A 57,671-nucleotide genomic window follows, 5' to 3' on the forward strand; every position below is an offset into this window, starting at 1 on the left:
TTCCCAATCATACCCCGCTTCAAAACGGAGATATTGTGACCATCGATACAGTCGCGGAGCTGAACGGCTGGCTCGGAGACTCGGCATGGACATACGCGGTCGGCGACGTGTCGCCGACCGCCGAGAAGCTCATGCGCGTGACGAAGGAATGTCTCGATATCGGCATCCGGCACGCCGTCATCGGCAACCGGATCGGCGACGCGATGTACCCGCTGCACAAGCATGCGCAAGCGAACGGCTTTTCCTGTGTCCGGGAATTGGCCGCGCATGGCATCGGAAGAGAACTGCACGAAGAGCCGAACTTCATTCACGTCGGCATCCCCGGCAGAGGCTTCCGCTTCAAAGAAGGCATGGTCATCACGATCGAACCGATGATCAACGAGGGAACCTGGCGCATGACGATCGACGAAGACGGCTGGACCGCGCGCACGATGGACGGCAAGCTGTCCGCGCAGTTCGAGCACACGATCGCGATCACCAAGGACGGCCCCGTGATCTTGACCTCGCAAGACGACTAATATCGGCATCCTGATAAAAAAGCCTTCGGCTACCGGGTTCGGTAGAGCCGAAGGCTTTTTATTATTGGAGCCGCGTTAGGCGCGCACCGTCAGCAGCACGCGATTCGACGAAGGATCGGCGACGAGGTAGCCGTCCTCGAACTGCTCCGACGGAAGGCCCTGCTCGCCAAGCGCAGTCAGGATGCGCGCAAGCTCTGCGGCGTCCGGCAGCCGGACCGTGAAGAAAATCAGCCCTGGCGCGTTCGCGGGAGGCGGCGGTGCGCCCACGCCCGCCCATGTATTCAGGCCGACATGGTGATGATAGCCGCCTGCGGACACGAACAACGCCTGGCCGCCGTAGTTGGCCACAATATCGAAGCCGAGCGTATCGACGTAAAATCGCTTGGCCTCCTGCAGGTCCCTGACATGCAGATGCACATGCCCCATCACGGTACCGGCGGGCAGTCCCGTCCATGGCTTGTCGCCGGCCAGGGCAAGCAGACCCTCGATATCGACCGGATCCGTCGCCATCGCGACTTTGCCTTGCTGGGTATAAGTCCAGGTTTCCCGCGGACGGTCGGCGTATACTTCGATGCCGTTGTCGTCCGGATCGTTCAGGTAGATCGCCTCGCTGACGAGGTGATCCCCTTGCCCGATCGGGACCCGGCGTTGGAGGAAGTTGCGCACCGCAAGTCCGAGTGTCTCCCGCGTCGGCACGAGGATCGCGAAGTGGTAGAGGCCCGTGCGCCTGCGAGGCGCCGGAACCGCGCCTTCGGACAACTGTTCAAGCTGGAGCAGCGCGGCTGGCCCGCCAACGCCCATCCGAGCCGTCTCGCCCTCGCGAGAGATCAGCTGGAGGCCGATGATTTCTTCATAGAACCGGATCGATCGATCAAGCTCGGAAACTTTTAAATGTACGGTGCCGAGGTCCGTATCGGGATGGATGGAACGTGTCATAAGGACCGTCCTCTCTATCATTTATATAAAGTAAATTACTTTTGGTAAGTTACACTTTATCCGATTCGGCAACTGCTGTCAAGAAAAGCTGAACTTAGCCGCGCCTCTGCCACGTTTTAACGGTATCCCCTTGCGTGAGGAGCGGTGACATATGAGGTTTCACTACGTTTTAACAGTATCCCCTTGCGTCAGGACATTTGCGCACAGGTCCTCGTCGCGTTTTAACGATATCCCCTTTAGTCAGGAACAGTCGAGCATGGGTCTCGCTGCGTTTTAACAGTATCCCCTCGAGTCAGGGACGGCTTCGGTATCCCCGGGGACCCCGGGGACTCTTATGCTGGAGCGACATAGGCGGTTACGCGAAAAGCCGATAAGATCCATGGGTACGGGCGCCTTGGAGCAGCTGTCCTGTTCGAAGGGGATATCGTTAAAACGGTAAAAAGAGGCCTTTGTTACCGGACCTGTCCCTCACCCCTTTGGCCTCGGCGCGTTCGCCTAGAAGCCCGTCTCTCCCTGCTCGCTGAGGGATTTGACGCCGGCAATAAACGTATCTACCAGCAAGCGAAAAGTAACATCCAAATCGAGAGGCATGCCGAAGCCTCCCTGGCGCTCGATCGAGACGAAGCCGTGCAGGACGCTGCGGATGCCGCGCACGGCGTGGATGGCTTCGTCCCCGCGCAGGCCGTAAGTCTCTATGACGCGGACAACGAGTCCAACGACGGCAGCCCCGGCTTCGCTCAAATCGCGGTCTTCGGGATCGGGCGCGCGCTGAACCGCTTCGTACAGGCCCGGATGCCGACGGGCGAAATCGAGGTAGGCGCGGCTGAATGTGCGCAAGGCTTCGTCTCCCGAGACGTCGGGCAAAACGGCTTCAAAGCGCGCGGCCATTTTGGCGAGGCCCGACAGCGCCAGCTCCCGACGCAAGTCGGGCAAGCCGTTGACGTGATTGTAGAGCGAAGGCGAGCGGATCTTCAGCTTTTGCGCGAGGGACGACAGCGTCACGGACTCCAGGCCGTGCTCGTCGGCCATCTCCGTGGCAGCCTGCAGCAGCGTCGCCCGGTCAAGGCCGATTCGCGGTGACATGGCTGGCCCCTCCTGTTCCTTGCGCTCCAAGGCTGCGCTCCGCGGCGTGCACCGCAGCGGTCATCGCCTCAAGCGGATCCGCGACCATCCGGCCGTGTCCGACCGCGAGCAGCGTCGGCTTCAGTCCGACGAGCCGCTTGGCCGAACGGAGCGCTTCGACGGGGCTCCATGTCGCCATCGCCGGAAAAGGGAACAGCGGCTGTATCTTCCCGGACACGGCCATGCCGCCGCGCACCTGAAGGGCGTCTCCCGCGATCAAGGCGCCCGTGCGCGTATCCAGAAAAGACATCGAACCGGGCGTATGGCCGGGCGTCGCTACCGCGAGCAGCGAGCCTACGCGGTCGCCGTCGGCGAGAAGCGTATCGGGCCGGGTACGAATGGCCCCCGGCTTCGGCACGCCGCCTCGGATGGGAGATTGGATCTCGCTCGCATCCAGCGTCTTGTCTCCGGCGAGCAGTCTGGCATCCCGCACGGAGATCAGCACCTCGGCATCGGGCAGCGCCGATTTCAGCCGATCGAGCGCGCCGATATGGTCGCCGTGCGCATGCGTCAGCAGAATGCGGCGGATGGGCTTGCCGATGCGGGCTGCCGCGTCGATAATGCCTTTGGCGCTGTAAGGGAGCGCCGCGTCGATCAACGTCAGGCCGTCCCGCTCCTGCACGAAGTAAGCATTAACCGGGAAAAAGCGGGGCATAAAAGATAACTGGTGTACATTAGCGATGGTCGTCAGTTGCATTTTCCTAACCTCCGTTTTCGAAAACTAATCTTATTAGTTTTAATATAGCTAATGCCATTAGTTTTTGCAAGCCCATTTTTGCGCCCCCTCGACGAGGAGGACGACGCCAACGACAACAAAAGAAACGAAAACACCATCCGCCCGTTTTTCCCAGGTTGGATGGCGCTTCAAAATACTTAGCGTCTTGCAGGGATAAAGACTCGCGAAGGCGTTTGATGTCGCTTAAGGGAGGCCGACCGAACATCCGGGCATATTCGCGGCTGAACTGGGAGGGACTATCGTAGCCCACTTGGAATCCGGCATTCGCGGCTTCCGGAATATCCGATAGCAATAAACGGCGAGCCTCCTGCAGCCTCACTTGTTTTTGATACTGCAAGGGGCTCATAGCGGTGACTTCCTTGAAATGAGCGTGCAAGGAAGACGCGCTCATGCTTGCAGCTTTGGCCAGCTCGTCAATACGCAAAGGCTTGGCAAAATCGCGGTTGATAAGATGAATGACCTTCGCGATCCGCCCGGCATTGCTGCCGGCCACGGCGAACTGCAGGACGGCAGCGCCCTGCTCGTTCTGTAAAATCCGATAAAGAATTTCACGAATGACCAAAGGGGCAAACGCAGGGATATCCCGCGGCGTGTCTAACAGACGGACTAACCTCAATACGGCCTCGAGCAGGGACGGGCTCGTTTGACTTACCACCAGGCCGCGTCTGGAAACTTCCTTAAGATCCCGCTCCGAGTTGAATTCCTTGATCATATCTACGATCTGATCCGTACTAAAATCCAGTTGAAGACTAAGGTAAGGATGCTGTGGCGTGGCCTGGACGATCTGTCCGGTAATCGGCAAATGGACGGAGGCGACCAGGTAGGATGCCGGATCGTATCGATAACTCTCTTGTCCCAGCATAATCAACTTGGATCCTTGTGCAACGATACACATGGACGGATTATAGATCGAATAGATCGGTTGGGACGCTCCGTCGGAGCGAATGAACTTCAAGGAAGGAATGGCGGTAGCATGCGTTCCCTCAGGATACCGGTCGATAACAAAAGCCAATTCCTTCTGCTTTTTAACGATCTCGTCAGCCCATGTCATCGTTCTCCCCACAAGCTCCTTCCTCGCCCCTTTTGCGAACTATTTTATTCCGATTTGGAGTATTATGCAATAACTCGACTGGATTCGTCTACCGGGCAGCCTCTTATTTATTACATACTGAAGTCACCGAAATGCTTACTGGCGCCACCGTTCATTAAAAGCAGGCGTTCGTAAGCAATCCCCATTCATCAAAGGAGGAAATCAAAATGGAGAACCATAGGGGCGAACAACAATCTTATGTCGGCATGTGGGTTACCCGGGACGGTTACGTTCGTCAAGCGCTTCTGCCAAACGGTCGCTATGACGAGGCTCGCGGCAATCGGAAAAGCGCTTATCAGGGCAGCTATACCATTAAGGGAGATCATATCGACTATGTGGACGATACCGGCTTCACTGCCGACGGAGCGTTTCGAGACGGCGTTCTCTACCACGGCGGCATGATTTTTTATCGGGAAAAATAAACGTTCCTATATCGAGCCGAGAACCGAAAAAACATGTCCAACTGACCGGCCAGCAATCGTTTTAATACAGGAGGATTTTATCGATGAAGCATCCCCATGTTTGGTTCGTAACAGGAAACTGCAAGGAACGTTCGAATCGCTGACCGACCAAGAGATACGCGACCACTTTGACATAAACATATTTAGCATGATGAACGTACTCCGTCATATAATTCCTCATCTTCGAAAGGCGGGCCAGGGTCACATTTTTAATATGTCCTCCATCGGCGGGTTCGCAGGCGGTTATACCGGTTGGGGCAGCTACTCCGCCACCAAATTCGCCGTATCCGGCCTTACGGAGGCTTTGGCTGCCGAGATGAAGCCGTTCGGCGTATCGGCCACCGTTGTTTATCCCGGCGCTTTCCGCACCAGCTTCCTGACCGAACAATCGTTGTCCGTCTCGCCGAATCCAATTCTTGCGTATACGGAAGCACAGGCTTCAATCGATCGTTATCTTGAAATGTCGGGCAAACAGCAGGGAGATCCCGCTAAGGCCGCTGAAGTTATGATGCGAGTCGCCTCAACCTCCGCGCCTCCGCCGCATCTGTTTTTAGGACCCGACGCTTATAAAGCGGCGAATGAAAAAATACAGCGTGTGCTGCGCGACTTGGACAGCAATAAGCATTTGACCCTATCTACTTCATTTCAAGATCGTAGGGGAGATTAATTCCCTCAAACTCCAAATTGCCACCTTTTACGCAATCTTGCCCTCCCCATGGACGTTTGGGATTCCTCCCCTTGCAACCTTATAATAGATAATAGGATTACGATCCGCATTAGGGAGAATAATAGGGAGTAAAGATAGCGTTGAAAGGAAGAGATTGATGAAATTGGAACCCTCGGGCGCATCGCTGGCGAGAAGGCGGGCTGCCTCAACCCGCAGGCGCGGTCGCCTGCTGCTGGCCGCATGCGTCGCCGCCGCGCTGATCGTGGCCGCGAATTTGCCAGCCGTCAAATTGCTGCTGCCCGCCGAGCTGTGGCGCGAAGTACCGCCGGTCGTCTCCTTGCACCCGATCGTCGCCGAAAAAATGAAAACGTTGAAGGCCGAATCCGAAGCGCTGGGCATACGCATTGCGATTACGGACGGATTTCGCAGCGAGGCCGAGCAGAACGCGCTTTATCGCAAGGGACGGAGCGCTCCAGGCGACATCGTGACCAACGCCAGAGGCGGCCAATCGTATCATAACTACGGCCTTGCCATCGACTTCGCCATCCGCACGAAGAAGGGCAAAGTCCTATGGGATACGGCGTACGACGGCAATCGCAACGGAAAAGCCGACTGGATGGAAGTCGTCGGGATCGCCAAGCGGCTTGGCTTCTCCTGGGGCGGCGACTGGGAGAGCTTCCCGGATTACCCGCACCTGCAAATGGACTTCGGGTTATCCATTGAGGAGCTCCAGCGCGGGCACCGGCCGCCCGAGGATCTTCGGCTTGCGGAGGAATGGACGCAGCACGCCGGCAGCGAGGCTTGAAGCGAGGCTTGAAGCGAGGCTTGAAGCGAGGCTTGAAGCGAGGCTTGAAGCAAGGCTTGAAGCAAGGCTTGAAGCAAGGCTTGAAGCGAGGCTTGAAGCAAGGCTTGAAGCAAGGCTTGATAAGAAAAGCCGCCAGGTTTCTTTCGCCGCAATGCCTGCAAATATACATCTTTTTAGGCCGATCTCGCCCCTTTTGGTCAGAAAAGATGCAAATACGCAGGCATTTTCCTCCATCAGCCCGATTTTAGGCTTGTGCTTTGCATTTACCTGCACATTTGCAGGTATTTCATCAGGTGGCGCGAGTCGGTAGAGAATACCTGTACACATGCAGGTATTTGGCTCGTCAAACATCTATAAAGCGCCGGCACGCGGAGAGAATGGGCGCAGCAGGCCGGCAGCGTTGCTTGTTAAAAAAAAGATGTCCGCGCCCCGATGGGCCGGACACCTTTTTTTATTTGTTGCCCGCGGCGCAAGCCGGGCAGATGCAGGCTCGTCCCCGAAGCGGCGGCGGCACGTTTGCCAGGACGTCCTCGCCGATCGTCGTGCGCATGCACCAGCAGGATTCGGCCTGCAGCCCCGCTTCGATCGCGCAGCCGTTCGGTCCGCTGCAGAGCGGGCAGCGGTCGCGATCAGCCCTTTCCGCCGATATCCGTTCCGCAGCCGGGCCCGCGGCATTTGTTTTGTCCGTCGTCATTTTCTTCCGCGCCTCCTCAACCATTAAAGATCCAGGAATTGAACCAACGGAGCGCGTGAACGACATACGATTTGTCCACCGTCATGCCGGACATAATCGGATAGAACAGGACGAACAGCAGCAGCGTCGCGCCGAGGTAGCCGTAGACGTGACCGCGCGAGAGCCGCCCGCTCTCTCTGCCTTCCTTCAATAAGTACACGATCAGTAGAATGATAAATGGCACGCTCGCGAAAAAGTGATAGATAAAGGTCAGGCGGGACACCCCGACCCACGGGAGATACTCGGCAGCCAGTCCGATCAGCAGGAAGACAAGCCGCGGGTCGCGCGCCCGGCCCTTGAAGAGCAGGAAAATCGCGCCTGCGACTGCCGGGATGCCGATCCACCATACGGCCGGATTGCCCATCGCCACGATGCTCGACACCTGGTCCGCCGCAACGGTGCCGCCGTAATACCAGATCGGCTTGATCATCAGCGGCCACTCCCACCAGCTCGACGCGAACGGATGGGTCGCCACCAGATGCGCGTGGTAGTTGTACATGAATTTCTGGTAGGTCAGCATGTCGTGGAAGCCATGTCCCGGACCCGGTACGAGGAAAAACGGAATGTAGCTCGCCGTGTAGATCAACGCGGGCACGACCAGGAAAAACGGCACGCACCAGAGCACGGCGCGCAGCAGGAAAGCATGCTCCGCCCGCCGCCGCCACAGCGTGATCGCGAACAACACCGCAAGTCCGCCCCCCGCGTAAATATCGATCCATTTGCTCGCTGCCCCAAGACCGAAGAACAGGCCCGCCAGCGCAAGCGGCACGGCGACGCGGCGGAAGCTTTCTCCCGCGAGCGCCCGTTCGTAATATTTGTACATGTACAGATACATGAGCAGAATGAAGAAAACGCCGTAGACGTCGACCGTCGCGATGCGCGTCTGCGTGAAGTGCATGAAGTCGAACGTCAGCAGAAATGCCGCCGCGAAGGCCAGCTCGGTACGGCCGAACATCCGCTTGGCTAGCAAATACATGAGCGGGATCATCGCGATGCCGAGCAGCGTGCCCATAATCCGCCAGCCGAACGGGTTCATGCCGAACAGGGAGACGCCGAGCGCCATCAGCCCCTTGCCGAGCGGCGGGTGCGTCGTCTCGTACGGCTCGATCTGGTGCAGGAACTCGTATGCCGTGCGGCCGTGGTAGATCTCGTCGAAATACATGCTGTTGAGATAAGACGGCTTCTTGGGCACGTCGCCCGGCTCGTCGAGCAGCGCGGTACCGCCTTCGCTTGTCTTGACCGGCGTCAAGGCGCCGCCCTCCGCGTCGCGGAAGGACAGCTCGTACAGCGTCCAGCCCGGATTCGAAGCCGATACGCGTACGTACCGCTGATTGATGGCGACAGGCTGTTCCTTCCATTGGAAGACGGATCCGCCGTTCAGCACGAACGACAGGGCGCTCGTCCAGTTATTGCCGTCCGCCGATTGCGACAGCTCGATCGTGCTGTCTTCCGCGCGTCCCTCGTCGCGCGTACCGCCGAACCAGATGGCGGAGGCGATCGCCTGCGGCTCGCCGAAGTCGTACACGATGGCGCTGGCCGGCGCGGCAGGCGTCCAGCCGGACTCGGGCGCACGCATCGAGCCGAGGTTGACGAGCGCGATGATGCCGTAGACGAGCGTCAAGCCGACGACGAGCAAGCGATCGAGTCGGGAGAACTTGGCGTCGGATGCCGATATGGCGATCGCGAACGCAGGTTTGGCGGGCGTCGATTTGGACAGCGCGCTTTTGGCTGACGCCGATTTGGACGAAGCGCCGCCTTTGCCGCCTTTAGCGGAGTCGGCTGTTGCAACCGGCGTGGCTGCCAGCGCCTTGCCCTTGTCCAGCGTCCAGCCGACGTAGACGGCATAAGCCGATATCGCCAGGTTGACGAGCGACAGGAAGCGGAAAAAGCCGTCCGTGCCCGACAGGTAATAGTTTTTATCGAGTCCGAAGTACAGTACGTAAGCCGCGTCCGCGAAATGCGTGAACGTCAGGCCGAGGAACATCCATAGCAATCGACGGTCCTTAAGCAGGATAAATGCGAGCAGCGCAAGCGCGACGGCCGGGTAACCGTAACGCTCGTGCATGCTGGTCTTGAGCGCGAACACGAGCAGAAAGGTCAAGTAAGCCAGGTACGTCCAGCGCGGCGCAGCCGCAAGCTTGCGATGCCGCCAAGCCAGCCAGACGACGTAAGCGACGATGAGCACGACGGACAGGTTGCTCCAGAACGCCATCGCAGCAGATACATTGACGCCGTTCAGGCCAAGCAGGCCATACAGGTTGGCGGCATTCAGCGTGGCGTAGGGGTAGCTGTCGAACATCGCCTTGTAGCGCTCGACGATCCAGTCCGGGGACTGATGGATGGAGAACGGCAGTACGAGCAGGACAAATACGGCTGCGCCATACAGCAGCGATTCGCCCCAGGCCCTGCGGCTGCGCCGGACGGCCAGGGCGAGCAGCAGCACCGGGATGACGACGATCGCCTGCGGCTTGATCAGTACGGCGACGACGACGGCTGCCGTCGCATAAGGAAGCTTGCCCGCCGCGATCGCCCACACGGCAAGAAGGATAAAGAGAGCGAGGAACGAGTCGATCTGGCCCCACACGACCGAATTGTGGAATACCATCGGGTTGAACAGATACAGGGAGGCGATCGCGGCACCTGCGGCAGCGCCGAAGCGCGGACGCGCGATGCGCAGCAGGACGTACGAGGCCGCAAGATCGGCCGCGATCGACGGCAGCTTGAGCAGCAGCGCCGAACCGGCGGACGGGTAGCCGATATGCATCAGCTTCTGCAGCAGGCCGACGACGTACAGCACATAGATGTAGCCGGGGGGATAGTCCACGAAAATGTCGGCCGTGTAAAAGCCGTGAAGGCCCGCTTCGTAGACATGATTCGCCCAGAAGTAGAAGTCCAGGGCATCAATCGGATGTCCCTGCATAATCGGCGCGCAGGCAGCGCGGATAAGCAAGGCGCCTGCAAAAAGCAACAGGAGGACACCTTTGCCTGCGCGCTCTTTGTTCCTGCCCGGCAGACGCGTATCTCCCGCGCGGCGCAAGTAGGAGACGATTCCCCAGGTCAGGGCGGCATAAGCGGCGGCCAGCAAAAACATCATGGCCGTATACGTGCCGTGCCCACCGCCCGTGCCTTCACCGCCGGACGTTGCTCCTGCGTAGGCTTCCGGCCACAACGGAATGACGACGGCGCCTGCCGGAGCTTCCGCCAGCTTTTCGAGCAAGATGTCGTCGAAGTCCGCCTTGCCGCTGTTCAGGCTGCCGTAGCTGCCGAGGCGAGCCGCGACGATGACGCTCTTCTGGTCGGCGCCGGTCTTGCCGTACCATTCGACCTGGCGCCATTCGCCCTGGGAATCGCCGACCGACGGGAATGGAGCCGCGATGCCGAGCACGGAGAGGTTGCCGCCGGTTCGGTCGGCGAGCCCGCCCGCGACCCGAATCCAGCCGGACAGCCTGTAGACCGTATCGGCCTCGACCGGTACCTCCTGGATCCAGCGCGCATCGTTCTCGCTCGCGCTGGAGACGCTCAAATAGGCTTGCCCGCTATGGCCGCCGTCCTGTCCGACCGTCAGCGTGCTGACCGCAGCGCCGCCCGCGTCCGACGTATATACGTCTTGCGCCCAGCCATCGGGCTGACCGCCGCTTGCGACGGGCGTTTCCACGCCGCCGTTGCGAATCAACCCGGCCGTTTCTTCCGCATGAACGGCGGAGACGCCTCCCGCAAGCAGCGCGCCGATCAACAGCGCCAACAACCATACCCCTATCGTTCTCCTCATGCTTCCCCCCGACGATCCCTTCGTTCTCGCGCAGCGACGCGGCGCCCGGGCTGCCGGCGGCATCCGTGAAGGCGCCGCCTGCCGCTAACCGGCAGAAATGCGCATCCCCGCTTCGAAGCGAAGACGCGCATTCCCGTGTTTAAAGCTTATTGACGATGCGATTCCTGTTTTTGTTACGGTTCATCTGGCATTGACGCATAATTGCGCGACGGTTACTCGGCTGCGTCGGCTGCGTTCGACAGGCCCGCTGCCTGCAGCGCACGGCCGAGCATCGCGACGGCCTCCGCCCGGGTTGCCGTGGCGCGCGGCGCGAAGCGTCCGTTCGGCAGACCCTTGACGATGCCGAGCGCCGAAGCGGTCCGGACCGCGTCCGCCGCCCAGGCATGGACGTCCCCCGCATCCGCGAATGCCGCCGGCGTACCCGCGCCCGCGCCGGTTAAGTCAGATGCGCCGGCCAGCTTCAGCGCCTGCGCCGTCATGACCGCAATCTCTTCGCGGGTGACCGTCGCCTGCGGACGGAAGCTGCCGTCCTCGAAGCCGCGGACGAGACCGTAACCGGCCGCCGTGCGCACCTCCGCCGCGTACCAGGCGCTGCCGGCCACGTCTTTGAAGCCGGCGTCGCCGCCCGGATCCCGGAGGCCGAGCCCCCGGACGAGCAGCGCCGCGAACTCGGCCCGCGTAATGCTGCGCGCAGGTCCGAACGCGTCTTCTCCAACGCCTTTGACGATTAGTTTCGACGCCAGCCGTTCGATTTCCTGCTTGGCCCAATGATTCGCCAGATCCGCAAACGCAGCGGTATGCGACACGACGGCGTACACGCTGTTGCCGGGACTGCGGATCGTAACGACCGTGCCGCCGTCCTTGCTTGCTTCGAACAGCGCCGGCACATAGACGAACGTTCCCGTTCCGTTCTCTTCCTGCCGATAAACAACCGCCGTGACCGAGGCTTCATCGAGGCGCTTCGCGGTTTTCAACGTGCGCTCGACGTAAACGCCGCCGAAGTCGGCAATCGACTCGGTCTTGGCGTCGCTGCGGAGCGTTATGGCGAATTCGACCGGCGCGGCGACCAGCTCGAGATGCTGACGCTTCGCCGCCTCCCGGAGCGGTGCCAGGGATGTATCTTCGAGCGGCTTGATCTCGAAAATCCACAATGCCTTCGGGTCCTGATCGTAGCCGCGATCCTTGATGAGCTTGGCGGCCAGCGACAGCGGGAACCGGTAAGTGCTGTCGCCGCTTGCGATCGTCAGGACGGCGTCCGGCTGGTTGGCGGCAGCCGCGAGCAGTGCCTGCGCGGTAAACGGCGCGGTGCCGTCCGCCGACGCGGCTATCGCGATCGCCTCTCCTGTCGCCACCTTCAGCTTGGCGTCGTTAGCCGCAGCCGCGGATTCGAGCGCGCTGCCGGCCGTTCCGCCGTTGCCGCCGCCGGTTGTCGGCGGGTTCCCGGCCTGCGCGGACGCGACTTTGACCGTATACGTCCGCTCGGCCCCGTCATAGGCGATGCGCAGACGCGTCTCGCCCGCCGCGATGCCCTTCAGTACGCCCGCGGCATCTACCGCCGCGGTCGAAGCTTGCTCCGTCGTGAAGGTCGACTGCGCCGTAACGTCCTTGCCCGCCGCGTCGGTCACCTTGATCGCAAGCGTTGCGCCGGCAGTCAGGGCGAAGCCGTTCAGCGAGCCGCCCTCAGCCGTCGCAGCAAACCGTTTGGCCGCGGACGCGAAGCCCTCGTTGACCTCGCGAAGAACGAAGCCCATCGAGGCGTTCGTTACGTCTGCGATTTTCGCGCCGCGAACGATGACATTATCGATCTCGGCCGCCCCCGTGACGGCCTGTGCGACCTGCACGCCCGCCGTGCCGGCGCCGTCGAGCACAAGGTTTTGCAGCAGCAGCCTGCCGCCCGACACCGCTTGCGTCCCATTGACCACGACGCCCGCATAGGTGCTGTCCAATGCCGTATTGTCGCGCAGTACGATTTCGCCGGTCATATTTTTCGTGTCGGCAAAAAGCCAGAACGCGCCCAGATTGGTCTGCAGCCCCGTATCGTAGCTGCCCGTGCGGATGAGCGTATTGCGCTCAACGACCGTCGTCCCCGCGAACGGGAGCGGGTTGAACCGCGTGGACACCGTAATGCCGGAGCCGTTGGTGATCGTGTCCTTGGCTACATTGTCCTGAATCCGGTTGTCCGTGCCGCCGAAGACGGCGATGTTGTTGGCGAGCCACGGCAGGCTCACCGTGTTGAAGCGCGCCGTGTTGCCCACGCTCGAGCGGCCGTCGGTCGACCACATCGCGATGCCGTCGTCGCCCGGATAGCGCACGTCGCTCTGCTCCAGCATGCTGTCCGTCGTGCCGACGCTGAAGTTGATGCCGTCCGCCATCAGGTTGCGCATGCGCAGGCCGACCATATGCAGGCCGTGCGTATACGACTCGCCGTCCTTCACTTTGGTGAGCCACAGGCCCGCCTTCGTATGCTCGATCCAGACGTTCTGCAGCACGGAGCCCGGACCGAAGCCGCCGTGGAACGCATTCGTGATCGCCTCGTCGTCCCGCACGTTGATATCCCCGTCGATCAGCAGGTCGTAGACGCCGATATCGTCTCCCTTGCCCACAAACTTGGCGCCCGTCAACTGCGTGTGCCACATGCCCGCACCCCGGATCTGGATGCGGTCCAGGTCGAGCAGGCCGTCCCGCAGCTCGTATTCGCCCGCAGGGAACCAGACGCCCTTGCCTTCGGTTTTAGCGGCATCCATCGCCCGCTTGAAGGCCGCGGTATCGTCGATGCCGTCGTTCGCAGCCGCGCCGTAATCGTCCACGGACAGGAAGCCTTCGGGCATTCGCAGCGGAGCCGCCGCCTGCTCGAAGTCCGCCAGATCGATCGTGTAAAAAGGCGAGTTGCTGTCGGCATCCTTCTTAAGAGAGATCTTTGCGCCCGCAGGCACGTCGCCGATCAGCGCATGCACCTCATCGAAAAAGCGGTGCCCGCTGCCTTGCGTCGGATCGTTGGACCACGGATAGCTGCCGTATTCCCAGGCGTACTTGGACGTCAGCGTCAGCTTTTGCCTGAATTGACCGTTGACGTACAGTCCCAGCGTCTCCGTACGGCCCGCCCCGTCCGCGCTGTCGGGAATCGAGTAGCGCAGCACAATCGAATTGGCCGGATGCGCCAGCGTAAACGCGACATAGTCGCCGGTCTCGCTCAGCTTCACGGCCTCGCGGCCGGACGCCTCGGAGGCGGGATCGTAGTACGATCGGGAAGCGCGAAGCAGCTGGCCGTTCGTCTCGGCGTCCTCCGCCTCATAGCTCGCGTAAGGCGTGGTGGCGCCCCGGTATGCCGGTGCGACGCTGTTCTTGAGCGTGAGCGAGTCGACGGCAAGAGCGGCGGCCGTCTGACCGGCGGCGCCCGCTCCGGCATTTGCCGGCTGCAGCGCGATCGTGTTTAGCCCTTGGCGCAGCGTCAGGCGCAACGTTGCCGTCGACCAGCCGGCGCCGGTCGGCGGGAGACTGAGCGCGGCGGCGGACAGGCCGTTGACGGCGACGCCAAGCGTCGACGAGACGGATGCGCCCGGCGCAGCGTAACGGACGACCGCGTCGTAGTCTCCTGCGGCCTGCGCGTTGACGGTAAAGGTCAGCTTGGCGTGCGCGCTGCCCGGGTCGCTTGCGCCGGTTGCGCCATTAGCGCTCTCCGTGCCCGCAGTCCACCCGGAAGCATACCCGTCGCCGGTATAGCCGGACAGGTCTCGATTCGACGCAACGCCTCCGCCCATAAATGCATTTTCCGCTTCATAGACGACATCGCCCGGCAAACGTTCGTAGATCCAACGCCCTTGCGCGACGTCGTCCACGGCGTCGCCGTATTTGGCGGCTCCGCCTGCATGCAGAAGTAAGCCTCCGCGATCGGCTGCGCTCCGAATCTCCAGCAGCCCCTGCGTCTCGACGACTTCCCATTGCGAGGTCGTCTGGCCGCGCGCACCTTCAACCGCAGCGATCGGCTGTCCCGCCTGATCCAACGCCAGCAGACGTCCGCTTGCCCGGTTCTTGATCAGCTTGCGGCCGTTGAAATCCTGCAGCAGCCATTGCGCGGCCGCGCCGCTCTCAGTCGCAAGCGCGATCGTCCCGCCGCGGTCCGCGAGCCAGACGCCGCCGCTGCCGATCCGCATATAGGCGGTATCGTCGAATACCGGCGTTGCCGTATCCGTATTCGCAGCGCCGCCGTCTTCCGGCGTCTCGTAATCCGCCGGCGCAGCTGCGAAGCTCCACCTGGCGGTTCCGAAGGAAACCGGCACGAGCCCGCGCTCCGCATAACCGGCTGCGTTGTCCGTATGGACATATTCGTCGTCGTAGCCGTCTGCCATATTGCGGATTAGCCAATGGCCGGCGGACGAAGACGAAGCTTGGATCGACCAGTCTGCAGCCGGATTCGCAACGTCCGAGGCCGGCAAACTCTCGATGTACCGGTAATCCGGGGTCAGCGTCATGAGGTGGCCGGTCGCCCGATTCTCGATACGGGTCGCGCCATCCTGCTGGACGAGCCGCCAATGGCCGTACCCGTTATTCTCGGCAATGCTGCCGTACAGGACGACGCCGCCGCGGTTTTCATAAAGGTATTGGCCGTTCGCTTCGTTTTGTATGCGGATGTAGCCTTCGGGTACCTCGGGCTTCATCTCGACGGGCTCCGCCTTGAACAGCGCGTCGTCCGAGAAATCTCCGCCGCCCGACTTGACGGTCTTGCTCACCTTCGTGCCGCCTGCGCCGTCCGCATAAATATAATGGCCGGCCCAGCCGCTGCGGATCGCGGTATACCCGTTCTCGGACGCGGCCTCCAGATACCACTTGGCGCTTCCCCACGATTCGTACACGACCGCTTCCGTGCCGAGCGGCAGATTCGGCGCATCCTCCGCCTCGTGTCCCGCCATGTTTTCCATCGCGATGTAGTGGCCGGTCTTCACGTTCTTCAGACGCTTGGCCCCGCTGCCCGCATCCTCGACATACCACACGGCCCGCATGTCGGAGGCCGGCAGATTGTCGTAGCGCACCTTGCCTGCGGCATCGCCTTCCGTTTCCTCATAAAGCGATTGCCCTTGCTTGTTCGTAAAACGCAGGTGCGACGGTCCCGCGTCGTCCACCGGAATCAGCGTCCAGTGCGGACTGCCCCAGTTTCGGTTGATCTCGGCGTACTCGGCATACTTGTTCAGGTTTTGCAGGTTGATCAGCTTCTGGACCTCCTGATTTTTCACCCGATCCGCCACGTTATAGATCAGCTTGGAACCGCCTGCGAGCGATTCGACGACCCAAATGGCGCTCGCCCAGTCGTCCGAGACGTCGGTGACGCGGATATGGCCGTCTGTCATGTTCTGCATATTGACATAGTGGCCGGTGGCGCGGTTCTGGATCCGCTTGCGGCCCTGATATTTCTCAATGAGCCATTGATCCCGGCCGTCCGTGCGCGGATTGCCGTACTTCAAATCCCCGCTGTCGTCTTCGTACCAGACATAAGGCTTCCACTCGTTCTGGATACGCACGTAATGCGGCGACCCGTCCGTCCGCGCGGCCGGATCCTCAAGCAGCCACTGTGCGGCGTCTGTGTCCGGATCGGACGCGCCCGTGCGCAGGACGCCGCCCTGGAGCAGCAGCAGACCGGAGCCGTCCGCCGCGGCGATGTTCACGTAGTCGTCGTACATCTCGGAAGGCGAGAGCTGCCATTGATAAACCGCCGATGTCACCGATCCGGCAGCGCTGACCGCGAGCGGGTCGCCGGATGCCAGATAGCTGCCCGTCGCCGCATTGCGGATGCGCTTCTTGCCGTCCTGGTCCTCGACGATCCATTGGTAAGCCGGATCGTTCTCCCCGCCGGCCGCCAACGCGCCGTGCTTCAGCAAGCCGCCGTCCCCTTCATAGAGATAGTCCGTACCTACGTCCGCAGCCGTGTAATTCACGATACGCACCGGCTTGACGTCGTAGGCGGGCGCGATTTTCCAATGCGCGTTGCTTCTTCCCGCGTTCGACCAATCGTTGGACCGCGCGTACGTATCCTCGAATTGCGTATTGAGCACATAGGCGGGATGGTCCGCGCTCGAAATGGAGATGTAGCCCGGCACGGGATCGCCGTTCTCCGCAGCGGCGGGCGCGATCGTCCATCGCTGCGCCCCGGCCGCGGACGCCGGGGCCGTCTCGATCCTGCGCCAATAATTGTCCGCGTCGAACTGCTCGATATAGTCGCCCGTCGCCCGGTTGCGGAGGCGCACGGTCTGCGCCGCGCCGGCTTCGCCCGACTCGACCTCCACGTACCAGTGCGCCTTCGGATCCGTCGGATCGATCTTGCCGAAGGCGACTACATTGCTCGTGCGCCCATCCTCCGGATTGGCCGTCTCGTACAGGAACTGTCCCGCCCTGAACTCGTTCGCGATGAGCACCGGCTGCAGCGTCTCCGCCGGCTCGAACATCCATTGCGGACTCTCGAACGTAATATTGATGTCACTGCTGGCTTCGGCATAGCCAAGCTGGTCCTCTTCGTGAATGACGAGGTTCGCGCTCGCCTCCAAGGTCGCGCTCTTAATGACCTTGTAGCCCGGCCGGCTCGCATCCTCGATGAGCCATTGATCGGCGGCGGTGCTTACGCCGATCTCGCGGGCGACGAGCGCATCCCGGCGCTTCGCCGTCTCGGCGATCGTGATATAGTGGCCGGTGGCGCGATTTTGGATGCGAGTTCCGCCCGCTGCCGACTCCAGCCGCCACTGCGACGAGGCGTCGTCCAGCGCCGTCCGCCCGTAGCGCACCGTGCCGTCCGAGCCTTCGTACAGGTAATTGCTCTGCCATTTATTCTTGATGCGTATGTAGGCCGGCGCCGCGATGCCTGCGCCTCCCGCATCCGCCTCCTGCAAGCGCTGCGGCTCCTGCTGCGCGTTTTCCGCCGCGAATGCCGGCATCGACGTCAGCATCAGCAGCGCTGTCATGCACGCCGCAAGCCATTTTCTCCAACTGGACATGGTCTGGTGGCCTCCCCATAATATGGAATCCTTCTCATCGTAAAATGAAAACGATTCCATGACGATGTGCGTTTATGGGCGTTCTAGGCGCAATATTACGAAGTTGGAGATCAGGCACTATCGCTCGATATAGAGAAAGTTTGTAAAGCTAAACATGCTCATCTTCGGCACATAGATCGACTTTGGCACTCCGTTAACCGGAAAAATCGTTTATTTCCGACACATTGACACGCTCGAGTGCTCCGTTAGCCCGAAAAACCGTTCATCTCCCGCACATTGACCCGCTTGGACGCTCCGTTAGCCCGAATAACCGTTATCTCCGACACATTGACCCGCATGGGCGCTCCGTTAGTCCGAAAAACCGTTTATCTCCGACACATTGACCCGCATGGGCCGCGTACCATTGCCCGCGTATCGTCACCCACGTACCTTCGCCCGCATATCGTCGCCCTTGTCTCGCCACCCGCGTACCACCGCCCGCGTACCACCGCCCGCGTACCGTCGCCCGCGTACCGTCGCCAACGCCGTTCCTTCGCTGAAAAGCCAGCAAATATACATCTTTTTCACCAATATCGGCTCTTTTGTTCAAAATGCATGCCAAAGTGCAGGTATTTTCCTTCATCAGCCGGATTTCCGGCTTGTGCTTTGCATTTGCCTGCATATTTGCAGGCATTTCGTCCAGCGTCACGCGCCGACAGAAAATACATGTATAAATGCAGGTTTTTGGGCCTGCCCCGCCAAAATTCCGAAAAGCTTAAACACGTCGATAGCGCGCTTGCCTGTCCCCGCCTCGCCGCCGCCCGAATCAGGAAGGAATCCCAAAAGAGCCGTCGGAAAAGAGCCGCCGGGAACTCCCCGGCAGCCCTCGCTCCAACCTCCCGCCAAACCGCAACGGCCTACAAATTTTTAGCGCTAAACGTGTCCCCGCCCTCGATCGTGCCGCTGTCAAAGCCCTTCTTAAACCACCGCATTCGCTGCTCGGACGTGCCGTGCGTGAAGCTCTCGGGCACGACGTAGCCTTGCGCCTTCTTCTGCAGCGTATCGTCGCCGACCGCGCTGGCCGCCGTGATGGCCTCCTCCAGGTCTCCCTGGTCCAGCACATTCATATCCTGCGCATGGTGCGCCCACACGCCCGCAAAGTAATCCGCCTGCAGCTCGGTTCGCACGGATTGGGCATTGGTCTGCTTGGCGCCCATGTTCGTCGTGCCGAGCAGCGTCTGCACGTGATGGCCGACCTCGTGCGCGATGACGTAAGCCATGGCGAAGTCGCCCGGTGCCTGGAACTTTGTCTTCAGCTCGTCATAGAAGCTGAGATCGATATACAGCTTATGGTCTCCCGGGCAATAGAAGGGGCCGACGGACGCCCCCGCCGTGCCGCACGCGGACTGTACGCTGTCATTATAGAGCACCAGCTTCGGGTCTTCGTACGTGAGTCCTTTTTCCGCAAACAGCTGCGACCAGACGTCCTCCGTATCCGCGAGCACCACCGACACGAATTGGGCGAGCTCGTCTTCCTCCTGGCTGCCCTGGAACGGCGTATCGCTGACGGAGCTCGTCGTCGTGCCCGTCATATTGTTCAAAATGCTTCCCAAGTCCCCGCCGCCGAACAGCAGCGCGATCACCAGCACGATAATTCCGCCGATGCCGCCGCCAACCAGCTTGCCGCCGCCGCTCATCCCGCGCCGGTCCTCTACGTTTGCGCTGCCCCTTCTTCCCTGCCATTGCATATCGGGTTCCTCCTGCCTTAATCGGTCGTCTGTTTCAGTAAGATCGCGTGTCTGTCTCCAAAACCATTGCTGACCGCTTATTGGTCTATACCCGGCGAACCGGCCTTTCGCAACTGAGAACTCGTACCATGTCTATGGAACGAGGGCCGAATCTCTTATGTTTCAATCTTCCTAATTTTGTATACATTCAGATAGGATTAAAGTTTTATCATTTAAAAACGGGTCGTGCGACCTAATCAGACGGACAGGAGTGTTGTGAAGTTGAAAAAGATCGGAGCTCTCTTTCTATCTCTTCTCCTGGCAGTAAGTGTGTTCTCCGGCGCGGCTTCAGCCGCAGCCAAGCCTGTCAGCGTCTGGATGGACGGCTCGGCCGTGCAGTTCAAACAGGGCGAGCCGACGGTAGAAAACGGCACGACGCTTGTTCCGATGCGCCCGCTGCTGGAAAAACTGGGCGTCGCGTTGAACTGGGACGCCAAGAGCCAGACGGTCATGGGAACGAAAAGCGGATTGTCCTTCGCGCTCCAAGCGGGCAATCGCACCGCGGTCGTCAACGGCGCGGTCGTGACGCTCGACGTACCTCCGCGCATCGTTCGCGGCACGACTTACGTCCCGCTGCGCTTCGTCGCCGAAGCAATCGGCTACAAGGTGACTTGGGACGCGAAAAACAATGCGGTCTCCCTGACGCCGCTTGGCCAGCCAGGCGGAAGCACGGGCTTCCTGTGGAAAGCAGAGAAAAACGGCAACACAGTCTACCTGCTTGGCTCCATCCATGTCGCACAGGCACAGATGTATCCGCTGCGCGCCGAGATCGAGGCCGCATACAAGGCATCTCAGTATCTGGGCGTGGAAGTCGATCTGACCAAGACCGACGACGAATCGATCGATAAGCTGATCGCAGACAAAGGCATGTACAAGGACGGCACGACGCTGAAGGATCACGTATCCGCAGAAACGTATCAGGCGCTCGTGGACATTCTCAAGGCGAACGATATGCCGACAGATACATTCGATCCGTACGAGCCGTGGGTTGTCGCCCAATCGATCCCGACCGCGCAGGAAGGATACCAGGCCAACCTCGGCATCGACGCTTACTTCATGGGAAAAGCCGTCTCGGACAATAAGCTGATCGTGCCGCTTGAATCTGCCGAGAGCCAGCTGGAGCTGTTCGACCGTTTCTCCCCGGCTCTCCAGGAAGAGCAGCTCCAGGAAGCGATCAACGCTTATAGTGCCAGCAGCGGCAACGGGATGGACGCACTCACGCGTATGTGGGTCACGGGCGACGAGGACGCGCTCCGCGCGCTCGTCAAGGCTTCCGCCGAAGACCAGGAGTATTATAAAGCACTGGTTCTGGACCGCAACCTGACGATGTCGAGCAAGATCGAAGCTTACCTGAACGACGACCAGAACGTCACCCGCATGATCATCGTCGGCGCGCTTCACATGCTTGGCGATGACGGCATCATTACGCGGCTGAAGAACGACGGCTATACGGTCACGAAGCTCTAACGGTACAGCCATACGCAAAAAACAGGGACCGGGCGAACGCCCGGTCCCTGTTTTTTTCTATCGCGTTAGCCGCTCACGGCCGGCTCATGCTCAGCTCCGCGAGCTTGGAATCCCAAGCGACCGCTACGCCCATTTGTTTCAGCAAAGCGGCCGGCACCACAACCGCGCCGAGCCTTGTATACGGCTGCTGCGCCAGCGTGAACTTCTGCCCGTCCACCTGTGCCTCCGGCGAGCGAAGACTGATGACGGCCGCGGAACGGCCGACTGTCAGTTCGAAGGTGGCGTCCGCGTTGACCTTCAGGGTGCCGCCCAGCGCCTTCACGGTGTCCTTGAGCGGGACAAGGAGGCGTTCGTTCTCCATCACCGCAGGAAAGGCCGTCGAGAGCGGCTTGCCGTCGACCAGCATGCCGATCGCCGGCAGCACGGGCGCGGGCCTGTACAGCATCCGCGCGTCGTTCACGTTCGCGGATCCCGCTTCATACCACTGATTCCCGCCGACGCCCCACAGTTTGCCCTGGGCATCGATCCCGAGAGCGTGATGGTAGCCCGCCGCGATCTCGCGAATACCGGACCAGCCGCCGATCTTGCCGGCCGTGCCGGTCAGCCATTTGTTCGTCGACCATACGTCGCCTGCCGTCGTGCGGATCAGCACGGCGTCGAAGTTCGCAATCTCCGCCTCCTCGGCCTTGAGCGAGGTCGCGATCCTCGCCGGCTTGCCCTTTACTTTGACCGGCCCGGGGTTAGCCTGCTGGTACAGCGCTTCGAAGTCCAACTGCGCCTGCCAGGCTCTGCCGGAAGTATCGACGCCGACGATCCGATCCTGGTAAGCGGACAGCTGCTTCATCGCCGGGAAGCCTGCAAGTCGCGCGGGGGCCACGAGCGCGAGCCCGCTGCCGTCGAGCTTCCGGATCGATCCGAAGCCCCAGACCGCGCCTGCGCCGTCGATGGCGTAGACGAGATCGCCCTTGGCGATCATGCGCGAGAAGCGATAGGTGCCCGCAATCTGCGCGACGATAATCTTGGGCTTGTCCCCCGCCTGCGGCTCGTAGGTCCATCTCCATAGCGTGCCGTCTTTCTTGAGCGCGAATCCCGGAACGGCAGCCTTGACGTCCTGCAGGCCGGGGATTTGCGTCGGCAGCGTCGTGCCGCCCTGCACCGCGCCTCTCGATCCCCACTCCCAGACCGTTCCGTCTGTCGCGACGCCTGCCTGCGTGCCGACGCCGTTCGTCGAGATCGCGGCAATCGTCGGCAGCCCGGAGAGACGGACCGGCCGGTCGATCTCGCTCGTGACGCGGGATTCCAGGACGCCGAGCTCGCCGAACAGCGTCCGTCCCCAAGCCCATACCGTCCCGTCCGCGCGCAGAGCGGTCGAATAATACTCGCCGGCGACGACTTGGACGAAAGCGGTCGAAGCGACGGCGCGAACCTCGGACGACGATGCTGCGGCTGCTGCGGATACGGTCCTGCCCGGGCTCGCCGCGGACGCGCCGGCCGGCAGCAGCATGGCGGCCGTCAGCAGTGCCATCAGTCCTTTATTTAAAATAGGCAATTGCATTCATCCTTTCGTCGATGACGTTCACTCTTGATTAGACGCCATGCAAGCTTCAAAGGTTTCCTGGAATGTAAAAAAACGCCCGCCTCGATATCGGCGGCGGGCGGTAGCGGTCACTAGCAGGCGACAGCGGGCGGCAGCAGACACGCTCTACAGACTGGATATCTGTTCTTCGACCCGTTGAAGCGCCTCGATCACGAGGCGGCAGTTCAGCGTTTTTTCCCGTAAATCCTGAACCGTATAATAGTAATGATTGCTGGCCTCGAACCCGATCCGGGAATCCCGGACGACAAGGTCGTGCAGCTGCCTCGCATTGCCGGCCTCCGCTTGCGCGATGCCGATCAGCTTGCGGCAAGCCTTCAGCCGGACGGACGGGCTTCTCGCGGCGGCCAGCTTGTCGCGCGTCCTTACGAAATCAATCTGCAGAAAAGTGCTGTAGAAATGAAGATAGGCAGCCGACGCCGCCGTCCTTAATTCGCCGTACGCTCCCTCCGATCCGGGAGACAACTTCTTCTCAGCCGCTTCCAGCAGACGCAGCCCCTTCTTCCATCCGGCCGCCAATTTATTGAACTGGCCGGCGAATTCGGCCGGCGAATAAATGCCGCGCCAGCTCTTCAGATCGTCGTAAGGATAGCCGATCATCGTCGCATCGTAACCAGTCGGGCGCAAGTGGAGCAGGTTGGCCGGTCCGAAATTCTGCGACGCATAATAAAGCACGCTCAGATCGAACGGGAACTGCCGGAACGCGCTGCCGAAGGCAGCCGAGGCGTCGGCGATCGCTTGCCCCGCCGCGCTGCCGAACTTGTCTTCCATTCGATTGCGAATGCTCGGCTTGGCAAGCGAACCGGTGTCCCAGTAATAGTCGGCCGCGAGCGCAAGATTCAGGGAGGGATAGCCGCCCAACGTCCAGCTTAGCATGAGGCCCGTGACGCCGGATTCGTTCAAGCGGACCAGATGCTCCTCGATCAGTTGAAATACGGGCAGGAACGGCACGGCCGAGCATTCCCACGTATTGTTGAATTGGACTTTCGCCGCCGTGCGCAGCCCCCGGGCCTGCGCCGCTTGCCAGCTTCGCAGCGACTTCTCGCCGGGACCGACGACGGACATCGAATAGTCGGCGACCTGTCCCCGAACGCCGGCGACGCTCGTCGGAATCGCTTCCTCGCTCGTGGCCATCACGATCACGTTATCCGGAAGCTTTTTGATGGCGGATTCAATCTCTTCTTCCGTCCATCCCCAGCTAGGCGCCCATCCCCATGTCCAGCAGAGAATGCGCGCCTCGGGCTTGACCTGGAATGCGCCTTCGGCAATGATGCCGTTCACTTCCGCCGCCACCTCGCCAGGTCTCCTCAGCGCGCAGCGCGGGCAATTGGTGATCACGTTCACCGCGCGGGAATAGCAATGCGTCCAATTTTCCGACATCGTGATCGTGAACAAGCCGGCCAATTCGGGAGCTTCGCGGAATAGCCGGGATATTCCGTCGCGCAGTATAGCCTGCACCTCGGGGTGAGACGTGCACATTGTCGCGGCGCCGTCTTCCGTATGTCCCTGCCAATCGGGCTTGTCGGCAAAAAAAGAGAGAGGCATCGAACGCGGTTCGTTGCAGTACAAGAAAACGCCGATGCCGTACTTCGCCGCACGCGCTGCCAGAAGACGCAAGCCGACGATCCGTTTCTCCCAATCCGCGGACATCTCCTCCGGCAAGCCGTCAAGCGGAACGAGGTTGTAAAGTACGTTCTGCAGCCAAATGCCGTTAACGCCCGCCTCGGACAGCCGTTCCAGCAAGTCTTCCGGGTAAGGGTCCGATTCCGGCGTCAGGAGCGGGTCTCCATACACGGCGCTGTACGAGTAGATGATGCGCAAATCGAATTTGGTCGTCCTTGCGTACGTTCCCGCCATGAGATAAGGAACCTTGCCTTGACCGGTTTGCCCGGCAATCCATTGCAGCCCCCGCATAATACCGGTCTCCGCCGCAGCTCGGATCGTGATCCGATCCGCCTCCACGATTACCGCGTGATCCTCTGCGCGTCCGGACGCATCCGCCGCGATCTCGATTCGCATGACCGGTTGCGAAGTTTCTCCGGACGGGGGCGCCGATTTCTTCTGAACGCTCCACTTCGTCTCCCAAATCCGTTCATGCTTCGCCACGAACCTTTCCAATGCCGAATCGAGTACGAGGGTTCCGTCCGGCGCCTCGATCTTCCATGGGATATCCAGCCGAACTTCCCCTGGAGCGGGTTTCCGGAGCTTAGCGCGATGCGGCGTATCCGGTGTTCGACCGTAATCGAGAAAGGCAAACGGCTTTTCAAGTCTCGCTTCCGGTGTCGTTCCGGCCAGCGTCATGTCCGGCAGCCCTGCGGCCGTCTCCCGAATTTGCCGCGTCCGCTCCCGTTCCTCCGCAGTCAATGGCCGGTATCGTACGGGCTCCGTCCAAGGCTTGAAGCTGCCTAGCTTGATCCAGAGGAAATCGTCCTCTTTGAGCGTAAAAGCCAGCTGCGCCTCCGTCCAGTCAAGCAGCTCGAGCAGCTGTCCGAACGGCAGCAGGTGCCAGTTGGCGCGAATGATCGTAATGTAGCCTCTCTTGAGCCATATCTCTTCGTTCCCGGTCGCCGACATCTCAAGTCCCAAGCCGGAAGCGACTTCCTTCATCTGCTCTTCGGAAGCGCCGAGCACCGAGGCCAGCCGCTTAATCGGAACCAAACCCCAGTTCCGCCAGACGACAGCCTGCATACGCGTTGGAAAATGAGGCGTCGGGAGCGCTTGCCGATCCGGATCCGTCCGCAGCTCCAGCAACATGGCAGCTCACTCCCCCATTTTGGCGCGCATCCGATTTTCCAGTCTGCCCAGCTTGTCGATCGCGAGCACCATCTTGTCCCCGTCCTTCAGCCACTCGCGCTTCTCCGGCGGATAGCCGAAAATGACGCCTTGGGGCGTTCCCGTAAGAATGACGTCTCCCGGGTTCAGCGTCATATACTTGCTAATGTAACTGACCAATTCGTCGCAATAAAAGATCATGTCCGACGTATTGGAGCGCTGCCTGACTTCGCCGTTCAAGCTGCAGCTCAGTTCGAGATCATTCGGATTCCCGACCTCGTCGGCCGTCACCAGGTAGGGACCGATCGGACAGAAATGGTCCAGGCTCTTGCCGAGCAGCCATTGATTCGTCCTGAACTGCAAATCCCTGGAAGACAGGTCGTTGGCGATGCAGTACCCGAAAACGTAATCCAGCGCCTCTTCTTTGGAAACCCCGCTTGCTGTCCGACCGATCACGATGGCCAGCTCGACTTCGTAATCGCCTTCTTTTACGTAAGCGGGCAATGGGATCGTCTGTCCGTGGGCGGCGACGGCATTGTTGAATTTGTTGAACAGCACGGGAAATTCGGGAATGCTCATGTTCGATTCCGCAGCATGCTCGCGGTAATTCAACCCGACGCAAATGATTTCCCCCGGAATCGGCACGCAAGGGCCGAACGTCAGGTCTTCCTCGCGCATGAGGGCGCCCGTCTCAACCGCGGTGCGCACATGCGCCTCGATCCGTGCGACGACCGGTTCGCCTCCGGCAATCAGCGCCTCCATCGTCCGCGGCCAGTCGCCCGTCGCGGGAATGGCCGCCACGCCGTCCCCGGTGCGGACGCCCAGCCTCAGTCCTTCATCCGTCGCATACGTCATCAACTTCATTTTTCGCCTGTACCCCCTTCTCTATCATTCATGAACGACGGAATCGCCTAGCGACACTTCTTGTCCCGACTTGCAGGAGGCCACGATCGCGTCGGCGACCTCGACGCCATGAACGGCATCGCTAAAAGAAATGACGGCCGGCTCTTCGCCCCGTCCGATACAACGGCATATATACGTCAGCTGCTCACGCAGGCAGCCGACCGATTGCCCGTGCAGCCTGGCATGAATATCCGTATCGGGCGTCAGTCTTCCCGCGCCGTTCCAGAACTGCAATCCCCCGTCGCTCGTCTCGAAACGGGCGGTCCCGTTCCGTCCGGTCACTTCGATCGCGTCCGCGATCTCGACGCCCGCCTGGTCGGGCGTCGTCCAGTTGCTATTCAGCACGGCCAGCGTCCCGTTCTCGAATTCGAGGTTCGCCCACAGCACTTCCGGAGCCGCGGCGTCGGGATGGCGGACGGATCTTCCGTAAGCCTTCACGCTTCTGACCCGGCATCCGGCGTACCAGATCGCCAGATCGATATCGTGGATCATTAACTCGAAGACGGTGTGCACGCGCTGAAACGTCTGGAACAAAAATTGCTCCCGCGAACGCTTCATGTACATGCTCACCGGCGCGCCGATCTGTTCGGACTGCAAGGCTTCCTTGATCGCGGCATAGCGCGGATCGAACCGGAGCAGGTGCCCCGGGAACAGCAGCTTGCCGCTCGCGGCGGCAGCTTCCTGCATCGCCCTCGCCTCGTCCGGCCGGGTCGTTACCGGCTTTTCCACGATCACATGTTTGCCCGACTTCAGCGCTTTCACAGTCGGTTCCAAATGCTGGCTTTCGAATGTGACGACGCTGATGAGATCGATATCGTCGCGCCGGATCAGGTCATCGGCATCCTGGTATAGGTTCGCAATTCCATAGGCCTTTCCGGCTTGCTCCAAGCGTTCCGGGGAGCTGTCGCATATCGCGACGACTTCCGCCGTTCCCAGCGAGCTGAACGCTTCCAGATGGCACATGCCCCATCGGCCCAAACCAAGAATCCCCACTCTCACTTTTTCCATCCCGTTCTTCCTCTCCTCGCTATAAATTCGGCGGTACGTCGAGCCGCCCGAAGCAGGCTTGCGCCTCGGCGACGGCTCTCCATGCTTCTGTCAGCAAGATGACGCCATGCCCGGGGAACAAACTGTCGATGCGGAGACCGTGCAGCTTTTCCACCGTAGCCGCGTATTCGGAAATGACGCAGTCCCAGACGTTTTGAATGACGACCTTGCCGCCCGCGAATACCGAGTCGCCTCCGAACAACAGCTTCCTTCCGTCCCGTTCGAGCAGAAAGGAAAGATGCCCTCGCGCATGACCCGGCGTATCGATCGCCTTCAGCACGAGATCGCCGATCGCGATCTCGTCGTTCTCCCGCAAGCCTCTGGCTACCGGACAAGGCGGAAATTCATAATCCGCCGGATATACGCCCGCCCTGACCGCAGCGTCGATGCTCGTCTTCTCCCGGTCTCCGCGTTCGATCCAGGGCAGGATTTCCTCGGAAGCCATCACCTGTATGCCGTATTTCCGTTGAAAATAAGCGGCGCCGGCCGCATGGTCGCCATGTCCGTGCGTAAGCAGCAAAGCCTGTATTTGAGTCGGCGAGACGCCTAAGCGTTCGATATTCGCCGCGATCCGCCCGGGCTCCAAGCCTCCGCCGGCATCGACCATCGCATATTGGCCGTTTCCCCCGTCCAGCAAGAAGACGTTGCAATCCATCGGATCGCTGAGCCGAAAACCGAATTTGCCGCTGCCGACCAGATAGATGCCTTCATCGACTTGAATCATGACGGGATATAGGCGATGCACGCGATCTCGACGCGCATACCGGGCGGAAATTTAACGACTTCGACCGTGCTGCGCGCGGGAGGATCCGCTTGGAAAAACCGCGCGTACGCTTCGTTGTATGCCGCAAAATCATTCAGCTCGTCGATGAAGGAAGTGACTTTGACGACGTTGTCCATTGAAGTGCCCGCCGCCAACAGAATTTGTTCCATATACTCGAGCACGATTTGCGTTTGCCGCGCCATGTCTCCGGGAAACAGCACTTCGCCGGTAACGAGATCGAACGGACACGTGCCCGCTACGTATACCATGTCGCCCAGCTTGACGGCCTGCGAATAAGATCCGCTGGGCTTCGGCGCCTTGTCGGTGCGTATGATTTCTTTCTTCATCGTCGCATGCTCTCCTCTTGTTTGAACTTGTAGCTGCAAGCCAGCAGATAATAGAATTCGACCGCCTGCACGACCTCCGCGACGGAAACCCATTCCTGCGCGGAGTGGAGCCTGCGCGATCGATCCCTGACCCAACATCCTCCATTCGTTAAGTTTAAAACATAATAAATTATATATAATATTTAATATGTATCTGTCAACTATTTAAACGAATTCTCTAGAATTTGTGGAATCGCTTACAAAAACACGGAAACTGCGAAGCGACAAGCCAAAAAACTTGCCGCTACAAGCCCCTGCTTTATCCATCCATTTTTTCTTCGGGCCACAATTCCAAAGTGTTCGTACGATCTGCGGAACCGTTGTTCTGCAGCGTTTGGATGCACTCTTTGAAGGAACGGTGAATATGCCTTCTCATTACCTTTTCCGCCTCGTCCGGATCCCCTTTTTGGAGCGCGTCGATCAGCTCTTTATGCTCGTCGTATTCCTTTTGCTTCGTCGACTTCATCCCGATGATTCGGTTGGCCAGCTCGATCTGGAAAGAAATCGAATCGTATATTTGGATCAGTCTGGAATGACGCGAGAATTGAATGATGCTTTGGTGGAGATTCAACGATTCCTTCAGCAGTGAGTCTACTTCCGGATCGTTTAGCTTTTCGCCCATCTCGTCGTACAAATCGACAAGAAGCTGGAGCTGCTCTTGGGTCACGTTTAACGTCGTCAGCCGCATCGCCAAACCCTCCAGGGAAGCGCGAAGCGAATAAATCTCAAAAATATCCTTTTCTTCCATGTCCTTTACGATCGGTCCCCGGTTCGGAACGATGTTGATGATGCCCTCTCCCGATAGCAGCCGCACGGCCTCGCGGACCGGCGTTTGACTGATGCCCAGTTCCTTGGCGACCTTCGTTTCGACGATTCTGTCTCCCGGATTAAGCTCTCCGTTCAAAATTTGCTGCTTAAGGAGCGTAGCTAGATCTTGGCTCATGCTCTTCTTTTCCAGAAAAGACTGCTTCGTTATATTGTTCATTCTTGTCCCGCTCTCTACAATATAAATTTTACATTATATATTATATCACATCGACTTGTGCCTAAATGGCTAAGCGAGCTACTCGGGGGCAGCAGATGCGTGCTTCGCCGGAGACCCTCGAGCTTACGGAAAACGGTCTCCGACTTGAGTGCCGGAGACCGCCTGTTCTGTAACGCGTATTCGTCGGACCGAGCGAACGTGCCGCCAGTCTAATTGTCCAGCTCCACGATTCTTTAGAAAAACCGCAGATCGAAGCTGTCCGTCGCGCCTTCGACGACAGCGTGAAGCTGCCGGGCTTCGGCGTCATAGGTCCATTCGCGCAGCGATGCGCCCGAAGCGATCGCCTCCGTAGGCGCCGAAGGCATCTGCCGCACGACGATCCGGAGTGTCTGCGAAGCCTCGGCCGTCCCTGTCTCCTCCGCCTCCCGGTCGTGCGGCAAGCCGTCGTGCGCCAGTTCGCAGCGCAGCGTGGTGCCCGCGCCGGTTTGCTCCGACCAGTTGAACTCGCGAAGCCGATAAGCCCCTTGCTCGTATGCGTATGTCCTGCCGTCGTCTTCATACAGACGAAATTGGCCTTCTTCTCCCGCATATACGGTCAGCGTGACCGGCTCCGATTGCGCGGCTGCATCGTCCGCATACATCGCAAGCGGCTGCTCTGCAAGGATTCCGCCCGCGCGGACGTACATTGGCATCGTCGCAAGCGGTGCGGCAGCGAGAATCCAGCGCCCGCCCTCATGACGCTCGCCCGTCCAGTAGTCGTACCAAATGCCGGCCGGCAGATAAACCGCGCGCGAGAACGTACCGGGCCGCAAAATTGGCGCGACCAGCAGATCCGGACCGAAGAGGAACTGGTCGCATAGATTGTAGACGGTCTCGTCGTCCGGATACTCCATGAGCAGCGGCCGCACGATCGGCAAGCCCGATACGGACGTTTCGTAGAACAATGCGTAAAGCGTCGGCATGAGCCGATACCGCAGACCGATATAAGCGCGGCAGATGTCTTCCACCTTTTCCCCGAACAGCCAGGGCTCCTGCCGGATCGTATCGATGGCGCTGTGATTGCGGCAGAACGGAGTGAACGCGCCTACTTGCGTCCAGCGCGCCAGCAGCTCGCCCGTCGTATGATGCGAAAAGCCGCCGATATCGGGTCCCGCGAACGCGACGCCGGACAAGCCCAGGTTAAGCACCATCGGAATGCTCATCGCCAGGTGCTCCCAGTAAGCCCGGTTGTCGCCCGTCCATACGGTCGCGTATCGCTGAATGCCTGTGTAACCCGCGCGCGTCAGAACGAAGGGGCGCTCGCCGTTCAGGTGGCGCTTCATGCCTTCCTGCGTCGCCTTCGACATGAGCATGCCGTACAAATTGTGCAGCTCGCCGTGCGTCCTGGGATTGCCGTTGTTGGCGTGAACGACGTCGAGATCCATCGTTTTGGAATCGTTGAAGACGGACGGCTCGTTCATATCGTTCCAGATGCCTTTGATGCCGTGGCTCGTGTAATGAACGTGAAGATTGCCCCACCAAGCTGCAGCGCTGTCGTCCGTAAAGTCCGGAAACGCGCTCGGTCCCGGCCACACCGGGCCAATGAAGATCTCTCCTTCGAGCTTGCGGCAAAAATACTCGTTGCGGACGCCCTGCTGATAAACGGGATACGAAGGGTCCTTCTTTACGCCCGGATCGACGATCGGGACGAGCTGGAAGCCGAGCGCCTCAAGCTCGCTCATCATTTCCAGCGGACGGGGGAACGCCACAGGATCCCAGGTGAACACGCGATACTCGTCCATATAATGAATGTCCAGGTACAGCACGTCGCAGGGGATCTTCTTTTTCCTGAAGGTCCGCGCCACTTGCAGCACTTCATCCTGGCTCATATAGCTGTAGCGGGACTGCTGATAGCCGATCGACCACTTCGGCGGCAGCGGCGTGCGCCCGGTGAGCGCCGTGAGATTGCGAACGACGTCCTTGAGCGTCGGTCCCTGAACGACATACAGATCCAGCGCCCCCTTCTCCGCCGAGATCTGATAGCGATCCGCGCGGGTGCGCATGTCGAATGCGGTGCGGCCCGGGTTGTCGAGCAGGACGCCATAAGCAGGACGGCCGTAGCGGAAATGAATGCTCCACGGGATCGACTGGTAAAGCGCCTCGATATCCGGCACATGCGGCGCGTAGACGTCGCTGTTCCACATCTCGTAGCGCTCGCCCTTTTTATCGAGGAAGCCCGTCTTCTCGCCAAGGCCGTAAAAATGAGATTGGTCGTCCATCGCCAGCAGCGCCGTCTGCGCCCGCTTCTCGTTCCATTCGAGGCCGAGCAGGTTGGCCAACAGCCCGCCGCGGTCGTCATGGATCTTGAGGCCGAAAGGAGACTTAACGGCGACCGCCCGCAGGCCAGGCGAAGCGATCGTATATGCGTCCTCGTCTTCGGACAATACGATATCTCCAGATTTTGTTAGCGGTAAAATGGCGGGCGTCGTGCCAAGATCCGGTGCATTTTCGCCAAAAAAGACTTTGATTCTCAGGATGCCCGACGCCAAGGGAACGATCGCCAGGTTTGCGTTGTCGCCGTAGAGAATGACGCCGACGCCTTCCCATCGTACAGCGCCGGTCAGGCGGCCAATTCGGCTGAGCGAGTGCTTAAACGGGTCTTTGCCCGGACCCTGATGATCGGGATGAATTTCTTCGCTAGTCAACATGCGCTGCGACACCTCTGCCTATTAAGATTGCTCCATCATAGCAAACGCCTTGCGGGCGCGTAATAAGCGGGGCTACGCATTGTATGCGCAGGATTACGGATGTTAACCGGACGAATTATTGCCGTTTATTCGTTTGGGGCAAGACATGGTAGCTCGTAGAGCGCCCGTTTGGGGAAAGCTTCGCCTGCAAAAAACCTTTCGACGCCAAAGACCGCAAGGCGTGCGCGACCGTGTAATATCCGATTTTTAGTGCCGTTTGCGCTTCGATCGGCTTGAAGAAAGCTTTCCGTTTTCCGCACCAGTGAAGAATGGCATGCTCGTACAAGTTCAAGGAAACAGACTGAGCTGCGTCGCCATAGCCCCAAGCCGCCAGGGCTGTTAACAAAGTTTGTTGGCACCGCTTGGGTCTCTCGAGCATATCGTCTCTGTTAAAACGAAGGAGATGCCATCCGTCAATGAGAAGATGGTTCTGACGCTCCAGGTTATCTCCGTATCGATATCGGCTCACGTCGCGCAAATGCGTCCCGTAAGCGTCCGCTTCCAGAAGCAGCCCTCGATAAAAGCCCGGCAATATATAAGCGAAATCCGCAAATCGCTGGCCGTCTTTATAATCGGTCAACTCGTATTCGGGGTGCAGGTCGTTCAAATTGCCCTTGGCCGGCCACCACACGCTTTTTAACAACAACTTTTCATTCGTAAAGCTGCCCTCAATCAATCTTCTCCTCCTCTCCCCGCTGCTCGTCTGAACGGCTCGCGACATCATCTCGTCATAGGCCGCTTCGAATACCCGATCGACAACCATTCTATCGCCCCTCGCCAAGTAATAGAAAAGGCCGCCCGTCCGGTAAAACCCGGTACGAACGGCCTGTGCTTCAGGCTTTGTTTTATGCTTTATTGAAAGAATAAAGCAGTTTGCGAAAGAGTTCAAGTCGTTTTTTTAAAGTGACGCTGTAGAACGTTACTTGGGCCGCGGTACCGTGGTGTGGAGCGGATGTGACGCTGTGGAACGTTACTTGGGTCGCGGGACCGTGGTGTGGAGCGGATGTGACGCTGTGGAACGTTACTTGGGCCGCGGGACCGTGGTGTGGAGCGGATGTGACGCTGTGGAACGTTACTTGGGCCGCGGGACCGTGGTGTGGAGCGGATGTGACGCTGTGGAACGTTACTTGGGCCGCGGAAACGTCACTTCTGCCGTGGAACTGACACGCGCAAAAACGCCGCGCGAGCCAGGCCCGCACGGCGCTTCATCCAACGAATTATTCAGGCTTGATGCTGTCATAGAACTTAGTTTGCATCGTCTTGGCAGCGGCGTCAAGTTGGCCTTTGACGTCGGTGCCCTTCTTGGAGAACACTTCCTGGATGACGTTGGTCATCGTGGCGTAGTAGTCCTGCGTGTTGTACTGCGCTTCCGGCTTGCCGTCGAGCAGCGCCTGGGAGTCGGCGTTGTACTGGTACACGTTGTCGTACTTGGCGTAGACGTCCTTGACCTTCTGGCCGTACTCGGAGTCGTCCTTGAAGTACTGGATGACCGGCGGAATGAAGTACTTGTTGTCTTTCTTGCGCGCCTGGATGTTCTCTTCGACGGAAGCGAGGCCTTTGTCGGAGAAGTAGTCGAACACGGCGTATTGGAACGCGATCGCCTGCTCATCCTTGGTGGCGTTCGGGTTGATGACGAGGAAGTCGCCGCCGAGTACGCCGGTGTGCTTGCCGCCTGCTTGAGCTGCCGGCATCGGGTACACGAGCACATCTTCCGGCTTCATGCCGCCTTGGTTCAACGCCTGGTCGACAGGGCCGTCCGGACCGGCGATAACCATGGCGGAGCGTCCTTGCGCAAATGCGCCTACGGCGTCGCCCCATCCGAGCGCCCAATCTTTCGGAATCGCCTTGGCTTCCCATGCCAGCTTGTTGTAGAAGTCCATCGCTTTGACGCCTGCGTCGCTGTTGAACGCCGAAGTGACCTTGCCGTCCGCGACGTTCTGAATCTCGCCGCCCGCTTCGAACAGGAAGTTGGTCCAGTTCCAGCCGGCCTCGTTGCCCTTGCCCATCGGCGCGATGCCCGCGATGCCTTTGGCCGGATCGGCGACGCCCTGCGCCGTCTTCAGCATGTCGTCCCACGTCCAATCATAGGACGGTACGGCGACGCCCTTGTCGTCGAGCAGCTTCTTGTTGACGACGGTGCCGGTCACGTAGCCTTGCTGCGCGATGCCGTATACTTTGTCGCCGAGAATGAATTGATCCTGCAAGATCGGATTCATCTGGTCCTTGTATTGATAGGCGTTGAAAAGGTCGGTGATGTCGGCCGCCCAGCCCTTCTCGGCCAGGAACTTGCCCTCTGTGGCGTACGTGTTGAACAGCGTCGGCGCTTCGCCCGCGCCCATTTTCATGCCGATTTCGTTGGGGTTGTACTGCCAGTCGCTCTTGACGATCGTGACGTTCGGGTACACTTCGTTAAACCGCTTGATCTTGTCGTCTTCGAGCGCGCGCTTCTCCACGAGGTCCGGCGTCGGGTAGTAGATGCTGATCGTCACTTTCTTTTGCGTAAGGTCGTCGGAAGGTGCGGCGCTCTCGGTGCCGCTGGCTTCGGCGGTCGGCGCGGCCGAGGAAGAAGCCGGAGCGGCGGACGAGGAACTCGAAGCGTTGTTGTTGTTATTGCCGCCGCAGGCGGACAGCAGCAGTGCCGAGGCGGCCAGCGTGGCCAGGGTTATTGAAGTCTTGCGCATGGTAACTCCCCTTTTCGATAGGTATAAAATGGTTACACGCTCATCATAATGGAGGCGTTTGCAGCAGGGCGATGTGCAATCCTACTTCGATCGTGTGCAGGTTTACGATCCGGCGAGGTGCGTAATATCGCACATTCCAGGTTCGTAGAACCGCACACTTTCCGACAAAACGCACCCTGCCCCTTCGTCACCCCTTGACTCCGCCCAGATGCAGGCCACGCACGATAAAGCGCTGAAATACCAGGAAGATAACGATCGGCGGGATCATGATCATCGTCAGGATGGCGAACCGGATGTTGAGATCAAGCCGCCGCGCATCGATGACGAACTTCTTGATCGCGGTCGCGAGCGGGTAATGCTCTCCGCCCATAACCATGCTTGGCCAGAACCAGTCGTTCCAGGACGTGGCGAAGACGAAAATGGCCAGCGTCGCGAAAATCGGCACGGACAGCGGGAAGGCGAGCTGCCAGAAAACGCGCGGCTCGGATGCGCCGTCGACGCGGAACGCCTCGAACAGCTCCTGGTTGATGCCGTCGAAAAAGCTTTTGAGCAGCAGCAGGTAAAACGCATTCGCCCCGGCCGGCAGCCAGAACGCCCAAAACGTGTTCATCAGATGCAAATCGCGCAGGTTGATGAAATTCGGGATGATGTACGTCGTCGGCGGGATGAATAGCGTCGCCAGGAAGAAATAGTAGACGGCCTTGCGGTACGGCCAATCCAGCCGCGACAGGCTGAACGCCGCGAACCCGATGACGACGACGGTGACGACCATGTTGCCGACGAAGATGAGCATCGTATTTCTCAGATACAGCGGGAGGTCGATAAAACTCCAGCCCTTTTTGTAATTATCGAAATGCCATTCCTGCGGCAGGAAGTGCGGCGGAAAGGAGTTGACCTCGACGTTCGCCTTGAGTCCGTTAAACAAAGCCGTCGCGATCGGGTACAGCATGCTGACGCACATGACGGCGACGACGATGCACATCAGAATGTATACCGTCCTGTTCAGCGGTTTTTTCATGTCGTAGCTGGAGACGATGCCGCGTTCTGCGTTTTTCATGCCGCATTCCCTCCTCTGGCGGACAGCCGGTGCTGGATGACGGCCAGCACGCCGAGGACGAGGAACATCAGTACCCCAAGCGCGGAAGCGACGCCGTAATTAAAGCTGTTGAACGCATACTTGACGATGTAGAGCGCATAGGTCAGCGTGGCGTTGTTCGGGCCGCCGTCCAGCATGGCGAGCTGGGACTGGTAGCCCTGGGAGGTGCCGATCAGCTGCAGGAGGAGCAGCAGGCCGATCTGATTGCGGATCGCCGGCAGCGTGATATGCCATATTCGGCGCCAGACGCCGGCACCGTCGATCTCGGCGGCCTCGTACCAGTCGCGGGGAATGCTGAGGATGGCGGCGAGGTAGATGAGCATCGCGGATCCGAATTGCTGCCACGTCTCCATGATGACGATCGAGATCATCGACCAGCTCTTGTCGGTCATGAAGCTGATCGGTTCGATGCCGACTTTCTCGAGCGCCGCGTTGAACGGGCCAACCGGATCGTACAGCCAGCGCCACAGGCCGTAGAGCACGACAACCGGCACGACATAAGGCAGATATGCCGCGATGCGCGCAAACCCCTGGAAACGGCGCAGCTCGGAGATCGAGATGGCGAACAGGATCGGCACCCAAAAGCCGATAACGATACACAAAAACATATAATACAAGGTGTTCTTCACGGCGGTCCCGACGTCCGGGTCCTTGAAGATCAGCTTGTAATTGTCGAGTCCGACGTAGGAATTGCCCTTTACGAAGTCGATGTGGTAGAAGCTGAACACGATCCCCTTGACGATCGGCAGCCACAGGAACAGCAGGAAAATCGCGACGGCCGGCAGCACGAAGGCATAGCCCCAGAAGTGCTTCCTCCATCGGCCCCGCGGCTTGGTCGCTTCCGCGCCAAGCGGTCTGGCTACGGCGGTTGTCTGATTCATACGGTCTCCCTCTTTCTTTGTGTGCCTCCTCCTTATTGTAGAAAAAGGGTCTCCCGCTGAATATGTGCGTATCTATTCGGATCGTGAGTGATCTTACTTCTTCAGCTCGCTCGGCGAGATTCCGTAGTATTTCTTGAATATTTTGCTAAAATGTTCCGGCGATTCGTAGCCTACCCGCTCGGCGATCTCGTAGCGGCGCAGGTCGGTCTGCTGCAGCAGTCGCTTGCTCTCCTCCATGCGGAGCTTGATGACGTACTCCCACAGGTTAAAGCCGGTGTTTTTCTTGAAAAGATAGCTTAAATAGTTCGGACTGACGTGATTCCGCTGCGCCACCTCATGAAGCGTCAAGCCTTTTTGCGCAAAATTTTGCTGGATGTAGGCCATCGCTTTTTCCACGATCTGATTGTTCTGCTCGGTCCACTCTTCCTCGGTCGGTTCCTTGCCGAACAGGCTCCACTTGAAGTCTCCGTAGTAAAACACATGATGGTCCTTGTGCTCGCGGTTCCACAAGATCGCCTTGCGGGCTTGCTCGCCGAGCGCGGGCAGGAAGGCCGCTCCCTTGAGAATCTGGCTGATGCCGACGACGCAGGGCAGGTTCAGATACTTGGAAATGTTGTGGTGCAGGCTGCGGCCGATCAGCTCGAGCTGGTTGATCTTGTCGACGCTGGAGTCGCCGAAGCTCTCGTCGTCCCACTGGAGAAGTACGGATACTTCTAATCCCGGGGTATAAAAGGCGTCGTAGCGCCAGTCCTTGCCCAGCAGCTCACTGACGATGTTGAGCGCGGCGTATTGAAGCAGCGCTTCGTCTCCATCGCCGTAACGGCTCCCGGATCGTTCGCGATCGGGATCGAGATTGACCTTGACGACGGCGAAGTAGGGACCCAAGAGCCCTAGCTGTCCGAGCTCCGCTTCTTCGGGCACTTCGGCGGCGCCGGACAAGACGGCGTTCAGGCGATCCGTTCGCGGCTGCCCCGGCGTCTCCATGCGGAAATGCTCGCGCAGCTGGGACAGCAGATCGTTCTCCGTCGGCACCGGCTTATCCATATGAAGCAGCACCTCGCGCACGGAATCGAGGAACTGCTCGCTTTTGATCGGCTTGATGATATAATCCTTGGCGCCCAGCTTGATCGCGAGCTGCGCGTACTGAAACGTCTCGTGCGCGGAAATGACGATCGCCTGCACCCAAGGCTTGATGATCTTCGCCTGGTGCATGAGCTCGATGCCGTTCATCGCGCCCATCTGAATGTCCGTAATCAGAAGATCGATATCTTCCATCCGCAAATAATCGAGCGCCTCGTGACCGCTGCCAGCCGTAAAAATTTCCTTAATGTTCAATCCCGACGATTGCAGCAGGTTGCAGAGACCTTTGCAGATGAGCGGTTCGTCGTCGACGATCAATATGTTGTACATCATGGATCCCCCTTTATGGTTCATGCTTGACCGGCAGCACGATGCGCGCGACCGTCCCCCCGCCCTTGCGGGGCTCGTAAGTCAAGCCGTAGTCGGCGCCGAACTGCAAGCGAATGCGCTGCTGCACGTTTCGGATACCGTAGCCCGCCACCTCGCTCCCGTTCTCGTCTTCGAGCATACGTCCGATCGCTTCGTAGTCGGTTTCCTTGTAGCCATTGTCCTCGACGATGATCTCGACGTTGCTCTCTATGCCGTCCGTGGACAATCTGGCGCTAATTACGATCTCTCCGTCCTCGCCCATATAACGCACCCCATGGAGAATCGCGTTCTCGATCAGCGGCTGAATAACGATTTTCGGAATCGGATTGATCAGCGTCCGCTCGTCAATATCCCACGATACGGAAAAGCCGTACTCGTAGCGTTTCTGCTGCAGGCTCGTGTAGGCCTTCGCGTGCGCCAGCTCCTCCTCGAGCGTGATCAGGTCGCGTCCGCGGCTCAGCCCGATCCGCATCAATTGGGCCAGCTCCTTGATCATCTCCCCGGACTCGGATTGCCCCTCCAGCGTGCTTTTCCAGTAAATGCTCTCGAGCGTATTGTACAGCAAGTGCGGATTGATCTGCTGGTACAGCAGCTGCAGCTGCGCCTCCTTCTGCTTAATCTCCATCAGGTAACGGTCCTCGATGAGCGAGTTGAGCCTTCCTGCCATCCCGTAAACCGAGTGCATGAGCACGCCCACCTCGTCGTTGCGGTCGATGGCCGCCTGCTCCGGTACCTTTTTGCCCGGCACGTACGACCGCGTAAATACGGCGAGCCGCTGCAGCGGAGTCAGGAGAGAGCGCCAGAAATACGCCATGACCACGATGCAAAAGACGAAGTAGACGATAGAGATCAGCTGGATGACGAACTTCAGCTCGTTCTGCTGCTGGAGCAGCGAGCGGGTCGGAATCTTGTAGATGAGCTTCTGCTGGGTGAGGTACTGATAGCTCTGCACGTAAATATAGCCGTCCGTAATGACATTGGACTGCCCTTCGACGTCATCCCCGGCTCGCAGCTCGGCGGGCAACGCGAGCCGGTCCCCGATGGGGCCGGCCGAAGAAGCCAGCACTCTGTCTTCGTAGTCGGTTAAGTAAATCTCGCCTTTGTCAGGCAGCGAGACCGTCCGCATCGACTCGACCAGCTTGCGGTTGATGTTCGTGGCGACCAGCACGCCTACGACCTGATTGCCCTGGCTCGTACTGTACACGGCACGCACGTAAGCGAGCGTATCCGGCCTGGAGGAAGAACCCAGATCATTCATGATGCGAAGATAGCCTTTGCCCCGCTTGCTCAGAATCTCGTCAATCCATTCGGGCTTCTGCTTATCGTTATAAAAGTATACGCCACCCACTGCCTTGAACTTGGAGGAAGGCGTCGGCGCGAATTCGTACCGGTTGCTCGGATCGTAGGCATATAAGTAGTAATAGACGGCCTCGCCGCCATTCATCCCCATCGAATAGGAAGAAAGCAGCTTATCGGCGTCGGCATATTGCCGCACCCGGTCAGTGGTCTCGCTGCTCATCGGGTTCAGCGATTGAATGAGCGAATGCTGAATCAGCGTCGTCATCACGCGGCTGACCGTGTCCATGTCGCGGTTCATGAGCGCGAGATTCTGCTTGTTCAGCTCTGCGTACGCGCTCGTCACATGCTGCTTGAGAATGTCTTCGGCCCTCGCATTAGCGTACCAGTTGAGCGCGAATACGGGACTGACCAGCAGCAGAAACAGCAGGATCAGCTGCTGCTTGACCTTCATTCTCGTCAGCGGATTCGTCAGATGAAGCTTCAATGCGGAACCTCCAATCGTTTGTCGGCTCCTCCAGTATGGGGGATCGGCCTCGTCCCCGTGTATGCGTTTGCGAGAACTCCGTGGGACGTCGCACGATTTGCGTAATAACGCACATGCAGATGGCCTGATGCCATTGTATATGGTGGCTTGGCTGGACGTCTATGGCTTAGGGGCGAGGTTACCAGCGGACCGAATATTACGCTAACAGGTACGTATCCCTCTACTGGGTTGCGAGTGGACAGAGGAGCCGCTATTCTCGTCGGATGCGGGCAAATGACAGTCATGGCAACGGGTACGCAGTGATTGAAACAGAAAAATAGCCGCCACGCAGCGCAGCAAAAAGGCTGCCTAAGCAGCCTGTCGAATGACCCTATGACAAAAGATCGTGACGAATTATGCTTCCAGCTCGTCCGGCGACAAGCCTGTCAAGCGCGCAACCTCCGCTGCATCCATGCCGTTAAGCAGCAGCGTACGGCCCGTTTCGAGCAACCTGGCATGCATTTGTGTATTTTCCGATTTCAGGTTCTCAGCTTCCGATTTCAGGCTCTCAGTTTCCGATTTCAGGCTCTCAGTTTCCGATTTCAGGCTCTCGGCTTCAGCCGTCAGACTCGCCGTCTTTGCCGATAACAGCTCCATCTCCGCCTTATAGGCTGCGTCATCCATCATCGCCTTGTGCCACATCTCGTACTTGGCCCATACCTTCGGGTCGCGGCTCATGTCCTCCCATCGCCCGAACGCCTCCAGCAGTTCCAAATCCCCGCCCATCGCGATCGCCTCCAATTTTTCCATCAGCTTCGATTGAACTTCCCCGCCCTGCACTGCACCAAGCAGCAGCAGCCATCGTATCTCCGGTTCGGTCCACGGATCCGCTTCGCTTTTCGCAGCCCGTCGAAGCAGCTTCTGCAGTTCGATGACGTGCAGCTCGATTACGTCGGTGAGCGGGAAATGCTCCTGTTTTTCGTAAAGTCCGAACACGCTGTGATATCGCTCGGTCTGAGGAAGCACGTCCACATTCGAAATAAGAATGGATATTGTGCGGCGCAAATCCGAATATGGCCTTCCTTTTTCCATCTGCTTAGCATAGATCCGGCTCCAGTAATAGAGCTGCCGCCTAGCCAGATGCGGACTGCCCGTTACTTGTATCTCGACGTGGGTTAAGTCGCCCCGATCCGTCCGCGCCAAAAGATCAAGCACAGCCTTTTTATCCCCTTCGTGCTCCCGCTCCAGATCCGTGTTCAAAATGCTCGCCGATGTAATTTTCGTCTCCGTATTCGCCACGCCCAGAAGAGCATTCAGAAAGGCAACCAACACAGCTTCGCCGTCCGGCTGTCCGAACATGCGCTTAAACGCAAAATCCGCCTTTAAATCTACATAAGTCCGAGGCGAATAAATTTCCTTGTCTTCTCTCAGTATAACCGTTTGCCGCATTCCGTCCATCCCCTTTTCCGACTTAAATCGAACACACGGATGAAGCAATCCTTCCAGAAATAGAACTGGTGTTCTTATTTAAGATTGCCATTCAGGAGAAAAAAAGGAAACAAAAAACACGGAATTCATCCGCCGAAAGGCGGTGATTCCGTGTCCCATCCTAATGCTCGGCGGATCGAAGCCTACCCGCCAGCCTCAATCTCAGTATCCTTCGCCCGTGCCGCCGGATACGATCGCGACGCTCGCGCTTGCGCCGATGCGCGTGGCGCCGGCCACGATCATCGCACGCGCCGTCTCGGCATCGCGAACGCCGCCGGACGCTTTGACGCCGATATTAGGCCCTACGGTACGCCGCATCAGGGCGATATCGTCCGCCGTCGCGCCGCCCGGGCCGAAGCCCGTCGACGTCTTGACGAAGTCCGCGCCGGCGGCGACGCACAGCTCGCATGCCTTTACCTTTTCTTCATCGGTCAGCAGGCCTGTCTCAAGAATAACCTTAAGCGTCGCCGCGCCTTCGCAAGCCTCTGCTACGCGTGCGACGTCCCGTTCGACCTCTTCGTAAAGTCCGGACTTCAGCGCACCGACATTGAGCACCATGTCGATCTCGGTCGCACCTGCGGCGATCGCGTCCCGGGCTTCCGCGACCTTCGCAAACGTGCTGGTCGCCCCCAGCGGAAAGCCGATAACCGTCGTAATCCCTACGCCGGATCCGGCCAGCAGACCCGCTGCTGTCTTTACCCAATAGGGGTTCACGCAGACGGTCGCGAACAGGTGCTGCTTCGCTTCCTCGCACAGTCGAACGATATCGTCACGGCTCGTTTCTGGCTTGAGCGCGGTATGGTCGATATAGGCGGCTAGCGAATCGGAGGATGGGTTCGTCCAGCTTGTCCGGTTCGTCGTCATGTCAGTCCATCTCCTTCCTATTATCTCTCCAACAAGTATTGGGCCGTATATTGATCCGTAATCAGCACGTTGGCATATTCCCCTCGCAAAGCGCCGTAAATGCCCTCCGCTTTTTTGCGTCCGCCCGCGACGAGCACCGAGCGCTCCTTGTGCCTCAGATCCTCGAGCTCGATCCCGATCGTCCGCTGGTTCAACTCCTCCGAGCAGAGATAGCCTTCGCGATCGATATAACGGGAACACAGGTCCCCGGCCCCCCGTTCCCTGATTACGGCCAGATCGTTCCCTGAAAAGTAATTCGCCTTGATCAGCACCGAGTCGTCGGTCGGCGCCCCTACGGTGATGACGGCGATATTCGCTTGCTTGCCCAGCGCCAGGATGCGGCCGATGTGCCGGTCCGCCTCGATCGTGTGGCGTACGATCGCATGGTCGACGATGGCGGGCAGATGGATAAAATACGGCACCGTGTGAAAAGCCTTGCCGAACAGCTGGACGATCTCGTAAGCATACGTGTTCGTCTCCGAATGGCTGACGCCGCCGTTAAGCTGCACGACCCGAACATCCTTAAGCTGCCGGTCCCGCAGCCGACAAGCGACCTCATAGAGCGTCGTGCCCCAGGTGACGCCGATCGTGTCGCCGTCCTCCAGCGTTTCGTGCAAGTACGCGGCGGCCGCTTCGCCGATGTACTTTTTAACGATATTATCCTCGTATTGAGGCACGGGCACGATGACCGCTTTGCGCAGCTTGAACTTGCGCTCCAGACCTACCGCCAGCGAATCGTTGCTCTCGCGCGGGTCGACGATCTGGATACGGACGTAGCCCTCGTCCTTCGCCTGCTGCAAAAAGCGGGACACGGTCGGCCGCGAGATGCCGAGCCGCTCGGCGATTTCCTGCTGGCTGTAATTCAACTCATAATACATCTTCGCCGTGTCGATCATGCGGGCCAGTCGGTCGCCGCCTGTCTCTGGGTTCATGCGCAACACTCCGTCCGGGATTTGGAACCATCATAATCCATTCCCGGCCTTCAGTTCAACCGTCAATGCCAGGCTCGTCCGCTCCGGACCCTACAGAAAACGTTCCCGCATGACTTCCGGCATTGAATTCGAAGGTGCCCGGCTTCGGGTTTTTCAGAAGGAAAACGTTGTCTCCCTTATGCAAAGCAGCCCGCAAGTCAAGCGCATCGCACTCAAAAAAGAGACCGGATGCCGCGACGCCGTCGCTTACCGACACGACGAGCTTAATCATGACGTTCGGCCGAAAATCGATTTGACGCGGATTAAAGCCGGCGGCATTTAATTCCACGACCGCCGTCTGAAGATCGTTCGCTTCGTCGTACACGGCTTCCGCGCGATCGGCTTGGCCGATTCGCCCCGCCTCGGCGGGATCCAGGCGGACCAGCAGAGCCGCGCCGATGGCGACGAGCAGCGTCAGCGCGGCGAGCGCCGGTATTCGCCGGCGGTCGGCGCGACGGGAAGGGGCGTTTACGGCGGGCGCCGGCTTTCTGCCGGACATCGGCTGGCGGCTTGCCGCCGGCTGGCGACCAGATGCCGGCTTACCATCGGCTGACGCTTCCGCTTGCCCGCGGCCCCTTTCCGACAGGCGCTGCATCGCATAGAGCAGCGCGACGTAAGCCAGATCCGCAGCGAATACGAGGCCTGTCGATACGTAGAGCCTGTAACCGAGCGCCATTCCCGCTTCCGCAAAAATGACGGCAACCAACGCCGTGATCGCCGCCTCCCACGAAGCGCCGCGGCGGTACGCTGCCGCCCCCAGTACTGCGGCAGCCAGCAGCGAGGCAGCCGACGCGCTCTGCAGCGAATAGTCCAGCGCCAATATGGCGAGGCATCCCGCGACCGCGCCGGCTAGCGCAGCCGTCGAACAGGCCAGCTTTTTGCCGTTACGGGAGGATCGGATCACCCATGCGGAAGATAGCACGACGAACAAGTAGCTTCCTATATATAAGATCATTCGTTCACCTCATGAAGTCATGCGATTCTGTCATGCTCACAGTTTGGACGCAAAGTCTCGGTCGGGATAAACGTAAGGGATCGAAGCGGGCTTCGCCTCCGTGACGGAATCCGCAACCACCTTCATCACTTCGCGGTCTCCCAGGCTCTGTCGGCCGATCGTCCCCCTCACGGTGACCCATTGGTCGTCCTTAAAGCTTGACGCCTGGGGCGCCTCGACGATCATGCCGTACGGCGCGATATCGGCGATGCAGTGCGTCATGGCCATTCGGCCTACGATAAAAAGGCCTTCCGCAAGTCCTTCCTGGCGATAAACGAAGCCGGTAATTTCGATGGATTTGCCCTGGAACGGATCGAGAAATTTATTGATCGTCTCCAGCTTTTCGAGGAACCAATCGTCCTTCATCTCGATGGTCTCCTGCTGATAGAGCAGCATGCCGAGCTTCGCGAAGTCGCGGTCATACGCTCTCGAACGGAACAACGCGCGCAGCTCCGGGCTCTCGTCTCCCTCGAGCTCGATCAGTTCCGCGTCTTCTTTGCCGTTGTTGAAGGCCGTCGTCGTTCCGACGCCCAGATTCATGCCTTTGCTGTCCGCGATCGTGCCCGCGAACGCGGAGCTCGGCATCGCCAGACACAACGCCAGCGGCAAAACGAACAAGCCGTATAAGCCGGTGATCCGCATCGGCCCCGCCGGCATCGGATGCGAATGCCCTTCATGATCGTGGCCGCAGGCACAAGCAGGCGAATGTCCGCGCATCGAACGTACGGCAAAATAAAACTGGTAAACGCCCAGCGCGAGCAGACCGACCGCCGCGATTTGCGCGTAGACGGCCAGATGCGGGGCGATGTACAACAGAATGTCGCCCGTCTGAGACAATCGAATCACGAGCAGAGCCAAGCCCGTCACGATCGCTCCTCTCGCCAGATGGTGCAGCGCTTCGGCATTTTGTTTCATTTTCACGGAATAACGCCTCACTTCAAGCCCGCATAGGGGAGCAGAATCGAACCAAGCAGCACAAGAACGGTGACGCAGCTTGCGATCAGAACGACGAAGCGGGCTTTAAAGACCGCCAGCATCATAATCAGCCCCTTCAGGTTCATCATCGGACCGAAGACCATGAAGGCCACGAGCGATCCGGCGGAAAAAGAAGCGGAAAACGACTGAGCGACGAACGCGTCGGAGGTCGAACAGAGCGACAACGCAAAGCCGAGGGCCATCATGAGCAGGTGGGAGCCCAGATCCCCCTGGCCCAGCCGCACGAGCGTCGCGTTGGACACGAAGGCTTGCAGCAGCCCGACCAGCGCGGCGCCGATCAGCAAGTATTTGCCCATATCGAAAAACTCGTTGGCGGCATGTCCCATGACGTCCTTCGTCCGTCCTGCCAACCGCGTTCGGAGGGAACGCAAGCCGTGAGCGCGATGTTCGTGTTCGTGATGCGAATGGCCGTGATGTTCATGGACGTGATGCTCGTTGCCGTGATGCTCATGTCCATGATGCGTATGGCCGCGTGCCTGCGTTTGCCCGACGGAAGGCGCCCGCTCTCGCAGCGGATCGGCCTTATAGCCGCGGTAGACGATCAGGCCGACGACGAGCGCGACTACAAACGCCAGACCCATCCGGGCATACGCGATCTCGGGATAGGTTCTAAACGCCATCAGCGTCGACCAGAACACGATCGGATTCATGATCGGTCCGACCAGGATGAAGGTCGAAGCGACATATGCGGGCATGCCTTTGCGCATCAGATTACGGATCGCGGGCACCATACCACACTCACAGATCGGAAACACGATGCCAAGCACGGTTGCGGTCAAGATGCCGAGCAGCGGATTTCTAGGGATGACCCTGCGGATCATCTCGTCTGTCACAAACACGTGCAGCAGCGCGGCGATCAGCACGCCGATCAATATAAACGGCAGCGCCTCGAGCAAAATGCCGACGAACAGCGTTTTGAAAAGCTGGAGCTTCTCATGAAGCATCTGTCGCTCGCTCGTTTCGGCCGTGAACAGGTAAAGCAGCGCGATGCAAGCAAGTCCCAGCAAGGCGTTACGATTGGAGCGGAGAGGCGTTGGTTTGCGTTCTGCTGCTGTCGTTACATTCATGTTCGTTCCCCTTCTATCGCGATTCGCCGATCAACCGAAAGTACGCTCAAACAGCCAGATGCCGCCGAGCAGCAGCGCCAGACTGGACGCCGCGTAAACGATTCTTTTTTCGTGTCTATACCGATGCAGCGCGTACAGCAGCGGCAAACAGACGGCGATCAGGCCCAGCTGCACCGCTTCGATGCCGATATTGAAGCTTGCCAGATCGACGCCCAGGCTGGCTCGCGGCAGATTCATTTCGACGAGAATGTCCGCAAATCCCATGCCGTGAACCAAGCCGAAAAGAAAAGTCAGCACCCAGCGGTAGCGCACGTTGGCGCGGAGCATATTGTCGACGGCCACATAGCAGATGCTGAGCGCGATCAGCGGCTCAACGATGCTGCCCGGCACGGAGATCCATCCGAGCACCGTCAGCGTGAGCGTAATGCTATGCGCAACGGTGAAGGCCGTGATCATGGCCGCATACTGCTTAAAGGTTTGCCGGGCAATGATAAGCGAGAATAGGAAGAGGAGATGATCGTATCCGCCTAAAATATGATTCATGCCCAGTTTGAAAAAGCTGAACCAGCCCGATGTAACGCTGCCCGTGCCATGCGCTGCCGCGTCTTCCTCCGGCGCCGGGTCATTAGCGGCCGCATCCGAATCCGCCTGTTCGGGGCTCTGCGTTGTCTGCTGTTGCAGATCCGAGGGGAGCGACGCATACTCCTCGTCCGTCATTCGCAGCGACCAGGCGCGGTCCTTGCCCGACAGCGCCGCCGTACTTTGGTTCGATCCGTAGTTGACCGTCAGCAGGTCGACGTAATTGGTTTTCTGGTCGTCGACGTACAGCTTGTCCGACAGCGAGATCGTGCCGTCTTCGGACAGCGCGGGGTATACGAGATCCAGGATGACGTCGGACGCGTCCCCCTTCCGCTCGAGCCGATAATTTTCAATGCTCGACCACGGCAGCTCGGTGCCGCCGGTCTTGAGCGTGAGATGCTTCTCCAATATGGCCGCAAAGGAATCCTTCACCGCTTCGAATTCCGCCTGATCGAGCATCTTGTCGTCATTCGCGTCTCCGCCCGCCCACTCGATCACGGACAGCTCGTCGATGGCATACTCCAATCGAATCTCCGACTTCGCGATCGTCAGCGTCGAATAGCCCGCGCTGTAGGCATGCGCGGAGGCTGCGCCGCCGAACGGCAGCATCGCGAATAAAGCGATCGCGGCAATCCAGGCGCTTCTCCGGCCTGCTCTTCGTTTGCTCATCTGTTGGGCCTCCTCGGCGTCGGTTCATCGTGCGTCCTACCAACGTCCAAAAATAGGTTCATAGCGCCGCGTTCCTCCATGAACCTATTGTTCGAAGTTCGTACGGCCCGGAGCAGGACGCCACTCCTCGGAGTGGCATCCGGTCCCGAAGCGCATTTGCTTTATTTCATTTCAATCAGATTAAAGATCGCTTGTGCGGCTTCTGCGCGCGTTGCCGTGCCTTTCGGCGCGAACGTGCCCGCTGCCCGTCCCTTGAGCAATCCGAGCGCGTTCGCCGTATCGACATCGGCCTTTGCCCAGACGGCGATGCTGCCGCCGTCGGAGAATACGGCCGCGGCAACGCCAGATGTTGCTGCATTTGCGTGGAGCGTCTTGTATGCCTTCACGAGCATCACGGCCATTTCTTCGCGTGTGATGCGTCCGTTCGGGTCAAAGATGTCCGCGCTTTTGCCGGATACGAGACCCGCTTTCGCTGCGATCGCGACATATTGGGCGTACCAGGCATTCGAAGCGACGTCCTTGAAGGAAATCGCGCCTTGGTCCGTCAGCCCGAGCGTCTCGACGAGCAGCTTGGTGAACTCGGCCCGGGTGACGGTGCGGCCCGGTTCGAACTTCGTATCCGTCACGCCGGAGACGATCTGCTTGGCCGCGAGCGAAGCGATCGCGCGGGACGCCCAGAACGTAGCGGTCACGTCGGCGAACGAACGCTTGACCTCCAGCACCGCGTATTTGCTGAAGTGGCGGACATTGACGGTCCATACGCCGTTCTCGAGCGTCCCCCCGACGTACGCAAGCTTACCGTCGTCGCCGATATAATATACGCCCGTCAAATCCGGATCCGTGGCGGCATTCGCTGCCAGGCTCAGCGTGATCGGCGTACTGAATTGGCTCATCGCGGTCGTCGTGCCGTCAGAACCGTTTGCTTTTAAGCTGAATTCGTACACTTCTCCCGCTAGCCTGATCGTGCTTCTGCCGTTTTGAGCGTTCTTCCCGATCGCCGCTTCCGTATCGGATGCGCTGACCGGAGTCATTTGCAGCTCAATGCTCGCATCCGCGCGCGCGCCGGCCGGCAGTTGGGCCAGGAGCTGCGTCAGCAAGACGGACGGCAGCTGTACCGACAAGCTGCCTTTGTTAAGCACAAGCGCGCGATCCCCGATCGCCGCCAGTGCGTCGGCGTTCAGCTTAACATCGGTCGTTCCGGCAGCCAGTTCCACGCTTGCCCGGCCGCTGTCCAGCTTGATGCTGTCTTTCGAAATCGTTGCCGTACCGGCTGGCGTCGGTGTCGGCGTTGGCGACGGTGTCGGCGTCGATGACGACGGCGGCGGAGTGGATGTCGATGGCGGAGGCGTCGACGAGGTTTCCGTCTTCGCCGGCACGACCACAAGGATTGCAGCCGTGTCGCCAGTCGTCGCATCCGATGTACGCGTGACCGTCAGGATCAGCTTCACCGTCGTTTCGGCAGTTGGCGGCACGATCTTGCCGTCCGTGCCTATCACCGTGGAGTCGCTGCTCTTGATTGCGATCATGTAGCCGCTTGGCACCGTCGGCAGTACAAGCTGCGTCGCATCCTTTTCAGGTGCAGCGATGCTCGCGATGCCGGCTGCAATCTCCGCCGCCGTCGCGTCTACCTTTTTAAGCTCCGTCGTATTCCTCACGCGAATCCGCAAGCCGCCGGAGTAGCCGCCGGACACACCGACCGCTTCCAGCCGATCGCCGATTTGCAGAACCGGGATCGGTCCGCTTTGATTGATGATGTAACCGTCCGCGAACACGAGCACCGGTCCCGATCCGTCGTCGATGACATAAGAGGTATTGTCCGGAATTTCCGTTACCGCACCTGTCACTTTTACCAATCGTCCCTGGTTATCCGAAGACACTGAAGCTGCCGTCGACACCTGGGTCGGCTCCTTCGGCGCGCCTGCGCTCACCTTGACGACGCTCTTGTCAAAGCCGTCAAATTCGAGTTCGAAGTTGTTCTCGAACACTTTGACGTGACCGTATACACGAACGACGTCTCCAAGCTTCAGCGCATTTTCCGGCACCTCATTAAACGCCATGATGCCGCCGGTCGCGTCCTCCAGATAGAAGGCGTCGAAGAATACGCCGGCCGCGCTGGTTACGGTCCCTTGGACGACCACTTCCGAGCCTTCGGCAAGCTTGCGCGCATCGCCGATCGAAGTGACGACCGTATCGCGGTGAGCAAGCCAGTTCATCGCGTTCATGGCGAGCTCGTTGTTGCCTTTATCGTTATAGCTCTCGTCCATCTGCTTGTCGTTAAATACGTTCATGCCCGAAACGATGACCCGTCCGGCCCCCAGCTGCTCGCTCGCGATTGCCGGGATGACGGCGCCGCCGGTCAGATTCGCCGGTGCCGGCGAGGTCGACACGTTGTAAGTCGCCGTATCGGCTTTCATCTGCGACGAGATTTGGAACGTCGAGTCGTTGCCTCTCGCCAAAATCGTGACGGTATCGCTGTTCGCAAGCGGAACCTTGTTGCCTGCGCCGTCATTTCTGGCCAAGCTCGAGCCGCTATAATACTCCAGCGTCGATACGAAGTCTGTCACGTAGCTTGCGACAGGCGACGGATGCAGCCGCACGGAATAGTTGGAGGTCAGCGGCGTGCCCCAGAAGTTGCCGTACGCAGTTTCGTCCGCGATGCCGTCGTTGTTGATCAGGATCGACGAGCCGACCGCCGACAGGAGCGGGTTCAGGTTCTGGTTTGAGCCGCTGAAATTACTCTTATCCGCGAGCCAGAGCGAGCCGCCGGCTGCGACGAACGCTTTGATCGCGTCGATCTCCGACGATCCGTAGGCTGAAGACGGATGCGAGATGTAGAGAATCGAGACGCCGCCGAGCGCCGCGCTCGTAATCGCGTTCCCATTTTCAACGACGGTATAGCCTTCCAGCCTCATTTGTTTGGTGAAGGATTTCAAGTTGTCCTTGTACGTGCCCGTATCCTTCGTCGTATTTTCATTGTTTTTGGAAGCGTCGATCAGAATGGTTTTCCCGAGCGGCGCCTTGATGGACAAGGCTTTCTCGTAGGTGCTCAGCTCCTGATCCGCCGTCTTCAGCGTGACGATCAGCTTGTGCTCGCCGACCGGCGGCGTTGCCCAGACGACGCTTGCCGTCGCGGACTGGCTGCTCGCGAGCGCCTCGATCGAAGCCGTGCCGATGAGATGCTCGGCATCCTGCTTGTCCACGTAGAACGTTGCCGTAATCCCCGAGACGTCCTCCGTGCCCTGATTGCTGAGGATCGCGTTCAGCGTGGCCGCATTGCCGCCGACGATCGCGCCGTCAGCCGCTTCTACGCTGCTCACCTTGACGGCGACCGGCACTTCTTCGGACCAGAACGGCGCCGAGTAAATCTGATCGCCATCGGCCTGCGTTACCCGCACGATGAACCATTGCTGCCCGCCCGCCACCGTCACGGTCGGCTTCCAGTTGAACGAAGTCGAGGCCGAAGACGGCTTGTAGGTCTCGGCGATGGTGCCGCCGTTGGTAATCAAGTCGACCTTGGCGACATTGTCGTTCGTCGCCGCCGGCAGGTAAGCGTAATGCGGGTCCGATTTGTCTTCCCACACGTCGTCGCTGCCCGAGATGTTGAACGACAGCGTCTTGCTGTCTACGGTCGATCCCATATACCAGCCGTTTGCGGATGCGTCCAGCTTGGCGTTCGGATCCTCCGTCATGTACACGCGCATTTTTTTCATGGCGTCCATAAGCGAGTCCATCGATAGGTCCTTCGCGACGATAACCGTACGCCGCTTGGTTTTGCCCCAGGTCGCATCATGATTGTCCTCGCCGTAGGTCGGCGCGATATGCCAGCCCTTGTCGAGCGCACTGAAGTAGATGTCCTCCATGTTCGTGTAGGAGTACTTGCCCGAACCGTTGCCCACTTCGAACATCGTGAACAGCTTGTCCACTTTTTTGTCGTATGGCAGGAAGCTGTTGAATGCGCCCGTCGGCGCGTTCGCATGGTTGAACTGCGCGACCACGTCGTCGTAGGTCAGCACCCAAGCATAATATTGGTTCAGATTCTGATACTTGCCGCCGTCCTGTATCCGGTCGATGAAGTTCTCCGTTCCGAATACGTTGGAATGCCCCCAAGTCGTTGAGGTCATCTCGAACGCCGGGAAAACGACGAATTCTCCGTCTTTCGTGTTATCCGCCGAGATCTGCTTCGTCAGCGCCCAGTCGGAGCCGCCCTTGCGCTCCGGCATGCCGCCGTGCGAGGCCGTATCCGCGTCCGTGCCGCGGATCGAAGCGTCGATGTCGTGCGAGTGGTCGGAAAAGGCGAACCAGTCGTAGCCGTAATACTTGGCATCGTCCAGTGCCTGCTGCGGCGTGCCCGCGGCATCATGGGAAATATTCGTATGGTTGTGCGTCGTGCCGTAATAATGATTGCCGCCGGTGAACCGCGCCTCGATGGTGAAGGTCCACTTTTTTACCGAGGCATTGCCGAGATTGTCCTTGACCGCGATCGCGACCTCGTGATCGCCGATCGCCAGGTCCTGTGCCGAAGTCAGCGTCAGCTCGACGCTGCCGGGATTAACGACCGCCGAAGACGTAAAATTCGTTCCATCGATCTTCAGGCTGACGGTACCGGTCGCGATGCCGTTCGGATCGGAGAGCGTAGCCGAGATAACGGGATGCTGGGTCTCGATCCTATCGCCTTCGGCCGGCTTCAGGTTTGTGACCGCAGGTCCGTCGAGGTCCTCGACGATATCGACGACGTAAGGCTCTGCCGCAGATCCGGAAGTGACGCTGTCGGCGCCGGATACCGCCTTGACGTAGAAGTACAGCTTGCCCGACTGTGGCACGTTCGCTTGCGCGATCTTGCCGTTGTAGCTCAGTTGGTCGGCCGACGTCAGGGATATGGACGTATAAGCGTCTCCCGCCGCTCCCTTGTAGAAGAGCGTGACGGAATCGGCGAACTTGGCCTTCGCTTCGAAGGACAAGTCCATCCCCGTGTAAAGCTTGGCGGGTGGCGTATACGCCAGCTGCAGCTCGCCCTTGATGTCACTTGCGGAACGAGGCAGCACCTTATAGCCGCTGTCGTACGGCGAGACCAGATCCGATTGTGCCAAAATGCCCGTGAACGTGAAGGTCTCGTTCAGCGTGACGGCGGCAGCCGCGGAAATGCCCGTCGACTTGAGAAGCTGTACGACCGCCGTATTGCCCGCCGCATCCGCCACGGTCAGGCTGACGTCGGAATCCGAGGTCGGGATGTTCGTGACTTTGCCTTTAAACGAGACGAGCTTGCCTTCAAGCGGCTCGGCCGTCGTGGCGGCATTAATTTTCGCCGCGTCGACGGCGACCGGCGCCGGGAGAACGTCGGCGCCGAGCTCTGCGGCACTGTCGGCCAGCAGCTTCGTCGCGCCTCCGGCGAACGCGATCGTGCCGGTTACCTTGACCTTCGTGCCGAGCGCGACCGGTGCGGCGGGAGCGGCTGCGGCGATTATATTTACTGCGCCCGTCTCGTCCTGGATGTAATAATGCGTCGGAGAGGTGCCGAGCACGCCGTTGCCGACCGTGACGACGCCCGTCAGCTCGGCATGCTCGCCTGTATGCACCGGAAGGCCGCGGCTGTCGACGATCTTCGCGTCGGCGATCGTCAGCGGCTCAGGCGTGTAGCCCGCGGCGTTGACCCGCGTATAGACGCTTTCGTTGCCGGCATAAGAATGCGTAACATACACGCTTTTCTCGCCGCCCGGATTCGTGACGGACAGGCTGAAAGCGCCGTCCGGGCCGGCAGTGGCGCTGCCCGCGGACGACAGCACGCCGCCGCTTAACGTATACGCGCGAACTGTGGAGCCGGCTACTGCCGCGCCTGCTGCACCCGTCAGCCCGGTCGTGCCGTTGAAGACGATTTTATCGGCTGCGGGTTGGCCTTTGTAGGCGCTGTTCTTGACGACAATCTCGGCCGGATTGGCCGCCGCCTTGGGCACCCAGGTCGTGAAGTCTTTGGAAGCGTCCTTGGTGTAGCAGACGCCTGCGGTGCCGAACGCCGCGCGCGGGTCCGTGCATGCCGCCGTCTTGCGGATAATGACGCCGCCCGCGATATCCGTGGCGATAAACGGCGCGCCCCAGAACATCGTCTTGCCCGCGAAGACCGTATCCGCGTTGGCATACGCGAGCAGGTCGACCAGGTTGGCGTCCGTCGGGCTCGAGACCGCGACGCCGCTTTTCTGGATCAGGCCGATGATGCCGCCCGTGCCTGCGGAGCTTGCGCCGGAAGTGTTGAGCGTCGACCCTGCCGTCGTGTCGGAGTCTGCGGCGACCGGCAGTGCCGGTGCCGTCGAAGTCGCGCTGGTCAAAGGCGATCCCATCACGAGGAAGTAGCTGTGCGCCTTGATCACGCCGCCGATCGGCATCTGATTGCTGGTAGCCGAGAAGCTCGAGGTGCCGGAAGAGGAATAAGCTACGACCCAACCGGAGAGGTCGATGTCGCTGTCCGTACGGTTATATAGCTCGAAGAAACGGTTTTTGAAAATGCCCGCTGCGCCGCCGTTCACCATTACCTGGCTGAACACGACATCGCCGGCGTTAACCATGGTCGAAGTCGAGCTGGTGCGGTTGACTGTAACGGATGCGCTGATGAGCTTGCCCGCTGACTTGGCTACGATCGTCAGCTTCTCCGCGGTAAGTACGGGCGAGAACGTCAGCCCGAAGGAACCGTCCGAAGCGGCTGTCGTTTCACCGACCGGCGTCGTGCCGTCTGCCAGCAGCGCGTAGACGGCGGCGCCTGCGGATACGGCACCCGGAAGTCCCGTCACGGTCTTGTAATCCTTATAAGTAATCTTGGAGGAAACGGGAGTGGTCGTAACAGGAGCAGAAACGCTAACCTTAGCGCTCTCTGCTTTGCCTGCTTCTACGGCGGATACGAGCAGCGACGTCTTCCCCGACGGATTGTTCACCGTCATGCTGAACGCACCGCTGCCGTCGGCCACCGCCCGGTCGATCAGCGTCGTAGCGTCGGCGTATACGTATACCGAAGCATTCACGGACACAGCGCCCGCTGCGCCCGAGAGTGTCTGCAGATCTTCAGCGAGCGAGAGCTTGCCGGCAATAGGCGCGGCCGTCGTTTCGACCGGCGTTTCGCCGCCGCCCGAGATCGGGGTGCCGGAGACGACGATGTCGTCGAGCCGATTCGTGCCGCTGCTTGCAACAGCACTGGCACTGCTGATTGCTACGGTCGATGTATTCAGCCATTTAAGGTACAACTTGCTTTGGTTAGAGGCATCGGCAGGCAGCGTAATATTCGAAAGGCTGGACCACGCGCCAGGAGCAAGAGAGACGGCTGCTCCGTTCACGTCCGTGTAATCGATGCCGTTCGTGCTGTACTGCAGCTTGAATTCTTTGGGGCCGGTATTCGAACCGTATTGCTTCCATGACAACACGATATTCGAGTAATCGTCAGTATCGATGATCGTGGTCCAATAGCCGGTTCCGGCTTGCCAGTTGGTCGTACTGATCGCTTTTCCGGCAACCCCCGTCACATAACTTAAGGTGCTGGAAGGTCCGCCACCAACATCCATCTTGGCGATTCCTGCATTTGCCGGAGTACCGCCCGTCGCCAACGGGGAAGAACCATCGAAATCCCAGCTTGCGATCGTAGTTGGGCTAGCGGCCGCGGCCGGCTGAACGCCGACCATTTGAACCAGCAGCGAGAACAGCATGATAAAGGCCATCGCGGCTGCCGGCCACTTTTTCGTATATCTGATGCGATTGGTCATGGGAGACCTCCTGAAAAATTACGATTAATTGCGACTTCATTCGCGGGGATCAACTTGAAATAAATTCCTTTATCCGGTAAATTAAAAAAGACTTTGCGCGCAACAGGAAATAAACCCTGTCCAAGTGCGGGTCGACGAACCGTTATCCGAGCGCCTCGCCAAAAGCCATCGGGTAACGGTTTTATTTACGATAAGTTGCGGTCATCGCAGCGCCCCTTTCAGCGACCAGCCACCATCGCTGATCAGATGCTTAAGTAAAGAAGCCAAGGCGTGAACAAATGTAAAAAACCAAATGTTACATATGTGTTCCTTTCTTCAATATAGTTTATATACCTCTCACTTGTAAATAAGAGAACGGCAAAACAGGGCGAAATTTATCATTATACGTCATTATAATTTACATAGAGTTTACAAATGGTTTGAGGGCGTGCATTTCTATAAAAGGAATGGCGAAGCCCCTACCTAATATTTTCCAATGAAGTTGCGGTTGGCAAGCATAAGGTCGGTCATTCACGCCGGGTCGAGCAGGCACGCCAATTTCAGCAGTTTGGCGGATAATCGAAACTGGAGTCGCGCGGAACGCTGTCGATGGCTCATGCCTGTCATTGGCTATCCGCCAGCCGTGCCGATGGGCTCGCGTATCGTCGACAGCGTGATTCCTTTGCCGCAAAACCTGCAAATATGCAAATATGCATCTATTTCCGCCGAAGTCGGCCCTTTTAAACAGGATAGATGCAAATGCGCAGTTAATTTACTCCATCGTTTGAAATTCCGGCTTGTGCTTTGGATTTCCCTGCACTTTTGCAGGCATTTCATCAGGTACCGTCGGTCGGCAGAAATACATGTATAAAAAGTCAATTTCATAATTCAAAAAGTCGCTAGCTTAAACAAACTTAATCAAAGATTTGACGAATAACGTTCGGTTTTGGGCTTATTTCCGAATCTCAGAGGTTCTATTTTGTATTAAAAGTTCGGATTTATTCTGGTAAAAAATGTTTATGAAATTGACTTTAAATGCAGGTTTTGGGGCCTGCAAGCCACCACCGAATAGCTACGCATGCCGAACGTGCGCTTACCTGCCCACGAATCGCCGCCCATTTCTCTAACAGATAAAAAAAAAGACGCGATCCTTGCGGATTCGCGTCTCCTTCTATTTCTCGGCTTGCTCAGCGTCCGCCTCCAGCGGCGACGGCCCGTTCGAACCAATCCCAGTCCGCGCCGACTTCGGCCGGCTTGTGCGTATCCGAGCCGTAAACCAGCTCGATGCCTTCGGCAATGCAGCGCGCGATGAGCCACTCGGGCACATAGGCTTCGCCGCAGGTCGGCTTGCGGAACCCCGCCACGTTCACGTCCAGGCCGAGACCGGCCGCCTTGAGCTTCGGCAGCAGCGCCTCAAGCCGCACTCGCGCCCGCTCCTCGTCCATCGGCGGCAGCTCGCGCCGAAACTTGCGGATCAGGTTGACGTGCCCGATGCGCCTGCGGATCGACTTGGGCAGCGTCGACGCCCAGACGATCGCGCCCTCCACCGCATCGTAATAGGCTTCCACGACGGCGTCCATCGAACCGTAATGATCCAGGAACGCGTCGGCGAAATCTTCGGGCGTAAAGTCGATGCAGCGCATGCCGCCCTTGCCCGGCAAGTAGTGCACGGACACGACGATATCCTCCAGCTCGCCAAGCCAAGGCGCGAGCAGCCGGTCGGAATAATCCGTCATGCCGGGCAGGTAGTCCATCTCGAGACCGACGGCAACCTCGATGCGATCGGCGTAACGCGCCTTGACAGCCGCGGCGTAAGCCATGTATTCAGGCAGCTCGCGCTCGGGCATCGCGAGCTCCGCCATCAGCTTCGGATCGTCCACGTACCGGTCCGGCAGCGGCGGATGCTCGCTCAGCGTATATCTGGCGAAGCCCAGATCGATCGCGCGGTCCAGGTAGGCTTCCGATTCCGCAGAGCTGCCATGATAACAAAATTTCGTATGCGTATGTCCGTCCCACTTCAACGCCATGCCGCAGCCCCCTACAGACTCATCTCGAGAATTCGCTTTACGTCCGCCTTCTCGAGCTTCTTGAAGGAGCCGATCGGTCCGAACTGTACGGCTTCGTCCGCCATGCGGTCGAGCTGTTCGGCGCCGATACCGAGCTCGCCGAGCGTAGCCGGAGCGCCGATGCGCGTGAA

The 57,671-nt window shown here is 59.3% G+C and carries 38 protein-coding genes (2 of these 38 cut by a window edge); 6 read left to right on the plus strand and 32 right to left on the minus strand.

All coding sequences use genetic code 11. From position 1 onward, the window contains the following. Positions 1 to 518, plus strand: the 3' portion of a protein-coding gene (gene map, locus ACFSR7_RS04650) for a type I methionyl aminopeptidase (RefSeq protein ID WP_378159370.1). Its footprint begins 235 nt before the window's first position; only the last 518 of its 753 coding nucleotides appear in the window; its start codon lies beyond the left edge, outside the window; its stop codon occupies positions 516 to 518. Between the two features lie 75 nt (positions 519 to 593). Here map and ACFSR7_RS04655 read toward each other — a convergent pair whose 3' ends face one another. From ACFSR7_RS04655 to ACFSR7_RS04670, 4 genes are all read right to left on the minus strand, one after another. After that, positions 594 to 1,454, minus strand: a complete 861-nt coding sequence (locus tag ACFSR7_RS04655; RefSeq protein WP_378159371.1) for a VOC family protein — start codon at positions 1,452 to 1,454, stop codon at positions 594 to 596. Between the two features lie 495 nt (positions 1,455 to 1,949). Then, entirely contained in the window at positions 1,950 to 2,537 is a 588-nt protein-coding gene (locus ACFSR7_RS04660; RefSeq protein ID WP_378159372.1) for a TetR/AcrR family transcriptional regulator, read from the minus strand. Further along, the gene (locus tag ACFSR7_RS04665) at positions 2,515 to 3,273 is read right to left on the minus strand and encodes an MBL fold metallo-hydrolase (protein WP_378159373.1); all 759 of its coding nucleotides are present in this window, start codon (positions 3,271 to 3,273) and stop codon (positions 2,515 to 2,517) included. Before ACFSR7_RS04665 ends, ACFSR7_RS04660 begins: the two co-directional genes overlap by 23 nt. Before the next feature lie 4 nt (positions 3,274 to 3,277). Beyond that, complete coding sequence (locus tag ACFSR7_RS04670; RefSeq protein ID WP_378159374.1) at positions 3,278 to 4,363, minus strand: AraC family transcriptional regulator N-terminal domain-containing protein; 1,086 nt, start codon at positions 4,361 to 4,363, stop codon at positions 3,278 to 3,280. Between the two features lie 206 nt (positions 4,364 to 4,569). On the opposite strand from ACFSR7_RS04670, the gene ACFSR7_RS04675 reads away from it, so the two are divergent. The 3 genes from ACFSR7_RS04675 to ACFSR7_RS04685 all read left to right on the plus strand — a co-directional run bounded on the left by ACFSR7_RS04675 (position 4,570) and on the right by ACFSR7_RS04685 (position 6,335). Further along, positions 4,570 to 4,824, plus strand: a complete 255-nt coding sequence (locus tag ACFSR7_RS04675) for an Atu4866 domain-containing protein (RefSeq protein WP_378159375.1) — start codon at positions 4,570 to 4,572, stop codon at positions 4,822 to 4,824. A 100-nt stretch (positions 4,825 to 4,924) separates the two neighbouring features. Further along, on the plus strand, positions 4,925 to 5,530 hold the full coding sequence (locus ACFSR7_RS04680; RefSeq protein ID WP_378159376.1) for an SDR family NAD(P)-dependent oxidoreductase: 606 nt from the start codon (positions 4,925 to 4,927) through the stop codon (positions 5,528 to 5,530). Between the two features lie 157 nt (positions 5,531 to 5,687). Then, positions 5,688 to 6,335: a M15 family metallopeptidase gene (locus ACFSR7_RS04685; protein WP_378159377.1), complete on the plus strand. Its 648-nt coding sequence runs from the start codon at positions 5,688 to 5,690 to the stop codon at positions 6,333 to 6,335. Between the two features lie 451 nt (positions 6,336 to 6,786). On the opposite strand, the gene ACFSR7_RS04690 is transcribed toward ACFSR7_RS04685, so the two are convergent. The 4 genes from ACFSR7_RS04690 to ypfJ all read right to left on the minus strand — a co-directional run bounded on the left by ACFSR7_RS04690 (position 6,787) and on the right by ypfJ (position 19,541). Further along, positions 6,787 to 7,029: a cysteine-rich CWC family protein gene (locus ACFSR7_RS04690; protein ID WP_378159378.1), complete on the minus strand. Its 243-nt coding sequence runs from the start codon at positions 7,027 to 7,029 to the stop codon at positions 6,787 to 6,789. A 16-nt stretch (positions 7,030 to 7,045) separates the two neighbouring features. Continuing rightward, positions 7,046 to 10,837 (minus strand): glycosyltransferase family 39 protein, encoded by a 3,792-nt coding sequence (locus tag ACFSR7_RS04695; RefSeq protein ID WP_378159379.1) that lies wholly within the window; start codon positions 10,835 to 10,837, stop codon positions 7,046 to 7,048. A gap of 212 nt (positions 10,838 to 11,049) precedes the next feature. After that, entirely contained in the window at positions 11,050 to 17,814 is a 6,765-nt protein-coding gene (locus ACFSR7_RS04700) for an S-layer homology domain-containing protein (protein ID WP_378159380.1), read from the minus strand. Between the two features lie 896 nt (positions 17,815 to 18,710). Next, entirely contained in the window at positions 18,711 to 19,541 is an 831-nt protein-coding gene (gene ypfJ, locus ACFSR7_RS04705; RefSeq protein ID WP_378159381.1) for a KPN_02809 family neutral zinc metallopeptidase, read from the minus strand. 261 nt (positions 19,542 to 19,802) lie between these two features. Between ypfJ and ACFSR7_RS04710 the strand changes: the two genes are divergently transcribed. Further along, the gene (locus ACFSR7_RS04710) at positions 19,803 to 21,047 is read left to right on the plus strand and encodes a TraB/GumN family protein (RefSeq protein ID WP_378159382.1); all 1,245 of its coding nucleotides are present in this window, start codon (positions 19,803 to 19,805) and stop codon (positions 21,045 to 21,047) included. Positions 21,048 to 21,120: 73 nt separating this feature from the next. On the opposite strand, the gene ACFSR7_RS04715 is transcribed toward ACFSR7_RS04710, so the two are convergent. From ACFSR7_RS04715 to ACFSR7_RS04755, 9 genes are all read right to left on the minus strand, one after another. Further along, positions 21,121 to 22,596: a stalk domain-containing protein gene (locus ACFSR7_RS04715; RefSeq protein WP_378159383.1), complete on the minus strand. Its 1,476-nt coding sequence runs from the start codon at positions 22,594 to 22,596 to the stop codon at positions 21,121 to 21,123. 153 nt (positions 22,597 to 22,749) lie between these two features. Next, entirely contained in the window at positions 22,750 to 25,395 is a 2,646-nt protein-coding gene (locus ACFSR7_RS04720; RefSeq protein WP_378159384.1) for a beta-N-acetylhexosaminidase family protein, read from the minus strand. Between the two features lie 6 nt (positions 25,396 to 25,401). Further along, positions 25,402 to 26,277, minus strand: a complete 876-nt coding sequence (locus tag ACFSR7_RS04725) for a fumarylacetoacetate hydrolase family protein (RefSeq protein WP_378159385.1) — start codon at positions 26,275 to 26,277, stop codon at positions 25,402 to 25,404. 24 nt (positions 26,278 to 26,301) lie between these two features. Then, positions 26,302 to 27,324: a Gfo/Idh/MocA family protein gene (locus tag ACFSR7_RS04730; RefSeq protein ID WP_378159386.1), complete on the minus strand. Its 1,023-nt coding sequence runs from the start codon at positions 27,322 to 27,324 to the stop codon at positions 26,302 to 26,304. A 19-nt stretch (positions 27,325 to 27,343) separates the two neighbouring features. After that, positions 27,344 to 28,108 carry an MBL fold metallo-hydrolase gene (locus tag ACFSR7_RS04735; protein ID WP_378159387.1) on the minus strand — a complete coding sequence of 255 codons (765 nt, stop codon included), beginning with the start codon at positions 28,106 to 28,108 and terminating at the stop codon, positions 27,344 to 27,346. Next, the gene (locus tag ACFSR7_RS04740; protein WP_378159388.1) at positions 28,084 to 28,473 is read right to left on the minus strand and encodes a RidA family protein; all 390 of its coding nucleotides are present in this window, start codon (positions 28,471 to 28,473) and stop codon (positions 28,084 to 28,086) included. Before ACFSR7_RS04740 ends, ACFSR7_RS04735 begins: the two co-directional genes overlap by 25 nt. A gap of 298 nt (positions 28,474 to 28,771) precedes the next feature. Beyond that, positions 28,772 to 29,455: a GntR family transcriptional regulator gene (locus ACFSR7_RS04745; RefSeq protein WP_378159389.1), complete on the minus strand. Its 684-nt coding sequence runs from the start codon at positions 29,453 to 29,455 to the stop codon at positions 28,772 to 28,774. A gap of 275 nt (positions 29,456 to 29,730) precedes the next feature. Then, positions 29,731 to 32,184 carry a glycoside hydrolase family 31 protein gene (locus ACFSR7_RS04750; RefSeq protein ID WP_378159390.1) on the minus strand — a complete coding sequence of 818 codons (2,454 nt, stop codon included), beginning with the start codon at positions 32,182 to 32,184 and terminating at the stop codon, positions 29,731 to 29,733. Positions 32,185 to 32,299: 115 nt separating this feature from the next. Beyond that, on the minus strand, positions 32,300 to 32,986 hold the full coding sequence (locus ACFSR7_RS04755) for a DNA-binding response regulator (RefSeq protein WP_378159391.1): 687 nt from the start codon (positions 32,984 to 32,986) through the stop codon (positions 32,300 to 32,302). 191 nt (positions 32,987 to 33,177) lie between these two features. Between ACFSR7_RS04755 and ACFSR7_RS04760 the strand changes: the two genes are divergently transcribed. Next, positions 33,178 to 33,387: a hypothetical protein gene (locus ACFSR7_RS04760; protein WP_378159392.1), complete on the plus strand. Its 210-nt coding sequence runs from the start codon at positions 33,178 to 33,180 to the stop codon at positions 33,385 to 33,387. Positions 33,388 to 33,440: 53 nt separating this feature from the next. Here the strand turns inward: ACFSR7_RS04760 and ACFSR7_RS04765 are convergent, their stop codons facing one another. From ACFSR7_RS04765 to ACFSR7_RS04835, 15 genes are all read right to left on the minus strand, one after another. Continuing rightward, positions 33,441 to 34,904: an ABC transporter substrate-binding protein gene (locus ACFSR7_RS04765; RefSeq protein WP_378159393.1), complete on the minus strand. Its 1,464-nt coding sequence runs from the start codon at positions 34,902 to 34,904 to the stop codon at positions 33,441 to 33,443. Between the two features lie 187 nt (positions 34,905 to 35,091). After that, positions 35,092 to 35,961: a carbohydrate ABC transporter permease gene (locus ACFSR7_RS04770; RefSeq protein ID WP_378159394.1), complete on the minus strand. Its 870-nt coding sequence runs from the start codon at positions 35,959 to 35,961 to the stop codon at positions 35,092 to 35,094. Beyond that, entirely contained in the window at positions 35,958 to 36,881 is a 924-nt protein-coding gene (locus ACFSR7_RS04775; protein ID WP_378159395.1) for a carbohydrate ABC transporter permease, read from the minus strand. Before ACFSR7_RS04775 ends, ACFSR7_RS04770 begins: the two co-directional genes overlap by 4 nt. Before the next feature lie 93 nt (positions 36,882 to 36,974). Next, positions 36,975 to 38,291: a response regulator gene (locus tag ACFSR7_RS04780; RefSeq protein WP_378159396.1), complete on the minus strand. Its 1,317-nt coding sequence runs from the start codon at positions 38,289 to 38,291 to the stop codon at positions 36,975 to 36,977. A 13-nt stretch (positions 38,292 to 38,304) separates the two neighbouring features. Beyond that, the gene (locus ACFSR7_RS04785; RefSeq protein WP_378159397.1) at positions 38,305 to 40,113 is read right to left on the minus strand and encodes a sensor histidine kinase; all 1,809 of its coding nucleotides are present in this window, start codon (positions 40,111 to 40,113) and stop codon (positions 38,305 to 38,307) included. Positions 40,114 to 40,506: 393 nt separating this feature from the next. Continuing rightward, positions 40,507 to 41,541, minus strand: coding sequence for an Rpn family recombination-promoting nuclease/putative transposase (locus tag ACFSR7_RS04790; RefSeq protein ID WP_378159398.1), 1,035 nt, complete (start codon positions 41,539 to 41,541; stop codon positions 40,507 to 40,509). A 201-nt stretch (positions 41,542 to 41,742) separates the two neighbouring features. After that, positions 41,743 to 42,444, minus strand: a complete 702-nt coding sequence (deoC, locus tag ACFSR7_RS04795) for a deoxyribose-phosphate aldolase (RefSeq protein ID WP_378159399.1) — start codon at positions 42,442 to 42,444, stop codon at positions 41,743 to 41,745. Positions 42,445 to 42,464: 20 nt separating this feature from the next. Continuing rightward, entirely contained in the window at positions 42,465 to 43,415 is a 951-nt protein-coding gene (locus tag ACFSR7_RS04800) for a DNA-binding transcriptional repressor DeoR (protein ID WP_378159400.1), read from the minus strand. Positions 43,416 to 43,470: 55 nt separating this feature from the next. Beyond that, a complete protein-coding gene (locus tag ACFSR7_RS04805; RefSeq protein ID WP_378159401.1) occupies positions 43,471 to 44,409 on the minus strand; it encodes a cupredoxin domain-containing protein in 939 nt (312 codons plus the stop codon). Positions 44,410 to 44,445: 36 nt separating this feature from the next. Next, the gene (locus tag ACFSR7_RS04810) at positions 44,446 to 45,363 is read right to left on the minus strand and encodes a TIGR03943 family putative permease subunit (protein ID WP_378159579.1); all 918 of its coding nucleotides are present in this window, start codon (positions 45,361 to 45,363) and stop codon (positions 44,446 to 44,448) included. Positions 45,364 to 45,380: 17 nt separating this feature from the next. Further along, positions 45,381 to 46,511 (minus strand): permease, encoded by a 1,131-nt coding sequence (locus tag ACFSR7_RS04815; protein WP_378159402.1) that lies wholly within the window; start codon positions 46,509 to 46,511, stop codon positions 45,381 to 45,383. 30 nt (positions 46,512 to 46,541) lie between these two features. Next, positions 46,542 to 47,759 (minus strand): HupE/UreJ family protein, encoded by a 1,218-nt coding sequence (locus ACFSR7_RS04820; protein WP_378159403.1) that lies wholly within the window; start codon positions 47,757 to 47,759, stop codon positions 46,542 to 46,544. A 161-nt stretch (positions 47,760 to 47,920) separates the two neighbouring features. Then, the gene (locus ACFSR7_RS04825; RefSeq protein WP_378159404.1) at positions 47,921 to 55,495 is read right to left on the minus strand and encodes an S-layer homology domain-containing protein; all 7,575 of its coding nucleotides are present in this window, start codon (positions 55,493 to 55,495) and stop codon (positions 47,921 to 47,923) included. A gap of 1,166 nt (positions 55,496 to 56,661) precedes the next feature. Then, positions 56,662 to 57,501 (minus strand): histidinol-phosphatase HisJ, encoded by an 840-nt coding sequence (gene hisJ / locus ACFSR7_RS04830; RefSeq protein ID WP_378159405.1) that lies wholly within the window; start codon positions 57,499 to 57,501, stop codon positions 56,662 to 56,664. An 11-nt stretch (positions 57,502 to 57,512) separates the two neighbouring features. Further along, positions 57,513 to 57,671, minus strand: the 3' portion of a protein-coding gene (locus tag ACFSR7_RS04835) for an iron-containing alcohol dehydrogenase (protein WP_378159406.1). The gene runs 1,005 nt beyond the window's last position; 159 of the gene's 1,164 nt are visible here — the last part of the coding sequence; its start codon lies beyond the right edge, outside the window; its stop codon occupies positions 57,513 to 57,515.

Source organism: Cohnella sp. GCM10020058 (assembly GCF_042683485.1).
GTDB lineage: Bacteria > Bacillota > Bacilli > Paenibacillales > Paenibacillaceae > Cohnella.

Coding starts and splice junctions, on each gene's coding strand:
- ACFSR7_RS04655 (WP_378159371.1), bottom strand. CDS start 1,454: ATGACACGTTCCATCCATCCCGATACGGACCTCGGCACCGTACATTTA.
- ACFSR7_RS04660 (WP_378159372.1), bottom strand. CDS start 2,537: ATGTCACCGCGAATCGGCCTTGACCGGGCGACGCTGCTGCAGGCTGCC.
- ACFSR7_RS04665 (WP_378159373.1), bottom strand. CDS start 3,273: ATGCAACTGACGACCATCGCTAATGTACACCAGTTATCTTTTATGCCC.
- ACFSR7_RS04670 (WP_378159374.1), bottom strand. CDS start 4,363: ATGACATGGGCTGACGAGATCGTTAAAAAGCAGAAGGAATTGGCTTTT.
- ACFSR7_RS04675 (WP_378159375.1), top strand. CDS start 4,570: ATGGAGAACCATAGGGGCGAACAACAATCTTATGTCGGCATGTGGGTT.
- ACFSR7_RS04685 (WP_378159377.1), top strand. CDS start 5,688: ATGAAATTGGAACCCTCGGGCGCATCGCTGGCGAGAAGGCGGGCTGCC.
- ACFSR7_RS04690 (WP_378159378.1), bottom strand. CDS start 7,029: ATGACGACGGACAAAACAAATGCCGCGGGCCCGGCTGCGGAACGGATA.
- ACFSR7_RS04695 (WP_378159379.1), bottom strand. CDS start 10,837: ATGAGGAGAACGATAGGGGTATGGTTGTTGGCGCTGTTGATCGGCGCG.
- ACFSR7_RS04700 (WP_378159380.1), bottom strand. CDS start 17,814: ATGTCCAGTTGGAGAAAATGGCTTGCGGCGTGCATGACAGCGCTGCTG.
- ypfJ (WP_378159381.1), bottom strand. CDS start 19,541: ATGCAATGGCAGGGAAGAAGGGGCAGCGCAAACGTAGAGGACCGGCGC.
- ACFSR7_RS04720 (WP_378159384.1), bottom strand. CDS start 25,395: ATGTTGCTGGAGCTGCGGACGGATCCGGATCGGCAAGCGCTCCCGACG.
- ACFSR7_RS04725 (WP_378159385.1), bottom strand. CDS start 26,277: ATGAAGTTGATGACGTATGCGACGGATGAAGGACTGAGGCTGGGCGTC.
- ACFSR7_RS04730 (WP_378159386.1), bottom strand. CDS start 27,324: ATGGAAAAAGTGAGAGTGGGGATTCTTGGTTTGGGCCGATGGGGCATG.
- ACFSR7_RS04740 (WP_378159388.1), bottom strand. CDS start 28,473: ATGAAGAAAGAAATCATACGCACCGACAAGGCGCCGAAGCCCAGCGGA.
- ACFSR7_RS04745 (WP_378159389.1), bottom strand. CDS start 29,455: ATGAGCCAAGATCTAGCTACGCTCCTTAAGCAGCAAATTTTGAACGGA.
- ACFSR7_RS04750 (WP_378159390.1), bottom strand. CDS start 32,184: ATGTTGACTAGCGAAGAAATTCATCCCGATCATCAGGGTCCGGGCAAA.
- ACFSR7_RS04755 (WP_378159391.1), bottom strand. CDS start 32,986: ATGGTTGTCGATCGGGTATTCGAAGCGGCCTATGACGAGATGATGTCG.
- ACFSR7_RS04765 (WP_378159393.1), bottom strand. CDS start 34,904: ATGCGCAAGACTTCAATAACCCTGGCCACGCTGGCCGCCTCGGCACTG.
- ACFSR7_RS04770 (WP_378159394.1), bottom strand. CDS start 35,961: ATGAAAAACGCAGAACGCGGCATCGTCTCCAGCTACGACATGAAAAAA.
- ACFSR7_RS04775 (WP_378159395.1), bottom strand. CDS start 36,881: ATGAATCAGACAACCGCCGTAGCCAGACCGCTTGGCGCGGAAGCGACC.
- ACFSR7_RS04780 (WP_378159396.1), bottom strand. CDS start 38,291: ATGTACAACATATTGATCGTCGACGACGAACCGCTCATCTGCAAAGGT.
- ACFSR7_RS04790 (WP_378159398.1), bottom strand. CDS start 41,541: ATGCGGCAAACGGTTATACTGAGAGAAGACAAGGAAATTTATTCGCCT.
- deoC (WP_378159399.1), bottom strand. CDS start 42,444: ATGACGACGAACCGGACAAGCTGGACGAACCCATCCTCCGATTCGCTA.
- ACFSR7_RS04800 (WP_378159400.1), bottom strand. CDS start 43,415: ATGAACCCAGAGACAGGCGGCGACCGACTGGCCCGCATGATCGACACG.
- ACFSR7_RS04805 (WP_378159401.1), bottom strand. CDS start 44,409: ATGATCTTATATATAGGAAGCTACTTGTTCGTCGTGCTATCTTCCGCA.
- ACFSR7_RS04810 (WP_378159579.1), bottom strand. CDS start 45,363: ATGAAACAAAATGCCGAAGCGCTGCACCATCTGGCGAGAGGAGCGATC.
- ACFSR7_RS04815 (WP_378159402.1), bottom strand. CDS start 46,511: ATGAATGTAACGACAGCAGCAGAACGCAAACCAACGCCTCTCCGCTCC.
- ACFSR7_RS04820 (WP_378159403.1), bottom strand. CDS start 47,759: ATGAGCAAACGAAGAGCAGGCCGGAGAAGCGCCTGGATTGCCGCGATC.
- ACFSR7_RS04825 (WP_378159404.1), bottom strand. CDS start 55,495: ATGACCAATCGCATCAGATATACGAAAAAGTGGCCGGCAGCCGCGATG.
- hisJ (WP_378159405.1), bottom strand. CDS start 57,501: ATGGCGTTGAAGTGGGACGGACATACGCATACGAAATTTTGTTATCAT.